This window comes from Pseudomonas sp. AF32, assembly GCF_022342325.2.
Lineage (GTDB): Bacteria > Pseudomonadota > Gammaproteobacteria > Pseudomonadales > Pseudomonadaceae > Aquipseudomonas > Aquipseudomonas uvaldensis.
In genome coordinates this window covers 57,672-115,342 of the sequence record NZ_RQJK02000014.1, presented here as the reverse complement: position 1 = coordinate 115,342, position 57,671 = coordinate 57,672, and the positions used below count along the sequence as shown (strand labels likewise).

The window sequence follows — 57,671 nt, the reverse complement described above, 5'->3', positions numbered from 1 at the left end:
ACACCATGAAGTCCGGCCACATGTCCGGCCGTCAGAACGGCGTCCTGGTATCGGTCGAAACCGGCAAGGCGCTGACCTACTCCCTGGAAACCCTCCAGGCGCGTGGCAAGCTGTTCGTCGAGCACGGCCAGGAAATCTACAACGGCCAGATCGTCGGTCTGAACAGCCGTGACAACGACCTGGGTGTCAACCCTACCAAGGGCAAGAAGCTCGACAACATGCGTGCTTCGGGTAAAGACGAAACCATCGCTCTGGTTCCACCTGTTCGCTTCACCCTGGAACAGGCTCTGGAATTCATCCAGGACGATGAATTGTGCGAAGTGACACCTAAGTCCATCCGTCTTCGCAAGAAGATCCTGGACGAAGGCGAGCGTACCCGCGCTGCCAAGAAAGCCAAGGCTTGATCGTTTAGCTCCGGCTGAATGAAAAACGCCCCCGGTCGTGAGATCGGGGGCGTTTTTTTTATGCCTGGGTTTTATGGGGTGCCTGTAATGGCCTCTTCGCGAGCAAGCCCGCTCCCACAGGTTCAGCGCTGCCCTTGTGGGAGCGGGCTTGCTCGCGAAGGCGTCAGATCAGGCGCCAACTGATCAAAACCGATCCAACGTCCGCGGATTACGCTCGCGCTCCACTTCCTTGGGCTTGTACGCGCAATACCCTGGCCGTGGCCCGATGCGTGGGTGGTTGCGGCAGGTGTCCGGGCGCTTCTCGTAAATGGTGCACAGCCGACTCTTGCGGTCCAGATAAAGGCAATCGTTGTTGCTCATGCGCTGGAGCGTGAAGATTTCGGACTTCTGGTTGTAGCGCTCGACGATGCCTTCCTTTTGCAGGCGCTTGGCGATGTTCTTCGGTGGGTCACCCAGTTCGAACTCATCGACGATGCCGATCCGGATCAGGTCCTTGATCTTGACCTCGACCGGCAGCGTGCAGCAGCTCGACACGCAGGAGCCGCACATCGGGGCGGAATATTTGGCCCAGGTATCGAGTCGGTCGATCTCCGCGGCGGCGATCAGGTTGGGCTTCATCATCAAGGTTTACCAGCATGCGTCAGGGCGCGCGATCATACCGGGACTGGTGAAATTTTGAACGACCATCCGCCGATTTTTTTTCGATCCCGACCAACCCCTTCAGTAGCGGCACGCCCCCTGCATTCATTCGCCCATCCGGCAATTCCCTGGCGACGATTCTCCGGCGCGAGGGGAAAACCACCGAACCAAGCGCCTGCGCCGTCTGTCAGACCGTCTAGGCTCAGACAATTCCCTGTTCGTTCGAGGTCTTATCCATGACTCAAGAACCGCTTGTTCGCGAAGCTGAAGTGGCCGCATTTCGCGACGCTGTGTTGACCAAACTCACTTATGCCGTCGGCAAGGACCCCGATCATGCGTTTGATCACGATTGGTTCGAAGCCATTGCCCTCGCCGCTCGCGACCATATGGTCGAGCACTGGATGGACCACACGCGGCAGATCTACCGCAAGGGCCAGAAGCGCGTTTATTACCTCTCCCTGGAATTTCTCATCGGGCGCTTGCTCTATGACAGCCTGAGCAACCTCGGCCTGCTGGATACCGCTCGCGAAGCGCTGACGGAGTTGGGCGTGGACCTGGAGCGCATCCGCACGCTCGAACCCGATGCCGCGCTCGGCAACGGTGGCCTTGGCCGATTGGCGGCGTGCTTCATGGAGAGCATGTCCACCCTGGGTATCGCCGGGCACGGTTACGGCATCCGCTATGAGCACGGCCTGTTCCGCCAGGCCATCGTCGACGGCTGGCAGCAGGAGCAGACCGAGCACTGGCTGGATTTCGGCAACCCATGGGAGTTCGAACGGCCGGAGGTGGTCTACCCGATCGGCTTCGGCGGCAGTGTCGAGACGGTGACCGACGACACCGGCAAGACCCGACAGGTCTGGACGCCAGGGGAAACCGTGCGAGCCATTGCCTATGACACCCCGGTGGTGGGCTGGCGCGGTGCGAGTGTCAACACCTTGCGCCTGTGGCGTGCCCGGGCCGTGGAAGACCTGCACCTGGAACGCTTCAATGCTGGCGACCACTTGGGCGCCGTGGCTGAAGTGGCACGGGCCGAAAGTATTTCCCGCGTGCTTTACCCCGCCGACAGCACCGAGGCCGGCCAGGAACTGCGTTTGCGCCAGGAATATTTCTTTGTCGCCGCCTCGCTGCAGGACCTGCTGCGTCGTCATCGCAACATGCACACCTCGGTGTTGACCCTGGGAGATCACGCCGCGATCCAGCTCAACGACACCCACCCCTCCATCGCCGTGGCCGAATTGATGCGCCAACTGGTAGATGTCTATGACGTGGCCTGGGACGCCGCCTGGCAGATCACCCAGGACACGCTGTCGTACACCAACCACACGCTGCTGCCCGAAGCCTTGGAAACCTGGCCGGTGGGGCTGATGGAGCGCATGCTGCCCCGGCACATGCAGATCATCTACCTGATCAACGCCCAGCACATCGATTCGCTGAGGGCCAAGGGCGTGCATGATTTCGACGTGCTGCGTTCGGTCTCGCTGATTGAAGAAGACAACGGTCGTCGGGTGCGCATGGGCAACCTGGCGTTCCTGGGCTCCCACAGCGTCAACGGTGTGTCCGGGCTGCACACACAGTTGATGCGCAGTACGGTGTTCTCCGAGCTGCACAAGCTCTACCCGGAGCGGATCAACAACAAGACCAACGGCATCACCTTCCGCCGCTGGCTGTTCCAGGCCAACCCGGAACTGACCTCGATGATGGTCGATGCGCTGGGCCCGAGCGTGCTCGACAATCCCGAGGAGCGCCTGATCGAACTGGAGCCGTTCGCCGATAAGCCGGCATTCCGCAAACAGTTCGCCGAGCAGCGCCTGCACAGCAAGAAGGCCCTGGCCTACCTGATCCATGAGCGGCTGGGGATTGCCGTCAACCCGGCGGCAATGTTCGACGTACAGGTCAAGCGGATCCACGAGTACAAGCGTCAGTTGCTCAACCTGATGCACACGGTGGCGCTGTACCAGGCGATCCGCGCCGAGCCGGAAGTGGACTGGGTACCGCGGGTGAAGATCTTCGCCGGCAAGGCCGCCGCCAGCTATCACCAGGCCAAGCTAATCATCAAGTTGACCAATGACATCGCCCGGGTGGTGAACAACGACCCGACCGTGCGTGGCCTGCTCAAAGTGGTGTTCCTGCCCAATTACAACGTCAGCTTGGCCGAGAGCATCATTCCGGCGGCGGACCTGTCGGAGCAGATTTCCACCGCCGGCTTTGAAGCATCGGGCACCAGCAACATGAAGTTCGGCCTCAACGGCGCGCTGACCATCGGGACCATGGACGGCGCCAACGTGGAAATGCACGAGCGCGTGGGCGGCGAGCACATGTTTATCTTCGGCTTGACTGCCGAGCAGGTCGAAGCCCGCAAGCGCAACGGCGAATTCAGCGCCGCGCCGGACATCGCCGCCTCCCATCGCCTCAACGACGTGTTGCAGGCGATCCGTGGCGGGGTGTTTTCCCCGGACGATCCGATGCGCTACACCGGGCTGGTGGATTCGCTGGTGGACTACGACCGCTTCCTGGTCTGCGCCGATTTCGACTCGTACTGGCATGCCCAGGCCAAGGTCGAGGAGCGCTGGCACGACTCCAAGCAATGGTGGCGCTCGGCGGTGCTCAACACGGCGCGCATGGGCTGGTTCTCCTCCGACCGGACCATCCGCGAATACGCCACCGACATCTGGAAGGCGCTGGAATAGCCTTAGCTGTCAGAAATGTGAGCGAAGCCCAACGACGGTTGGGCTTCGTCGATATACTAAGCGCCAGTTTCGCCGGACTTTGTGGCGTGATTCAGAGATTGGGGATGCACCCATCCATTGTGGGAGCGGGCTTGCTCGCGAAAGCGGTGTGCCAGGCTGAGTTGAAGTCGCCTGACACACCGCTTTCGCGAGCAAGCCCGCTCCCACAGGATATTGGGTTGTTCCACTAGACTGATCCAGGCACAAATGCCCCGGTCATGCCCGCAACGGGCCGCTTAGGGATATCAACCATGCAATGGATCTTGACACTGTTGGGCCTGGCTCTTGGCTGGGTGGTGGATGAGTCGCTCGCCGATGCGCTGATAGGCGCGTTGGTGGGGCTTGGCATCGCCCAAGTGTTTCGTATCAGGTACCTGGGGTCCGAGGCCGCCCGGCAACAGGTTTTGCTGCAAGCGGCTCAGCAAGAGCTGGTCTCGCTGGAGGCACGTCTGGCGGTGCTGGAGCGCGGCACGTTGCATGCTGCCCCTGATCCCGCGACGGCGCCCCCAGTCACCGCGGCCAAGGTCACCGCGGCCCAGGTCCCCGAGCCTGTCGCCCGCACCGAACCGGAGCCGGAACCGGAACCGGAACCCGAGCTGGTCTGGGAACTGCCGCCCGATCTTGCGCCCAAGCCGGCGACGGCTACGCAGGCCAGCCAGCCATTGCCCGACGACGTCTGGACCCCGGCACCTGCTCGCTCCAGGCGCGAGTCCCGTGAATTCGAGCCAGTGGAACCGATTGCCGCGCAACCGGCAGCGCCACGGGGCCCGAATTTCATCGAGCGCGCCATGGCCGGTGCGCGCAACTGGCTGTTTGGCGGCAATACCGTGTTGCGGGTCGGCGTGGTGCTGTTGTTCCTCGGCCTGGCGTTCCTGCTGCGTTATGCCACCGAAGGCATGGTGGTGCCGATCGAGCTGCGTTACGCCGGCGTCGCGGCCAGTGCGCTGGGCCTGTTGGGCCTGGGCTGGTGGCTGCGCCAGCGCAATGGCAGCTATGCGCTGATGCTCCAGGGTACCGGCATTGCGGTGTTGTACCTGACCGTGTTCGCCGCCATGCGTCTGCATCCACTGCTCGACTCGAAGGCAGCCCTGGGCTTGCTGGTGGCGGTCACGGTGTTCTCGGCGATCCTGGCGGTGACCCAGAATGCCTTGGGCCTGGCAGCGGTGGCCGCTCTGGGTGGGTTTGCCGCGCCGATCCTGACCTCCACTGGGAGCGGCAATCACGTTGCGCTGTTCAGCTATTTCATCCTGCTCAACACCGGCATTCTCGCCATTGCCTGGTTCAAGGCCTGGCGTCTGCTCAACCTGATCGGCTTCGTCGGTACTTTCGGCATCGGTATCGCCTGGGGCCTGCGCTCCTACACGCCCGAGCTGTTTTGGAGCACCGAGCCATTTCTGATTGTGTTCTTCCTGATGTACCTGGCGATCGGCCTGCTGTTCACGCGTCGCAAGCTGCTGGAAACCACGGGCGCGCCCGAGGGTGACAGCCGCGAGGCATTGCTGCGCTGGTCGGCGCGCAACGGCGACTATGTGGACGGCACGATGCTGTTCGGCCCACCGCTGGTGGGGTTCGGCCTGCAGTATGCGCTGGTGCAGCACCTGGAGTTTGCCGCGGCGTTCAGTGCCCTGGCCCTGGGCGCGATCTACATGGGGCTGGCGCGGGTATTGATGGGGGGGCGGGCCTTGCTGCTGGCTGAAACCTGCCTGGCCCTGGGCGTGATTTTCGCCAGCCTGGCTATTCCCCTTGGTCTCGATGCCCGCTGGACTTCGGCAGCCTGGGCCGTGGAAGGCGCCGGGATTTTCTGGTTGGGATTGCGTCAACACCGACCATTGGCACGCGCTTTTGCCCTGTTGTTGCAGTTGGGTGCGGCGCGGGCCTTCCTCGGCGAGTTGAGCTTCGGCGAAAGCAGCCTGCTCGATGCCCCCGCGCTGGGCGCCTTGATGATCGGTGGTGCGCTGCTGTTCAGTTTCCTTCAATTGCGCAAGGCAGCGCCCGAGCATACCCATGGCTGGGAGCGTCAGGGTCAGCCGGTGCTGGCGGTGTTGGGCCTGAGTTTTCTTTATCTGCTGGCGCCGTTGTTTTTCTTCACCCATGGCACTGCGATCACCTGGGCGCTGGCGGGGTTGGCGACGCTGTTCGTCGGCCTGCGCCTGCAATCGCGCAGTTTCCTGTTCACCGCGTTTGCCGTGCAGTTGTTGGGTGGTGCGTTGTTCCTGATGCGCTTGCGTGGTGCCGAGGGCGATTCGGCGGCGGTGTTCGACGCCGGCTGGAGCGGTTTGCTCAGTGCCTCGCTGATCGGCCTGGCGTTGATCGGCGGTATGTTGCTGGCGGCGCGCGACGATATGGTGCGCAAGGACGTACGTTTGCTGCGTGGGTTGTCTGTCGTGTTGCTGGCGGGGCTGGTGCTGATCAACCTTGCTGTGCTGTTCGTCCTGCCTTGGCAGACGGCGAGTGGCGTATGGGCCGTCAGTGGCCTGTTGATCATCTGGTTGAGCTTGTACCTGAAGCAGCGCATGAGCTTTGTATTCGGTCTGTTGCTGCAACTGGTGGGCGGCGCGGCATTCCTGGTGGCGGGGCCGGCCTTGCTGGGGACGCTCGATGCCGAAGGCTTGCGGCCCCTGGCCCACAGTGGCTTCTGGACGCCGCTGGTGCTGGGGCTGGTGGCGCTGATCGGTGCGTGGCGCCTGCAACGGGGTCAATCGGACACCGTTTTCGACGTTTCGAGCTTGCAGCGCTTGTCCGAGGTGTTGCTGGTCTGGGGCGCCGGCTGGTGGGCGCTGGCGTGGGTCAGCGAAGTGCTGCGCTTCGCCCCGGTGAACCTGCAAGGCAGCCTGTTGCTGGTGCTCGCGGCGCTCAGTGTGGCGGTGTGGACCGTCCTGGCCCAGCGTTTGAAATGGCCCTCCCTGGGCTTGCTGTGTACCTTGCTGATTCCGGCGGCGGGCTGTGTGTTGGTCGCGACCTGGCACAGCCGTTATCACCCGGCGGCGGATTTTGGCTGGCTCGCTTGGCTGCTGGTGTTCGGCGCGCATTTCCTGTCGCTCAAACGCCTGGCTTCGATGCTGCCGGCCCGGGCCCGTAGCACTGCTCATGTGCTCGGCTGCTGGCTGCTGATCGGTGTGCTGGCGCTGGAGCTGCGTTACGGCTTGCTGCTGTTGTCCGAGCAATACAATGCCTGGCGCTGGTTGGGGTGGGCGATCCTGCCGAGCCTTTACCTGGTGCTGATGGCCGCGCCGCGGGCCTGGCCTTGGCCGATATCGGCGCAGTCGCGGGAGTATCTCGTCTACGCGGCGGCGCCCCTGGCCCTGCTGATGCTTGGCTGGTTCTGGCTGGCCAACACCTTCAGCGACGGCACCGCTGAACCCTTGCCCTACGTGCCGCTGCTGAACCCGCTGGAGTTGGGCTTGCTGTTTGCCCTGTTCGGCGTCTACGTATGGGCCCGCAGTGCAGTGGGGCAACTGACGGTTCGTTGGGCGTATGCCGATCAGGTCGCCCAATTGATCGCCGGTGTGTCGCTGTTCATGTTCTTCACCGCTGTGGTCATGCGCAGTGCTCACCATTGGATGGGGATACCGTTCCAATTGGATGCGTTGCTCGAATCCATGTTCGTACAGGCTGGGCTATCCATCGTCTGGACCCTGATTGCCCTGGGCCTGATGATCGGCGGGCACCTGCGGCATCGCCGCGAGGTGTGGCTGATCGGCGCGGCGTTGATTGCCGTGGTGGTGGCCAAGCTGTTCTTTGTCGAGTTGAGTAACCGTGGCGGTCTGGCGCGGATCGTGTCGTTCATCGGCGTGGGGGTACTGTTGCTGGTGGTGGGCTACTTCGCGCCGCTGCCGCCCAAGCGTCCGGAAACGGCTTCGCCGGCCGAGCCGCCGATGCCTGTCAGTGAGGGAGTGTCATCTTGAGTTGCAAGTTGAGTCGGATCGGACTGGGTGTGGTCGGGTTATGGGTAGCCTTGTCGGCCATGGCCCAGGAAAAGCCGGCGGACTTCGCCCACCAAGTGCCGTTGGCCTTGAGCGGTGAAGGACCTTGGTATCGTCTCCCGTTGCCCCTGGAGGTCCAACTGCAAGCGCGGCAGACCGACCTGAGCGACCTGCGAGTCTTCAACGCGGCCGGGCAGGCCCAGGCCTATGCGCTGGTCCGCGAAACGGCCCAGAGTCGCGAGAACCGCACCCTCACCGACGTGAAATGGTTTCCGCTGTACAACGCCGCCGATGACAACGAGCGCGCCCCCAGCGTGCGGGTGCAGTCGAACGCCAACGGTACGCTGGTGGAGGTCCAGCCATCCAGCCGGCTCGAAGCGGGGGAAGAGGAACTGCGCGGGTGGCTGCTGGATGCCAGCGCGATCAAGGCGCCCTTGCAACAGTTGATTCTGGACTGGACCAGCGAACGCGACGGTTTCCAGCGGTTTACCATCGAAGCCAGCGACGATTTGCAGAACTGGCAGGCGTGGGGCGAAGGCCAAGTGGCGCGGCTGACCTTTGCCGATGAGCGGGTCGAGCAACATGAGGTGAGCCTGCCGGGACAATCGGCACGCTACCTTCGACTGTTATGGGATTCGCCATCCTCCGCACCGGTGCTGACCTCGGCGCAGTTGCAAAGCGCCAGTCGTGAAAGCCTGCCGTTGCCGCTGGTCTGGTCACAGCCTTTGGCCGGCAGCACCACGAAGGCCGGTGAATACACCTGGCAGTTGCCCATGGGGTTGAATCTTGAACAGGTGCAGGTGGAACTGAGCCAGGCCAACAGCCTGGCGCCGGTGACCCTGGCCGGGCGACGTGAGAGCAGCCATCCCTGGCAGCCGATGACCAGTGGTTTGCTGTACCGCCTGACCCAGAACGGCCAGGATGTCGTGCAAAACCAACTGCAGTTGGACGGCCAGACCGTGCAGCAACTGAAGCTGACCGTGGACGAGCGGGGCGGCGGTCTTGGCGACCAGGCCCCGGCGCTGCGTTTTGCAGTGCGCCCGAGCCAAGTGGTGTTCCTGGCGCGTGGCGAAGGGCCGTTCAGCCTGGCGCTGGGCAGCGCGACCGTGAAGGCGGCCAGCCTGCCCTTGTCCACACTGGTGCCCGATTACCGGCCATCGCGGCTGGCGACTCTGGGGACGGCGACAGTGAACGGCACGACCACCGCGACACCGACGGCTGTAACCGTGGCCGCGCCGGCTACGGTCGATACCAACTGGAAGAAAATCGGCTTGTGGGCGGTGTTGCTGCTCAGTGTGCTGTTCCTCGCGACGATGGCCTTCAGCTTGTTGCGCAAGCCGCCGGTCAAGAGCTGAGGTGCGTTCATCGCGAGCAAGCTCGCTCCCACAGTTGACCGAGTTGTTTCGACGAACGCGATCTATTGTGGAAGCGAGCTTGCTCGCGATGGCGTCCTCTCAATCGACACAAATATCCAAGCGAGCTGCCACCCCGTGAACTCATTCCTCCATTCCCCGTCTCATAGGAGGAATTAAGTCCCGACTCGCGCTAAACTGCGCAGGTTTTTCCGCCCCCTATTCTTCGGAGCCGTCCATGTCCCGCGTTACCTTGAGTCGCTATTTGATTGAGCAGACCCGCAGCAACAACACCCCTGCCGATCTGCGCTTTTTGATCGAAGTGGTGGCGCGTGCGTGCAAGGAAATCAGCCACGCCGTATCCAAAGGCGCCCTGGGTGGTGTCCTGGGCAGCATGGGCACGGAAAACGTACAGGGCGAAGTGCAGAAGAAGCTCGACGTGCTGTCCAACGAAATCCTGCTTGAAGCCAACGAGTGGGGCGGTCACCTGGCCGGCATGGCATCCGAGGAAATGGACAATGCCTACCAGATCCCGGGCAAGTACCCCAAGGGCGCTTACCTGCTGGTGTTCGATCCATTGGACGGCTCGTCGAACATCGACATCAACGCACCGGTCGGTACCATTTTCTCGGTGCTGCGCTGCCCGAACGAATACCTTAGCCAGAACGAAGCCCTGAACGAAAAGGCCTTTCTGCAACCAGGCACCGCGCAGGTCGCCGCCGGTTATGCGATCTACGGCCCTCAGACCATGCTGGTACTGACCCTGGGCGATGGCGTCAAAGGTTTCACCCTGGATCGCGAGATGGGCAGCTTCGTACTGACTCACGAAGACATCACCATCCCTGAAACCACTCAGGAATTCGCCATCAACATGTCCAACCAGCGTCACTGGGAAGCCCCGGTGCAACGCTACGTCAGCGAGTTGCTGGCAGGCGAAGAAGGTCCGCTGAAGAAGAACTACAACATGCGTTGGGTCGCCGCGATGGTCGCCGACGTACACCGTATCCTGAACCGTGGCGGCCTGTTCATGTACCCACGCGACAGCCGCGAACCGACCAAGCCGGGCAAGCTGCGCCTGATGTATGAAGCCAACCCGATGTCGTTCCTGGTGGAGCAGGCCGGTGGTGCTTCTACTGACGGCCATCAGCGCATTCTCGACATCCAGCCTGAAGGCCTGCACCAGCGCGTGGCGGTATTCCTGGGATCGAAAGAAGAAGTGGCCCGCGCCACGGCCTACCACAAGGAATAAACCATGGCCCAGCCCTGGCAGCCGTTGCTCGGTTGGTGGTTCGGTTCAGCCGAGGCACCGGACGATATAGCCGCTGAAAAGGGCAAGCTGTGGTTCGGCAAGGGCCATGATCGCCAGGCGCGGGAGCGTTTTGGCGATCAGGTCGAACAAGCGCTGGCCGGCGAATTGACCGACTGGGCGCAACGCCCCGAAGGTTGGCTGGCCCTGGTATTGCTGCTTGACCAATTGCCGCGGATGATCTTCCGCGATACTCCCAAAGCTTTCGCCGGAGACCTGCGCGCCCAAGCGCTGGTGGCCCAGGGTATGGCGGCGGGTTTCGACCGGCAACTCAAACCCATCCAACGCGTCTTCATCTATCTGGTGCTCGAGCACTGCGAAAACCTGGCCGTGCAGAACGAGGCCGTGTCGCGGTTTATCGACCTGGTTCGCGAGCAGCCGGAAGCGGCGGTGTTCGAAGACAATCTCGATTATGCCGAGCGGCATCAGAAGATCATTGCGCGGTTTGGACGGTTTCCCCATCGCAATGCGGTGTTGGGAAGGGAATCTACGGCGGAGGAAGTGGAATTCTTGAACAGGCCTGGGTCCAGGTTCTGATGGTCTTGGTGTAGCGGCTGCCGCCTTCGCGAGCAAGCCCGCTCCCACAGGAGTCCGCATTCCAATGTGGGAGCGGGCTTGCTCGCGAAAGGGCCCGCAAAAGCGCTAGATTCGGAAACTCCCCACCAACTGCTTCAACCGCGCCGCCTGCTGTTCCAGGTCTGAACAGGCGCGCAACGTGGCTTGCAGGTTTTCCACGCCTTCCTGGTTCAGCGTGTTGATCTCGCTGATGTCGACATTGATCGACTCCACCACGGCGGTCTGTTCTTCGGTGGCGGTGGCTACCGATTGGTTCATGCCGTCGATCTCGCCAATGCGCTGGGTCACGCTGCCCAGGCGCTCGCCGGCCTGGTTGGCAATGCCGACGCTGCTTTCGCTCTGGCGTTGGCTGTCGGTCATGGTCAGTACCGCTTCACGCGCGCCGACCTGTAGCTCTTCGATCATCTTTTGCACTTGCTGCGCCGAGTCCTGGGTGCGGTGGGCCAGGTTGCGCACCTCATCGGCCACGACTGCGAAGCCGCGCCCGGCTTCACCGGCCCGGGCTGCCTCGATGGCGGCGTTCAGGGCGAGCAGGTTGGTTTGCTGCGAAATGCTGGTGATCACTTCAAGAATCTGTCCGATGTTCACCGTGTTGCTGTTCAGGGTTTCGATGTTGCCGCAGGAATCGCTGATCTTCGCCGAGAGCTGTTGCATCGCGCTGATGGTTTTATCCACCACTTGCTGGCCGTCTTCGGCCAGGCTGCGGGCCTCGCTTGAGTGTTGCGAGGCGAGGGCGGCGTTCTGAGCGATTTCCTGGGCGGCGGCGCCGAGTTGGTTGATGGCTGCGGCCACGCTGCTGGTGCGCGAGGCTTGTTGATCAGAGTTGAACATCGATGAATTGGAGGCACTGACTACGCGCAAGGCGACTTCGTTGACCTGACCGGTGGCCGAAGCCACTTCACGGATCGATGTATGGATACGCTCAACAAAGCGGTTGAAAGATGTGCCCAACGCGCCGAATTCATCGTGGCCGTGGATGGTCAGGCGCCGGGTCAGGTCGCCTTCGCCTTCGGCGATGTCATGCATGGCGCGACCCATGGTCAACAGCGGTTGCATCAACACGCGGATCAACATGCCCAGCAAGGCGATGATGAACACCACGGCAATGGCCATGGCAATCAACGCCGAGGTGCGGAACTCGCTGAGCATCGCCAGCGCCGTGTCCTTGTCGAGCACCAGCGCTACGTACCAGTCGGCACCCGGCACGCCGTTGACACGGGTGAAGGACATGAACTGGGTCTTGCCGTCGAGTTCGACTTCCTTCATGCCCGGGCTGACCTGCGGCGTACCGTTGGGGTAGGCCTCGGCCAGTGTCTTGAGCACCCGCTTGCTGTCGGGATGGATCAGGATCTTGCCATCGGCACTGACGATGAACGCATGACCGTGGCCGCCGAAATTCAGGGAGTTGATGATTGCGCTGACGCTCGACAGGTCGATGTCCGCACCGGCCACGCCGATCATCTGGTTCTGGTGTTTCACCGGGGTAGCCACGGTGATGACCAATTTGCCCGACGAGGCGGCGATGTAGGGTTCGGTGACGATGGTTTGCTGCGCGCTGTTGGCGGCCTTGTACCAGCCTCGGGCGCGAGGATCGTAGTCGGCGGCGCGATTGCCGGCCGGTACCGAGAACATCACGCCGTCGGTGCCGCCGAAATAGCTGAGCTGGAAATTACCCGTGTAGGCCGGCAGGTCGATGGCGCGTTTGAGGCTGGCGGCGCTGCTGCCGTCCGTCGCGATCTGCTGGGCCAGCGATTGCAGCAATTGGATGCGACCTTCCACCCACGTCTGAATGTTTTGGCTGGTCAGACTACCGAGTTCCTGCATCGACGTCTCGGTGCTTGCATGCAGGCTCTGGCGCTGACGATAGTCGTTGAACAGGATGAAACAGGCGAATGCAACGGCCACCACGAGGGCGGCAGCCAGCAGGATTTTGTGGCTGAATTTCATGTTTCTGGTCATTAATAACGCTACCGCACAGGAGCTGGTCAGGAAGGGGCGCCAATTTGCCATAACGCAGGGCTTCGCGCTGTTCTTTTTATCGGCCTGGAAGCGCCAGAGATCAGACGTTGGCGGGACAATCTCGACGAAATGCACGACGGCGTCACAAACTGATTGATTTGCCGACGAAATACCCACTTTTTGTTCAATAAATACCAGGTTCGTCGGGGAACCAGACAAGGGTTTTCTCTTCTAAGCTTCTGGTTGGCACCCTGCCACCTCCCTTCCGCTCCAGGAGTTACCCGATGTCCCTGCGATCTATCGCGTTGTTGTCTTTGTGCGTCTTGTTGGCCGCGTGCAGCAAAGTGAACCAGGAAAACTATTCCAAGCTGTCGGCTGGCATGTCCAAGGCCGAAGTCGAAACGTTACTGGGGAAACCGACCGATTGTTCGGGCGCGCTCGGCATGTCCAGTTGCACCTGGGGCGACCAGAAAAGCTTTATCAGCGTGCAGTATGCCGGTGACAAAGTGTTGATGTTTTCCGGCCAAGGCCTGAAGTAAACCGAGGCCATGGGCCTGCGGGAGAAAAATAATGAAGCGGTTATTGTTAGTGCTTTTGGCTGGCCTGGTATTGGCCGGCTGCGCCACTTCTGGCGAAGACCCGTTGGCGCCCAAGACCGTCAACAGTGTCAATTTGAAGCGTTACCAAGGGACCTGGTACGAGTTGGCCCGCCTGCCAATGTATTTCCAGCGCAACTGCGCGCAATCCGAAGCTCATTACACCCTCAAGCCTGACGGCGACCTGGGGGTGCTCAATCGCTGCCTGACCTCGGACTGGCAGTGGGAGGAAGCCAAGGGCACCGCCACGCCACAAGTGCCGGGCAAGACCGACAAGCTCTGGGTCAGGTTCGATACCTGGTTCTCGCGGATCCTGCCGGGGGTGGCGAAGGGGCAATACTGGGTGTTGTACGTCAGCGAAGATTACAAGACAGCCATCGTCGGCGACCCGAGCCGTCGCTACATGTGGCTGCTGTCCCGTACTCCGACCGTCAATGTCGACGTGCGTGAAGAGCTGCTGAGCAGGGCGCGCCAGCAGGGCTACGACACGACACGACTGATCTGGCGTGCGTCGGATCGGCAGATGGCCAAGACGTCGGATTGACGATCGACAGCTATCCAATGTGGGAGCGGGCTTGCTCGCGAAGACGGTTTATCAGTTAAGGGGTATGTCGACTGATATACCGCATTCGCGAGCAAGCCCGCTCCCACATTTTTTATCCGCGTCAGCTCAGGAGTTCGCGCAGGACCTGGGTAAACGCCCGGGCGCTTTCCTCCTCCCCGGCATGGTGCCCATCGCGCACGACCCATTGGCCGCCCACCATCACGTCACGCACCTGGCGATCCCCGCCGGCAAACAGCCAGCGATTGAGAATTCCATCGCCACTTGCTGTCGCCAGGTACGGGTCGTTGCCATCGAGCACCAGCCAGTCGGCGCGTTTGCCGACGTCGAGGGTGCCGACCGGCTGGCCGAGGGCTTGGGCACCGCCTTCCAGGGCGGCATCGAACAGGGTACGGCCGACCATCGGTTGATCTGGCCGGTATAAGCGGTTGCGCCGCTGGTCCCGCAGGCGCTGGCCATATTCCAGCCACCGCAACTCCTCCACCACACTCAACGACACGTGGCTGTCGGAGCCAATGCCCAGGCGTCCGCCCTGGGCCAGGAAATCCACCGCCGGGAAGATGCCATCGCCCAGGTTGGCTTCGGTCGTCAGGCACAGGCCGGCAATCGCCCGGCTCCTGGACATGAGGCTGACCTCGCGAGCGTCGGCATGGGTGGCATGGACCAGGCACCAACGCTGGTCGACTTCGACGTTCTCGTACAACCATTGCAGCGGACGGGCGCCGCTCCAGCTCAAGCAGTCGTCGACTTCCTTCTGTTGCTCGGCAATGTGGATATGCACCGGGCAATCGCGGTCGCTCGCCGCCAGAACTTCATGGATTTGTCCAGGCGTTACGGCACGCAGGGAATGGAAGCACAGCCCAAGGGCCTGGTTCGGCCGTCCGGCCAGGAGGGGCTGCAAGCGCGACTGAAGTGACAGATAGTTCTCGGTGCTGTTGATGAAGCGTCGTTGTCCGTCATTCGGCGCCTGGCCACCAAAACCGGAGTGGCTGTAGAGCACCGGCAGCAGCGTCAGGCCGATACCGGCGGCGCTGGCCGCCTGGCTGATGCGCAGCGCCAGTTCCGCGGGGTCGGCGTAAGGCGCGCCGTCGGTATCGTGATGCACGTAATGAAACTCGGCGACCGAGGTGTAACCGACCTTGAGCATTTCAATGTATAGCTGTCGGGCGATGATGCCTAACTGATCGGGACTGATTTTTCCGACGAGGCGATACATCAGGTCGCGCCACGTCCAGAAACTATCGTTCGGATTGCCCGCCACTTCCGCCAGCCCGGCCATGGCCCGCTGGAATGCATGGGAGTGCAGGTTCGGCATGCCCGGCAACAACGGACCTCCCAGCCGTTCGGCGCCGTCTGCGTGGGAGCCGGCCTGGACATGAGTCAGGACGCCAGCGGCGTCGACTTCAAGACGTACATCATTGGCCCATCCATTAGGCAGCAGCGCGCGTTCGGCAAAAAAGGCGGGCATGGTCGAACCTCATCGTGCGTAATTTGTATATACATATACAGACGTTTGCCTGGCCGGTAAACTCCGGCAAGCTAGCAATCTTATTCGCAGAACAGGGAACCGCCGTGCCGACTCCGCCTGCCAAACCACCAATTGCCGCGAACATGGGTGACAGTCCGGCGCCCTTGTACGCCCGCGTCAAACAAATGATTACCCAGCAGATCGACAGTGGAAACTGGCCGCCGCATTACCGCGTGCCGTCGGAAAGCGAATTGGTCAGCCAGTTGGGCTTCAGTCGCATGACCATCAACCGCGCCCTGCGGGAAATGACTGCCGATGGCCTGCTGGTGCGCATGCAGGGCGTCGGCACGTTCGTGGCCGAACCCAAGAGCCAGTCCGCGCTGTTCGAAGTGCATAACATCGCCGATGAGATCGCCTCCCGTGGCCACCGCCACACCTGCAAGGTCATTACCCTGGAAGAGGAGGCCGCAGGTTCCGAGCGCGCCCTGGCCCTGGAAATGCGTGAAGGCCAGAAGGTGTTTCACTCATTGATCGTGCATTTCGAAAACGACATCCCGGTGCAAATCGAGGACCGTTTCGTCAACGCACTGGTGGCACCGGATTACCTCAAGCAGGATTTCACCCTGCAAACGCCTTACGCCTATCTGAACCAGGTGGCGCCACTGACCGAGGGCGAGCATGTGGTGGAAGCGATTCTCGCCGAGCCGAGCGAATGCAAGCTGCTGCAGATCGAGCGGGGCGAGCCGTGCCTGTTGATCCGCCGTCGTACCTGGTCCGGGCGCCAGCCGGTAACTGCCGCGCGCCTGATCCATCCCGGTTCCCGTCATAGCCTGGAAGGTCGGTTTCACAAATGAGTCAGATGAATATTCTGCGCGCCGCGGATTACCCCCGCATGCCATGGAAGAACGGCGGTGGCAGCACCGAGGAAATCACCCGTGATGCTGGCACTGGCCTGGACGGTTTTGGCTGGCGCTTGTCGATTGCCGATATCGGTGAGTCGGGTGGTTTTTCCACTTTCGCCGGTTATGAACGGGTCATCAGCGTGTTGCAGGGCGACGGCATGACGCTCAATGTCGATGGCCGGACCACGCGACCGCTGCATCCGTTGGACGCCTTTGCATTCAGCGGCGAGAGCCATGTGCATTGCACGCTGTTGGGCGGACCGATTCGCGATTTCAACCTGATCTACTCGCCTCTGCGTTACCGCGCCCGGTTACAGTGGCTGACGAGCGTGCAGCGGTTTTTCAGTGAGGCGGGAACGGTGCTGGTGTTCAGTGCTGATCCGGCGTTGCGCGTCAGGATCGGTGGATCCGACGCGGAACTGGGTCTCTACGACTGTCTGCAATTGAGCGGTAACACCGGGCTGCTGGAAATTTCCACGAGCGGGCAGTGCTGTGTGATCGAATTGACGGCCCGATAGTCTTGCCTGTTTTCTTCTGTGGCGAGGGGATTTATCCCCGCTAGGGCGCGAAGCGGCCCCCAAATAAGTGGCCATTATGAAATCCTGAGTGGGGGGCTGCTTTTGCAGCCCGGCGGGGATCAATCCCCTCGCCACAAAAGCCTCTCTCTGCTGTTTCCTGTGTGCACCAACTTGTTACCGAATGCCCCAGCGTGGCGCAACGCCGCGCTTCTCCTGACCCCATGCGCTCATTCAAAAAATCCCTTCAGAAATTTAATTAACCCGCTTCGGAGCATGATCCGCGGGCCTTCCAGCCATTATCGCAACCCAACCTCAAGCACGCGTGCATCGAGTTGGCCGCTTGATTGCATATGCTTGTACATACAAGTAAAGACGTATGTGTATGAGTGACTTTCACTCAGCGCAGCGTCCGCAGAAATAGCTGCCCTGCCCGGGCTGGTCTGGATTGATCGCTGAGGAGTTTTTGCTGTGACCGACGCTACCCGCAAACCTGAAAAATACCGTGACGTTGAAATCCGTGCCCCTCGCGGTAATACGCTGACCGCCAAGAGCTGGCTGACCGAAGCGCCGCTGCGCATGTTGATGAACAACCTCGACCCGGAAGTCGCCGAAAACCCCAAGGAACTGGTGGTCTACGGTGGCATCGGCCGTGCGGCACGCAACTGGGAGTGCTACGACAAGATCGTCGAAAGCCTGACCAACCTGAATGAAGACGAAACCCTGCTGGTGCAATCCGGCAAGCCAGTGGGCGTTTTCAAGACCCACAGCAACGCGCCTCGCGTCCTGATTGCCAACTCCAACCTGGTCCCTCACTGGGCCACTTGGGAGCACTTCAACGAGCTCGACGCCAAGGGCCTGGCCATGTACGGCCAGATGACCGCCGGCAGCTGGATCTACATCGGCAGCCAGGGCATCGTCCAGGGCACCTATGAAACCTTCGTCGAGGCCGGTCGCCAGCATTACGACTCCAACCTCAAGGGCCGCTGGGTCCTGACCGCCGGCCTGGGCGGCATGGGTGGCGCACAGCCGCTGGCCGCCACGCTGGCCGGCGCTTGCTCGCTGAACATCGAGTGCCAGCAGGTGAGTATCGATTTCCGCCTCAAGACCCGTTATGTCGACGAGCAGGCCACCGATCTGGACGACGCGCTGGCCCGTATCGAGAAATACACTGCTGAGGGCAAGGCGATTTCCATTGCGCTCTGTGGCAACGCCGCCGAAATCTTCCCGGAATTGGTCCGTCGCGGTGTACGTCCGGACATGGTCACCGACCAGACCAGCGCCCACGATCCGCTCAACGGTTACCTGCCGGCCGGCTGGACCTGGGACGAGTACCGTGCCCGCGCCAAGACCGAACCGGCTGCCGTGGTGAAAGCCGCCAAGCAATCCATGGCCGTTCACGTGAAAGCGATGCTGGCCTTCCAGAAAATGGGCGTTCCGACCTTCGACTACGGTAACAACATCCGCCAGATGGCCCAGGAAGAGGGTGTGGAAAACGCTTTCGATTTCCCAGGTTTCGTCCCGGCCTACATCCGTCCGCTGTTCTGCCGCGGCATCGGTCCGTTCCGCTGGGCCGCGCTGTCGGGCGATCCGCAGGACATCTACAAGACCGACGCCAAGGTCAAGGAACTGATCCCCGACGACGCCCACCTGCACAACTGGCTGGACATGGCTCGCGAGCGCATCAGCTTCCAGGGCTTGCCGGCACGTATCTGCTGGGTGGGCCTGGGCCAGCGCGCCAAGCTGGGCCTGGCGTTCAACGAAATGGTGCGCAGCGGTGAGCTGTCGGCCCCGATCGTGATCGGTCGCGACCACCTGGACTCAGGTTCCGTGGCCAGCCCCAACCGCGAAACGGAATCCATGCAGGACGGTTCCGACGCCGTGTCCGACTGGCCACTGCTGAACGCCTTGCTCAACACGGCCAGCGGCGCGACCTGGGTTTCGCTGCACCACGGTGGTGGCGTCGGCATGGGCTTCTCCCAGCACTCGGGCATGGTGATCGTCTGCGACGGTACTGATGAAGCCGCTGAGCGTATCGCCCGCGTGCTGCACAACGACCCGGGTACCGGTGTGATGCGTCATGCCGATGCCGGTTACCAGATCGCCATTGATTGCGCCAAGGAACAGGGCCTGAACCTACCGATGATTACCGGCAAGTAACGCAAACCCCTGTGGGAGCGGGCTTGCTCGCGAATGCGGTGTGTCATTCAACACATGTGTCGAATGTGAAACAGCTTTCGCGAGCAAGCCCGCTCCCACAGGGACGCAGCAGCGCAAGAATTCCAGAACAATCCACAGAGGTTGAACCATGGCTGTCACCAGCACACCCGCAAACAGCAAGCCGTTGATCGAGAAGCGTTCGATCGACTACATCCCGGAAGCGGAGCGGCATGGCCGGCTGTTGAGCCAGTTCACCCTCTGGATGGGGGCCAACCTGCAAATCACGGCCATTGTCACCGGTGCGTTGGCGGTGGTGCTGGGCGGCGATGTGTTCTGGTCGTTGATCGGTTTGCTGATCGGCCAGGTGCTCGGTGGTGGCGTCATGGCGTTGCATGCGGCGCAAGGCCCCAAGCTTGGCCTGCCGCAGATGATCTCCAGTCGGGTCCAGTTCGGGGTTTATGGCGCGGCCATCCCGATCGTGCTGGTGTGCCTGATGTACCTGGGTTTCACCGCCACGGGCACCGTGCTTTCCGGCCAGGCGCTGGGCCAGTTGTTTGGCGTCAGCGACAGTGTCGGTATCTTCATTTTCGCCAGTGTCATCGTACTGGTCACGGTGCTCGGGTATCGAGTGATTCACTTCATCGGCCGTGTCGCCAGCCTCATTGGCGTGATTGCCTTTGTTTACCTGTTCGCTCGCCTGATCAGTCAGGTGGACGTTGGCGCCCTGTTGCAAATCCGCCATTTCAGCTGGAGCAGCTTTCTGCTCGCGGTGTCGCTCGCGGCATCCTGGCAGATCGCCTTTGGCCCCTATGTGGCTGACTATTCGCGTTACCTGCCGAGCAGGACGTCTTCGGTGAGAACTTTTTTTGCCGCCGGCGCAGGTTCGGTCATCGGTGCACAGGTGGCGATGATTCTCGGCGTGTTTGCCGCCGCATCGGCCAATGGACAGTTCGCGGGTCATGAAGTGGCCTACATCGTTGGGCTGGGGGGGACCGGTGCTACCGCTGCGTTGCTGTACTTCAGCATCGCGTTTGGCAAGGTCACCATTTCCACGCTGAACTCCTACGGCAGCTTCATGTGCATCGCGACCATCATCAGCGGCTTTCGCGGCCACCTGAATGTCACGCGCTTGCAGCGGCTGGTCTTCGTGCTGTTCATCGTCGGCGCCGCAACCCTGATCGCCTTGCTCGGCCAGCACTCGTTCCTTGGTGCGTTCAAGTCTTTCATCCTGTTCCTGCTGGCGTTCTTTACGCCCTGGAGCGCCATCAACCTGGTGGACTACTACTGCATCACTCGCGAGCGCTACGACGTACCGGCATTGGCCGACCCGAACGGTCGCTACGGTCGTTGGAACATCCTCGGGATCAGCATTTATGCGCTGGGTGTACTGATTCAACTGCCGTTCATCGCCACCAAGTTCTATACCGGTCCGCTGGTGGCCGCGATGGGGGGCGTGGACATTTCCTGGATCATCGGCCTGATCGTCCCGGCGGCGTTGTATTACATCGCAGCCAGGAAGTGGCACAGCGCCGTACCCGATCGATTGATCCTGCCGGTCGAGCAGGACGCGGTTGACGCACAACCGAGCAGGGCGGGCCGCATCCAAGCGGTCTGATGGGACGTTGACAGGGCTGGATGCCTCTTGACTGCCGTAAGCCAACTCAAATGATTAGGAGCGTCACACAATGAAATCGAACAAGACCCTGCTGACCACCTTGCTTTCCATGGGCCTGTTGGCCAGCGCTGGCGCCACGCAAGCGGCCGGTTGGTGCGAGTCGGGCAAACCGGTGAAGTTCGCCGGTCTGAACTGGGAAAGCGGCATGCTGCTGACCGACGTCCTGCAAGTGGTGTTGGAAAAAGGCTACGGCTGCAAAACCGACAGCTTGCCGGGTAACTCCATCACCATGGAGAACGCCCTGAGCAGCAATGACATTCAGGTGTTCGCCGAAGAATGGGTGGGCCGCAGCGAGGTCTGGAACAAGGCCGAGAAGGCCGGCAAGGTGGTCGGCGTCGGCGCCCCGGTGGTGGGGGCCATCGAAGGCTGGTACGTGCCGCGCTACGTGGTCGAAGGCGATGCCAAGCGCAAGCTCGAAGCCAAGGCGCCAGGCTTGAAGAACATCGCCGACCTGGGCCAGTACGCCGCCGTGTTCAAGGACCCGGAAGAGCCGTCCAAGGGCCGCTTCTACAACTGCCCGGCCGGTTGGACCTGCGAGCTGGACAACAGCGAAATGCTGAAAAGCTACGGCCTGGAAAAAACCTACACCAACTTCCGTCCCGGCACTGGCCCGGCGCTGGATGCGGCCGTGCTGTCGAGCTACAAGCGTGGCGAGCCGATCCTGTTCTACTACTGGTCGCCAACGCCGCTGATGGGCCAGGTAGACCTGGTAAAACTGGAAGAAAAACCAGGCGTGGATAAAAGCGTGAGCATCAAGGTCGGCCTGTCCAAGACCTTCCACGACGAGGCGCCGGAGCTGGTGGCGGTGCTGGAAAAGGTCAACCTGCCCATCGATATCCTGAACCAGAACCTGGGCCGCATGGCCAAAGAGCGGATCGAGTCGCCGAAACTGGCGAAGATCTTCCTGAAGGAACATCCTGAAGTCTGGCATGCCTGGGTCAGCGAAGACGCTGCCAGGAAAATCGACGCGGCTCTGTAGGTCGAACATTGCCCGGCCAACCCGAGGGCTGGCCGGGACGTTCACCGCATCCACCTGATCGAGAGTCTCTTATGTTTCCCGAAAGCTTTACCTTTTCCATCGCCGACTGGGTCAACGGTTGGGTCGACGCCCTGGTAACGAACTATGGCGATGTGTTCCGGCACATCTCCGACACCTTGCTGTGGGCCATCGTCAACCTCGAAGGCTTGCTGCGCCTGGCGCCCTGGTGGCTGATGTTGGCGATTGTCGGTGGCGTTGCCTGGCACGCGACCCGCAAGGTCGTTGCCACGGCGGTGATCGTCGGCCTGCTGTTCCTGGTGGGCGCGGTGGGCCTGTGGGACAAACTGATGCAGACCCTCGCCCTGATGCTGGTGGCGACGCTGATCTCGGTGTTGATCGGTATCCCGCTGGGCATTTTGTCTGCGCGCAGCAATCGCCTGCGTTCGGTGCTGATGCCGCTGTTGGACATCATGCAGACCATGCCGAGCTTCGTGTACCTGATTCCGGTATTGATGCTGTTCGGCCTGGGCAAGGTCCCGGCGATTTTCGCCACGGTGATCTACGCCGCGCCGCCCTTGATCCGCCTGACCGACCTGGGCATCCGCCAGGTGGACGGCGAAGTGATGGAAGCCATCAACGCCTTCGGCGCCAACCGTTGGCAGCAGCTGTTCGGCGTGCAACTGCCCCTGGCCCTGCCAAGCATCATGGCCGGGATCAACCAGACCACCATGATGGCCCTGTCGATGGTCGTCATCGCCTCGATGATCGGTGCCCGTGGCCTGGGTGAAGACGTGCTGGTGGGCATCCAGACCCTCAACGTCGGACGCGGCCTGGAAGCCGGTCTGGCTATCGTGATTCTCGCTGTGGTCATCGACCGCATTACCCAGGCCTATGGTCGTCCTCGGCATGAGGTGAGCAAATGAGCAACGCAGCCATCAGCAAGATCGAAGTCAAGAACGTCTTCAAGATTTTCGGTAACCGTTCCAGCGAAGCCCTGGAGCTGATCCGTCGCAACAAAACCAAGGACCAGGTATTGGCCGAGACCGGTTGCGTGGTCGGCGTGAACGACCTTTCGCTGAGCATCGGCACTGGCGAGATTTTTGTGATCATGGGCTTGTCCGGGTCCGGTAAATCCACCCTGGTGCGGCACTTCAACCGGCTGATCGACCCCACCAGCGGGGCGATCCTGGTGGACGGCGAAGACATCCTGCAACTGGATATGGACGCCCTGCGCGAATTCCGCCGGCACAAGATCAGCATGGTATTCCAGAGCTTCGGCCTGCTGCCCCACAAGAACGTGCTGGACAACGTCGCCTATGGCCTGAAAGTGCGTGGCGAGAGCAAACAAGTGTGCGCCGAGCGGGCGTTGCACTGGATCAACACCGTGGGCCTGAAGGGCTACGAGAACAAATACCCGCACCAGCTCTCCGGCGGCATGCGTCAGCGCGTGGGCCTGGCCCGTGCCTTGGCGGCGGACACCGACATCATCCTGATGGACGAAGCCTTCAGCGCCCTCGACCCGCTGATCCGCGCAGAGATGCAGGACCAGTTGCTGGAGCTGCAAAAGACCCTGCACAAGACCATCGTCTTCATCACCCACGACCTCGACGAGGCCGTGCGCATCGGCAACCGCATCGCGATTCTCAAGGACGGCAAGCTGATCCAGGTCGGCACGCCCCGGGAGATCCTGCACTCGCCGGCGGATGAGTATGTTGATCGGTTTGTGCAGCGCAGGGCGGCGGTGGTTTAGAGAATTCTGGTGACTGGGCGGGCCTCTTCGCGAGCAAGCCCGCTCCCACAGGGGACCGCATTCCAATGTGGGAGCGGGCTTGCTCGCGAAGGCGCCAGTAAAGCTGCATCAATGTTCAAGTTGTAAGCATGAGGTTAAAGATGTCCCAGGCTGAAAAAATCATCATCGCCGACACCCCGCTGCGCTGGCAGGACATCGTCGCCGTCGCCCGCTTCGGCGCCGAGCTCGAGCTGTCGGCCCAGGCCTGGGCGCGGATCGACAATGCCCAGGCCATCGTGCAGCGCATCGTCGAAAGCGGCGAGCGCGCCTATGGCGTCAACACCGGCCTGGGGGCCTTGTGCAATGTCTCGCTCAAGGATGAACAACTCAGCCAGCTGTCGCGCAACACGCTGCTTAGCCACGCCTGCGGGGTGGGGGCGCCGTTGGCCGATGAACAGACCCGGGCGATTCTCTGCACGGCCATTCTCAACTACAGCCAGGGCAAGTCCGGTATTCATCGGCGGGTGGTCGAGGCGTTGCTGGCGCTGCTCAATCGCGGCATTACCCCGCAAGTTCCGTCCCAGGGCTCGGTGGGTTACCTGACCCATATGGCCCACATCAGCATTGCGCTGCTGGGTGTCGGCCAGGTCAGCTATCGCGGGCAAATCGTCCCGGCGCAACAGGCCCTGGCCGCCGAAGGCCTGCAACCGGTGCAACTGGGCGCCAAGGACGGGCTGTGCCTGGTCAACGGCACGCCTTGCATGACCGGTCTCAGTTGCCTGGCCCTGGCCGATGCGACGCGACTGGTGCAATGGGCCGATGTGATCGGTGCCATGAGCTTCGAGGCCCAGCGTGGGCAGATCGCGGCGTTCGACGCCGAGATCATCGCCCTCAAGCCGCACCCTGGCATGCAACAGGTCGGGACCAACCTGCGGGCCTTGCTCGACGGCAGTGAAGTCATCGCTTCGAGCCTGGGGATTCGCACCCAGGATGCCTTGAGCATTCGCTCGATTCCCCAAGTGCACGGCGCCGCTCGTGATCAGTTGGCCCATGCGCGGCAACAGATCGAAACCGAACTCAACGCCGCCACCGACAACCCGCTGTTGCTCGGCACGCCGGACAATTTCCGGGTGATGTCCCAGGCCAATCCCCACGGCCAGTCGGTAGCGTTGGCCGCGGATCTGCTGGCGATTGCCATGGCCGAAATCGGCTCGATCGCCGAGCGCCGCCTCGACCGGCTGATCAACCCCCACGTCAGCGGACTGCCGGCGTTCCTGGTGGCCAATCCCGGCGTGAACTCGGGGATGATGATCGTGCAGTATGTCGCCGCCTCGCTGTGCGCGGAAAACCGGCAGTTGGCGCAGCCGGCGGTAGTCGACAACTTCGTCACGTCGGGCTTGCAGGAAGATCACCTGAGCATGGGCACCAATGCCGCGCTGAAACTGCACCGGGCGCTGGAAAACTGTACGCAGATCCTCGCCATCGAGTACCTGCTGGCGGCCCAGGCCTTTGAATTTCTCAAGACGCAACGCTTCGGTGCCGGCACCAACGTTGCCTGGAAGCTGCTGCGCGAGCGCGTCCCGGCCTATGACCAGGACCGCTGGCTGGCGCCGGACATCGCCAGCGCCGCCGCGCTGCTGAAAGACCCGACTGTGCTGCACAGCGCCTTACCGAATTTGAATTGATCAAAAACCGTCAGCGTGCCAAGGCATCCATCGCCCATGAAGCGAGGATGACGGATAACGGAACATTCCGGAGCGACTGGCGGGTGAATAACAACACTCTCAAAAGGAGCATGAAATGACAGCTTTGAACCTGATCCCCGGCCAACTGAGCCTGGCTCAGTTGCGTGAGATCTACCAGCACCCAGTGACCCTGAGCCTTGATGCCAGCGCTTCGGCGCAGATCGAAGCCAGTGTCGCGTGCGTGGAGCAGATCCTTGCCGAGAATCGCACTGCCTATGGCATCAACACCGGTTTTGGCCTGCTGGCCTCGACCCGCATTGCCAGCGAAGACCTGGAAAACCTGCAACGCTCCCTGGTGCTGTCCCATGCCGCCGGCGTGGGCGAGCCGATCAGCGATGCGCTGGTGCGGTTGATCATGGTGCTCAAGGTCAACAGCCTGAGCCGGGGTTTTTCCGGCATCCGCCGGCAGGTAATCGATGCGCTGATCGCGCTGGTCAATGCCGAGGTTTATCCGCACATTCCGCTCAAGGGCTCGGTGGGTGCATCCGGCGACCTGGCGCCGCTGGCCCACATGTCCCTGGTGTTGCTGGGCGAGGGCAAGGCTCGTTACAAAGGTGAATGGCTGCCGGCCGTCGAGGCGCTGAAAGTCGCTGGCCTCGCACCGCTGACCCTGGCGGCCAAAGAGGGCCTGGCACTGCTCAACGGCACCCAGGTGTCCACCGCGTTCGCCCTGCGCGGCCTGTTCGAAGGCGAGGACCTGTTCGCTGGCGCCCTGGCCCTGGGCAGCCTGACGGTGGAAGCGGTGCTGGGTTCGCGCTCGCCCTTCGATGCTCGCATCCATGCCGCTCGTGGCCAGAAAGGCCAGATCGATGCTGCCGCCGCGTATCGCGACCTGTTGGGCGAGCGCAGCGAAGTCTCCGATTCGCACCAGAACTGCGACAAGGTCCAGGACCCTTACTCGCTGCGCTGCCAGCCGCAAGTGATGGGCGCCTGCCTGACCCAGTTCCGCCAGGCTGCCGAAGTGCTGGTGATCGAAGCCAACGCCGTGTCGGATAACCCGTTGGTGTTCGCCGCCGAAGGCGACGTGATTTCCGGTGGCAACTTCCACGCCGAGCCAGTGGCGATGGCTGCCGACAACATGGCCCTGGCGATTGCCGAAATCGGCTCACTGAGCGAGCGCCGCATCTCGTTGATGATGGACAAGCACATGTCGCAACTGCCGCCATTTTTGGTCGGCAATGGCGGGGTGAACTCCGGCTTCATGATCGCCCAGGTCACCGCTGCCGCCCTGGCCAGTGAGAACAAGGCTCTGGCCCACCCTCATTCGGTGGACAGTCTGCCGACCTCGGCCAACCAGGAAGACCACGTCTCCATGGCCCCGGCCGCTGGCAAGCGCCTGTGGGAAATGGCGGAAAACACCCGTGGGATTCTGGCAGTGGAATGGCTGGCGGCGTGTCAGGGGCTGGACCTGCGCGGCAGCTTGAAAACTTCCGCGAAGCTGGAAAAAGCCCGGGCCATCCTGCGCGCCGAAGTGCCCTTCTATGAGAAAGACCGCTTCTTTGCGCCTGACATCAATGCGGCCAGCGAGTTGCTGGCGAGTCGTTGCCTGAACGAATTGGTCACGGCGAAGTTGTTGCCGAGCCTGTAAGGACCTCATCGCGAGCAGGCTCGCTCCCACAGGGGTTTTGAGTTCATCAGAAATCCTTGTGGGAGCGAGCCTTGCTCGCGATTCGATTTTGAATGCGACGAGGAAACCGGGATGAAAACCCTCTGGCAGAACTGCCACGCCGCCACCATGGCCCAGGGCGTCTACTCGATCATCGAAGACGCCGCCATGGTCACCCAGGGCGAACATATCCAATGGATCGGCCCCCGTGCCCAGTTGCCAACCGGCGACTACCCGGCAGTCCACGACCTCAAGGGCGCCTGGATCACGCCGGGACTGATCGATTGCCACACCCACACGGTGTTCGGCGGCAATCGCAGCGGTGAGTTCGAGCAGCGCCTGCAAGGTGTCAGCTACGCCGACATTGCGGCCGCCGGCGGGGGCATCGCCAGCACCGTGCGCGCTACCCGCGCCGCCAGCGAAGACGAGCTGTTCGCCAGCGCCGCCAGACGCCTGAAGAGCCTGATGCACGATGGCGTGACCACCGTAGAAATCAAGTCCGGCTACGGTTTGGACCTGGTCAATGAGCGCAAGATGTTGCGGGTGATCCGCCGCCTCGGCGCCGAGCTGCCGGTCAGCGTACGCAGCACCTGCCTGGCGGCCCATGCGTTGCCGCCGGAATACACCGAGCGCGCCGACGATTACATCGAGCACATCTGCACCGAGATGCTTCCGGCCCTGGCGGCCGAAGGGCTGGTGGACGCGGTAGATGCCTTTTGTGAGTACCTGGCGTTCTCCCCGGCACAGGTCGAGCGGGTATTCGTCACCGCGCAACGGCTGGGCCTACCGGTGAAGCTGCACGCCGAGCAACTGTCGTCGCTGCATGGCTCGAGCCTGGCCGCCCGTTATCAAGCGCTGTCTGCCGATCATCTGGAATTCATGACCGAGGATGATGCTCGGGCCATGGCAGAAGCCGGCACGGTGGCCGTGTTATTGCCGGGGGCGTTCTATTTCTTGCGCGAAACCCAATTGCCGCCGATGGACGCCTTGCGCAAGCACGGCGTGAAAATCGCCGTGGCCAGCGACCTCAACCCCGGCACCTCGCCGGCATTGTCGCTGCGCTTGATGTTGAACATGGCCTGTACCTGCCTGCGCCTGACGCCGGAAGAAGCCCTGGCCGGGGCGACGATTCACGCGGCCCAGGCCCTGGGCATGGCCCAGACCCACGGTTCGCTGGAAGCCGGCAAGGTGGCGGATTTCGTTGCCTGGCAAATAGACCGCCCCGCCGACCTGGCGTACTGGCTCGGCGGCGAACTGGAAAAACGCGTCGTGCGTCACGGCGTTGAAATCGATTGAGGAGAACGGTTGTGGAGAAGGTCCTGAATTTCAAGCAAGGGCGCGTGCCGCTGCTGATCAGCATGCCTCACGCGGGCCTGCGCCTGACCCCGGCGGTACAGGCCGGGTTGATTCCCGAGGCCCGTAGCCTGCCGGACACCGACTGGCACATCCCCCGGCTCTATGACTTCGCCGCCGAGCTGGGTGCCAGTACGTTGTCCGCCGAGTATTCCCGGTTCGTCGTCGACCTGAACCGCCCATCGGACGACAAGCCGATGTACGTCGGCGCCACCACCGGTCTGTACCCGGCGACCCTGTTCAACGGCGTGCCGTTGTTTCGCGAAGGGCTGGAACCGTCCGCCGAGGAACGGGCGACCTATTTGCAGCAAATCTGGATGCCGTACCACCAGACCCTGCAACAGGAACTGGCGCGGCTCAAGGCGGAGTTCGGTTATGCGTTGCTGTTCGACGCCCACTCGATCCGTTCGGTGATCCCCCACCTGTTCGAGGGCAAGCTGCCGGACTTCAACCTCGGTACCTTCAACGGCGCCGCCTGCGACCCGATGCTTGCCGGCCAGCTCGAAAGCATCTGCGCCCGCCACGACGCGTACACCCACGTGCTCAATGGACGGTTCAAGGGCGGACACATCACGCGGCATTACGGCAACCCCGTCGAACACATCCACGCGGTGCAACTGGAACTGTGCCAGAGCACCTACATGGAAGAGTTCGAACCGTTCAACTACCGGCCTGACCTGGCTGAGCCGACCCAAGTGGTGCTCAGGGAATTGCTTGAGGGCTTGCTGGCGTGGGGACGCCAGGCTTACAAGCGCTAGGCTCTGTACCAAAAGCCTTGATACTCGTTCATGCTGCGTTGAAAACAGCCTCGCAATGCTCATGTACTCCAGTACACTGCGCTTGCTCGGCTGTTTTCGCCTTGCCTGACCTTCGTCTCAAGACTTTTCGTACAGAGCCTGACCTGCAGGGGGCAAGGCTTGCTCCCCCATGCCTTGCCCCTCGACATGTTTTGACTGCCAGGGGACATGCTCATTAAGGTGATTCGGGTTTATGATGCCGGACGGCAGACTAATCAGAAGTCCCCACAGGGATGACTCGACCCCTTACGGAGCGCGCAATGCAGACTTTGTACCCGCAGATCAAACCCTATGCCCGGCACGATCTGGCTGTCGATGACACGCATACGCTCTATGTCGACGAAAGCGGTTCACCGGAAGGTCTTCCGGTGGTGTTCATCCATGGCGGTCCGGGGGCGGGCTGCGATGCGCAGAGCCGTTGCTACTTCGATCCGAACCTGTACCGCATCGTCACCTTCGACCAGCGCGGTTGTGGTCGCTCCACTCCCCATGCCAGCCTGGAAAACAACACGACCTGGGACCTGGTCGAAGACCTGGAGCGCATCCGCAAGCACCTGGGCATCGATAAATGGGTGCTGTTCGGCGGCTCCTGGGGCTCGACCCTGGCCCTGGCCTACGCCCAGACCCATCCGGAACGGGTCCACGGCCTGATCCTGCGTGGGATCTTTCTCTGCCGTCCGCAGGAAATCGAATGGTTCTATCAGGCCGGCGCCAGCCGCCTGTTTCCCGACTACTGGCAGGACTACATCGCGCCCATTCCGGCGGAAGAGCGCGACGACCTGCTCAGCGCCTTCCACAAACGCCTGACCGGTAACGATCAGATCGCCCAGATGCACGCGGCCAAGGCCTGGTCCATCTGGGAAGGCCGGACGGCGACCCTGCGTCCGAACCCGCTGGTGGTCGACCGCTTCTCCGAGCCGCAACGGGCACTGTCGATCGCCCGTATCGAATGTCACTACTTCACCAATAACGCGTTCCTCGAGCCCAACCAGTTGATACGCGACATGGGCAAGATCGCCCACTTGCCAGGGATCATCGTGCACGGTCGCTACGACGTGATCTGCCCGCTGGACAACGCCTGGGAACTGCACCAGAACTGGCCCAACAGCGAGCTACAGGTCATCCGCGATGCCGGTCACGCCGCTTCTGAGCCGGGCATTACCGATGCGCTGGTGCGTGCCGCCGCGCAGATGGCCCGGCGCCTGCTCGACCTGCCACCCGAAGAAGCATGAAGGGCCTGTTGCAACGGGTTCGCGGCGCCCGGGTCGAGGTCGGGGCAGAGGTCGTGGGCGCCGTGGATCAGGGCTTGCTGGTGCTGGTGGCGGTCGAGCCCGAGGACACCCGGGCCAGCGTCGACAAACTTTTGCACAAGCTGCTCAATTATCGGGTGTTCAGTGACGCCGAGGGCAAGATGAACCTGTCCCTGGCGGACATCGGTGGTGGTTTGTTGCTGGTTTCACAGTTCACCCTGGCGGCCGACACCAAAAGCGGCCTGCGGCCGAGTTTTTCGACGGCTGCACCGCCAGCCTTGGGCGAAGAGTTGTTCAACTATCTCGTCACCCGGGCGAAACAGGTGCATAGCATTGTGGCATCAGGTAGATTCGGCGCCGACATGCAAGTGCATCTGGTCAATGATGGCCCGGTAACCTTTTTGTTACAGGTCTGAAAGCGTTTGAAACACCTTTTCGGTCCGATTTCGAGGCTAAACAGGGAGTTTTCTCGATAAATACTTTGTTGTCCCTGATGCGTTGTCACGCGGCCTGCTAGATAATCGCGCGCTACGGGGGATCGGCGTTCGCCGGTCCATTTGACTTAGGTAGAGACTTGTCCTGGACCGTTTGGGGAATCATTTTGTCCCATCGGAGTCGGAACAATGCTCGCCAACTTGGCAAGAGTGCTTCGCAAGGTCGGTTTTTCAATGCCGTTACCAAGCGGATACCTTAACTGGCCGTTGGTTTTTTGATCTGTTTTCGGCGAGGGTTGCTCGTGATTGTTAGTCCCTGTAATGCACCAAAAATGTCTGCCAAACGGTTTAGAAACGCTCTGGTAGCGGGTTCTGCCCTGTTGTGCCTGCTCGGCGCGGGCCAACTGTGGGCATTCAGCCTGGATGATGTATCGGCGAAGGCTCAGGAACTGGCCGGGCAAAAATTCGAAGTCCCGCGCAGCAACCTGCCAAACGAATTTCGCGATATGAAGTTCGCCGACTATCAGAAAATCCGTTTCCGCACCGAAAAAGCCGAATGGGCTGATCAGAAGACGCCATTCAGGCTGTCGTTCTATCACCAGGGCATGCATTTCGACACGCCGGTGAAAATCAACGAGATCACCGCGACCACCGTCGAAGAAATCAAGTATGACCCGACGCGCTTCGATTTCGGTGACGTGCAGTTCGATCCAAAGGCCACCGAACAGCTGGGCTACGCGGGTTTCCGCGTGCTGTACCCCATCAACAAGGCCGACAAGCAAGACGAAATCATGACCATGCTGGGCGCGAGCTATTTCCGCGTCATTGGCAAGGGCCAGACTTATGGCTTGTCCGCTCGTGGCATGGCCATCGACACCGCCTTGCCATCCGGCGAGGAATTCCCGCGTTTCCGTGAGTTCTGGATCCAGCGTCCGAAACCGACCGACAAGCACCTGGTGATCTTTGCCCTGCTGGACTCGCCGCGGGCCACCGGCGCCTATCGCCTGACCCTGCGTCCAGGCACCGATACCGTGGTCGATGTGAAGGCACGCATGTTCCTGCGTGATCGGGTCAGCAAGCTGGGCGTTGCGCCGCTCACGAGCATGTTCCTGTTCGGCGCCAACCAGCCGTCCAAGGTGCTCAATTATCGCCGCGAGCTGCACGACTCCAACGGCCTGTCGATCCATGCCGGCAACGGCGAATGGATCTGGCGTCCGCTGAACAACCCGAAACACCTGGCCGTGAGCAACTTCTCGGTGGAAAACCCGCGTGGTTTCGGCCTGTTGCAACGTGGCCGCGACTTCAGCCACTACGAAGACCTGGACGACCGCTACGACAAGCGTCCGAGCGCCTGGATCGAACCCAAAGGCGACTGGGGCAAGGGCACTGTGGATCTGGTAGAGATTCCGACCGCCGATGAAACCAACGACAACATCGTTGCCTTCTGGAGTCCGGAAAAACTGCCTGAGCCTGGTCAGCCGCTGGACTTCTCCTACCGCCTGCACTGGACCCTCGACGAGGCCAGCCTGCATTCGCCGGACAGCGCCTGGGTCAAGCAGACCCTGCGTTCCACCGGTGACGTGAAGCAGTCCAACCTGATCCGCCAGCCGGACGGCAGTGTGGCCTACCTGGTGGACTTCGAAGGGCCTTCCCTGCAAGCGCTGCCGGAAGATGCAGAAGTGCGCAGCCAGGTGAGCGTCGGCGACAACGCCGAGATCGTCGAGAACAACGTTCGCTACAATCCTGAAACCAAAGGCTGGCGCCTGACCTTGCGCCTGAAGGTCAAGGATCCTAAGCAGGCTACCGAAATGCGTGCGGCGCTGGTCCGTCCGCTGACGCCTGTCGAAGCCCCCGCCGCGTCGCATGCCGTGACCACGACCCTCGCCAAGGCAGACAAGGTCGCCAAGCAGCAGAGCGAAAAAGAGAAGGAAAAAGAGCAACAACAAGCCAAAGAAGAAGCCAAGGCCGTCAAGGCGTCCACCGCCGTTGAGGCGACCCCAACCCCGCAGGAACCGGAACCGACTGAACAAGTCCTGACCGAGACCTGGAGCTATCAGTTGCCAGCCGATGAGTAATACGCCAGTACAGCCAGAGACGCTCAGCGAATACCTGGCCCATTTGCCAATGACCGACGAGCAGCGCGCCGAGCTGGCGGGCTGCTCATCCTTCAGCGAACTGCACCAGCGGCTTTCGTCCTCGACCTTCGATGAGCCCGGCGAAGCGGCACAGGCTTCGGTGGGGCGTCGTCTGACCTTGAGCACAGCCGAAGAGCTGGAGGACGCCGAAATGCTGGCGCTCGACGCCAGTGGTCGGGTGTGCCTGAAGGCGACACCACCGATTCGACGGACCAAAGTCGTGCCGGAGCCCTGGCGCACCAATATCCTGGTGCGTGCGTGGCGGCGTATTACCGGCCGTACCAACCCGCCGAAGCCACCCAAGGACGCCCGCGTGCTGCCCGAAGCGCGCTGGCGTACCGTGGGCTCGACACGGCGCTACATCCTGTTGCTGCTGATGCTCGGCCAGACCATTGTCGCCGGTTGGTACATGAAGGGCATCATGCCGTATCAGGGCTGGTCGCTCGTGGACCTGGACGAAGTCCTGCACCAGCCGTTGTCGCAAACCGCCACGCAAGTGCTGCCGTATGCGCTGCAGACCAGCATCCTGATCCTGTTCGGTATCCTGTTCTGCTGGGTATCGGCCGGTTTCTGGACCGCCCTGATGGGGTTCCTGGAACTGCTCACCGGACGCGACAAGTACCGTATCTCCGGTGCCAGTGCCGGCAACGAGCCGATCCCCAAGGACGCCCGTACCGCGCTGGTCATGCCGATCTGCAACGAGGATGTGCCTCGGGTGTTTGCCGGTTTGCGGGCCACCTTCGAGTCGGTAGCCGCCACTGGCGACCTGGATCGTTTCGACTTCTTCGTGCTCAGCGACAGTAACGAAACCGACATCTGCGTGGCCGAGCAGCAAGCCTGGCTGGACGTCTGCCGCGAGGCCGGCGGCTTCGGCAAGATCTTCTACCGCCGTCGCCGTCGTCGCGTGAAGCGCAAGAGCGGTAACCTCGACGACTTCTGCCGTCGTTGGGGCAGCGATTACAAGTACATGGTCGTGCTCGATGCCGACAGCGTCATGAGCGGCGAATGCCTGACCAGCCTGGTGCGCCTGATGGAAGCCACACCGGACGCCGGCATCATCCAGACCGCGCCAAAGGCTTCGGGCATGGACACGCTGTATGCGCGCATGCAGCAGTTCGCCACGCGGGTCTACGGTCCGTTGTTCACCGCTGGCCTGCACTTCTGGCAGTTGGGCGAATCCCATTACTGGGGTCACAACGCGATCATCCGCATGAAGCCCTTCATCGAACACTGCGCCCTGGCCCCGCTGCCCGGCAAAGGTGCCTTCGCCGGTGCGATCCTGTCCCACGACTTCGTCGAAGCCGCGCTGATGCGCCGTGCCGGCTGGGGCGTGTGGATTGCCTATGACCTGCCGGGCAGCTACGAGGAATTGCCGCCGAACCTGCTGGATGAGCTCAAGCGTGACCGTCGCTGGTGCCACGGTAACCTGATGAACTTCCGGTTGTTCCTGGTCAAGGGCATGCACCCGGTACACCGTGCGGTGTTCCTGACCGGGGTGATGTCCTACCTGTCGGCACCCTTGTGGTTCTTCTTCCTGGTGCTGTCCACCGCGCTGCTGGCGGTGAACACCTTGATGGAACCGCAGTATTTCCTCGAACCGCGCCAGTTGTACCCGCTGTGGCCGCAATGGCATCCGGAGAAGGCCATCGCGCTGTTCTCGACCACCATCGTGCTGCTGTTCCTGCCCAAACTGCTCAGTGTCGTGCTGATCTGGGCCAAGGGCGCGAAGGAGTTCGGTGGCAAGTTCAAGGTGACGCTGTCGATGCTGCTGGAGATGCTGTTCTCCATGCTGCTGGCGCCGGTGCGGATGATTTTCCACACCCGTTTCGTACTGGCCGCGTTCCTGGGCTGGGCCGCCACCTGGAACTCGCCGAAACGTGACGACGACTCGACGCCCTGGAGCGAAGCGGTCAAGCGCCATGGCCCGCAGACGCTGCTGGGCTTTCTCTGGGCACTGCTGGTGATCTGGCTGAACCCGAGCTTCCTGTGGTGGCTGGTGCCGATCGTCGGCTCGCTGATGCTGTCGATCCCGGTCTCGGTGATCTCCAGTCGCGTGGGCCTGGGCCTGAAATCCCGTGACGAAAGCCTGTTCCTGATCCCGGAGGAGTACGCACCACCGCAGGAACTGTTGTCGACGGACCAGTATGCTCACGAGAATCGCTGGCATGCGTTGAACGACGGCTTCATTCGGGCGGTCGTCGACCCACAGCAAAACGCCCTGGCGTATGCGCTGGCGACTTCGCGACACGGCAAGGCCGAACCGATCGAATGGCTGCGGGTCGAGCGTGTCCGCCACGCCCTGAAGGTCGGCCCGGCGGGTCTCAACAACGCCGAGCGCCTGGCGCTGCTGAGCGACCCGGTGGCCTTGTCTCGCCTGCATGAGCAGGTCTGGAGCGAGAGCCATCCCGAGTGGCTGGCGGCGTGGCGTGAGTCGGTCAACGCCGATCCCCATGCACCGTTGCTACCGCTTCAGCCCGTGAGTGTACAACCTCAAGTGGCCTGATCCACAAAAAGCCCCGCTTCTGCAAAGACGCGGGGCTTTTTGTTGGACGTGATTCCCGAGGTTATTTACTACCCTTGTGGCGAGGGAGCTTGCGCCCTCGCTTCTTGCTGTTTGCACATATCGGTGATTTCTGGCGTTTTTCCAAGTCGTGGCGCAAGGCTGTGGAGCATTGCGTTGACGGTTTGTAGTTCTGGATATTTTGCGCGTATCCATTGCTGCGGTAACGGATATACACACCATCCAGAGAGCACCACCAGCGGGATCAAACGTGCGATTAGGCTTAAACCTTGAACCGCCCCACCAAGCTCTGCAAATGCACGCCCAGGCGCGCCAGTTCGGCGCTGGAGGCGGCGGTTTCTTCGCTGGCGGCGGAGGTTTGTTCGGAGACGTCGCGTACGTTCTGCACGCTGCGGTTGATCTCTTCGGCCACCGCGCTTTGTTGTTCGGCCGCGGCGGCGATCTGTTGGTTCATCGATTGGATCGCCGAGACCGTGCGAGTGATGTTTTCCAGCGAGCCACCGGCGAGGCGGGTCAGTTCGACGCTGCTGTCGGTCAGGCCACGGCTGTTGTCCATGATGGTGGCGACCTGTTCAGTTCCACTTTGCAGACCAACGATCAGCTCCTCGATCTCTTCGGTGGACTTCTGGGTGCGCTGAGCCAGGCTGCGGACTTCGTCAGCCACGACCGCGAAGCCACGTCCGGCTTCACCGGCGCGGGCGGCCTCGATGGCGGCGTTGAGGGCCAGCAGGTTGGTCTGCTGGGCGACGGATTTGATCACATCCAGCACGCTGCCGATCTTGTCGCTCTCGCGTTTGAGATGACTCATGGCTTCAGTGGAGTTGCCTACTTCCCTGGCCAATCGCTCGATCTGGGCGATGGCTTCACCCACCACCCGGTCGCCTTCGTGTGCCTGTTGATCGGCGGCAATGGCGGCTTCGGAGGCCTCCTCGGCATTGCGCGCCACTTCCTGCACCGTGGCGGTCATTTCATTCATGGCGGTGGCGACCTGATCGGTCTCCACTTTCTGGTTGTTGACCCCGGCACTAGTCTGTTCGGTCACGGCCGAAAGCTCTTCGGCGGCGCTGGCGATTTGAGCGACGCCATCGCGGATGCCACCGATCAGTTCCCGCAGGCTGACGACCATCCGCTGCAAGGTTCGTTGAAGCTGGCCCATGTCGTCGCGGCGAGTGACCTCCAGATTCTGGCTCAGGTCGCCCGAAGCGACACGTTCCACCGCAACCAGGGTCTGTCGCAGTGGCACAACGATCTGACGGGTAATGATCCATGCCGCCAGCAGACCAAACGCAAATGCCAGCGCGGCGACGGTGATCAGCGTTTCTTTCGCTTGAGTCGTCTCTTGGTTGCGTTTCGCGACTTGCGATACGGTCAATTGATTGTTCAGGTCATGCAGGCGAGTGTCTTGTTCCACCATTTTCTTGAGGGCCGAGGCGGTGGCGACCTGCGAGTCTCGGAACTGGCTGACGGCGGCCCGATAGGCTTTCATCGATTCGCTGGCTTGAAGCAGATTGGCGGTGTGCTGCTCCGGCAGTCTGGCCGGCAGGCTTTCAAGGTTCTTCAGGACGTTTTCGATAGCGTCCAGTGCCGGTTGCTCGGCGTCGGCCTTGCCGCTGTAGGTGTAGCCGCGGACCTGATAACGCGCTTGTTGGATCAGCTTGCTCAGATCGACGATGTCATTCAACTGAGGGACGCTGTCACCTTGGCGCATGGCATTTTCGACTTCGGAAACCCTGGCCACGGCGTTGTCGGCATTGGCGCCGAGCTTTGATCTGGCGGATTCGCGGTTCTGTGTCGCCTGGGTCAGGTCGCCAAAGGTGCGTTTGTAATCGTCGAGGATAGCCAGTTGTTGATGCAGCAGGTCCTGGTCGGCTGGCCGCACAAAGCGTTGGAGAGCGGTCTGTATACTTTCCTGAAGCTTGCCCACCAGCTCGCTGACGGCTGTCGGGCCCTGCTCGCCACGCCGCATCTCATACTCGAGACTGGCGACTCGCAAATCCTTGGCCAATTCATTGAGACTGGCGATGGAGGCCTGCTTGTCCGAGCGACTGATCACGCTGCCCAGGCTGTGCCAGCCGGCGAAGGTGCTCAGGAGAGTCATGAGCAACACCAGACCAAAACCAAAGCCCAGCTTGCGATTGACACTTACGTTTCCCAGCTTTTCGGTTAACCAACTGAACATGCTGATACTCCTTCGAACCTATTTTGCAGGCCCTATGAGGAGAGTATCGACCATGCTATGCGGATCTGTAGAAAATAGCTGAGGGATCGTTTTTGGAGGGGGCATAGCCCTTATGCGGTTGCGGGGCCAGGCGAGGACAATGCCCTCGCCATGGGGTGTGCGGGTTGCCTGTCGGCACTTAAACCTTGAAGCGTCCCACCAGCATCTGCAAGTGCGTGCCGAGTCGCGCCAGTTCGGCACTGGAGTTCGCAGTTTGCTCGCTGGAGGCGGCGGTTTGTTCGGACACGTCGCGTACGTTCAACACGCTACGGTTGATTTCATCGGCCGTGGCGCTCTGCTGTTCGGCTGCGGCGGCGATCTGCTGGTTCATCGATTGAATCGCCGAGACCGTGCGGGTGATGTTTTCCAGCGAGCCTCCGGCACGACGGGTCAGCTCGACGCTGCTGTCCGTCAGGCTGCGGCTGTTGTCCATGATGGTCGCGACCTGTTCGGTGCCATTTTGCAGGCCGACGATCAGCTCTTCGATTTCCTCGGTGGATTTCTGGGTGCGCTGCGCCAGGCTGCGGACTTCATCGGCCACCACGGCGAACCCCCGACCGGCTTCACCGGCACGGGCGGCTTCGATGGCGGCGTTGAGGGCCAGCAGGTTGGTTTGCTGGGCAACGGACTTGATCACGTCCAGGACGCTGCCGATCTTGTCGCTTTCGCGCTTCAGGTCGCTCATGGCCGTGGTGGAGTTGCCGACTTCCTCGGCCAGGCGCTCGATCTGGGCGATGGCTTCGCCGACCACTTTTTCGCCCTCGCGGGCCTGCTGGTCGGCGGCGACGGCCGCCTCGGAAGCCTCTTCGGCGTTACGCGCCACTTCCTGGACCGTGGCGGTCATCTCATGCATGGCGGTGGCGACCTGATCGGTCTCCTCCTTCTGGCTGTTAACGCCCGAGCTGGTCTGTTCGGTCACGGTCGACAGTTGTTCGGCGGCATTGGCAATTTGGGTGACGCCTTCGCCGATCCCGCCGATCAACTGCCGCAGGCCTACGGTCATGCTTTGCATGGCGCGTTGCAGCTGGCCCAGTTCGTCGTGGCGTTCGGAGGTCAGGTTATGGGTCAGGTCACCTGCAGCGACGCGTTCGGCCACCTGCAGGGTCTGGCCGAGTGGGCCGACGATCTGGCGGGTGATGAGCAGGGCGGCAATGACGCCAAACAACAAGGCCAGCGCAGTGGCTGCGATCAGGACGGTCTTGGCCTGGGCGACATCGTGGTCACGCACCGCTGTCTGGGACACGGTCAGCTTCTGGCTGGAGTCGATCAACACCTGACCTTGCTCGTTCATGCGCTGCAGTGCGGCGCCGTTTTCGATCTGCGAGTCGCGAAACTGAGCCACTGCCGCACGGTACAGATTGAACGAATCGCTGGCCTGTTGCAGGTTGGCGGCATGCTCCCCGGGTAATTGGTCCGGCAGGCGTGCAAGCAGTTTAAGGACGGTATCGATGGCGTCGAGGGCCGGTTGCTGGGCTTCGCTTTTGCCACTGTAGGTGTAGCCGCGAACCTGGTAGCGCGCTTGCTGGACCGCTTTGCTCAGGGTTACCACGCTGTTGAATGCAGCGATGTCGCCGCTTTCTAGCAGTGATTTTTCCACCTCGGCGACGCGGGCCACGGCGTTGTCGGCACTGGCGCCGAGTTTACTGCGGGCATCTTCGCGGTTGACGGTGGCGCGGGTCATTTGAGCGAAGGCGCTTTTATACTCAGCCACCGCGGCCAGTTGTTTATCGATCATGGCCACATCGGCCGGTTGTTCGATCAGTTGGCGAGCTGTCTTGAGCCCGGCTTCAAGCTTGCCCAACAGGTCGTTGACCGCTTGCGGCCCTTTCTCGCCCCGCGTGGTGTTGTACTCGAGGCTGGCCTGGCTCAGGTCCTTGCTCAAGTCGTTCAGGCTGGCAATGAATCCCAGCTTGTCGCCCCGGCTGATGACATTGCCCAGGCCGGACCAACCGGTGAACGCGATCATCAAGGTGAGGAACAGCACCAGGCCGAAGCCGAAGCCGAGTTTGCGATTGACGCCTACGTTTCCCAGACTCTGGGCAAGCCACCGGAACATGCTGATACTCCCTTGAGGGACCAATTGGTTTTGGTTTTATGGGAAGCGTTATCGGCGGCGGAAGCGGAATCTGTAGGATTTGGCTGAGATTCTTGTGGCAAAGGCGTCAAAACAGTCGTGCGAGCAATGCCGTCACCGCGGTTTCGACCCGCAGGATGCGATCACCCAGTTGCACCGGTTGCAGCCCGGCCTTGCCCAGCAGGTCGATCTCGTAGGGTATCCAACCGCCTTCGGGACCAATCGCCAGGGTGACCGGCTCTGTCAACGCCCGAGGGCAGGGCGGATGATTGCCTGGGTGACCCACCAGGCCGAGGGTGCCATCTGCCAAGGCCGGCAGCCGGTCCTCCACAAAGGGCTTGAAGCGTTTCTCGATGATGACTTCAGGCAGCATGCTGTCCCTGGCCTGCTCCAGGCCCAGGATCAGCTGTTCGCGAATGGCCTCCGGCTCCAGGAATGGGGTCTGCCAGAAGCTTTTTTCCACCCGATAGCTGTTGACCAGAATCACCCGTGGCACGCCCATGGTGGCGACGGTCTGGAAAACCCGTCGGAGCATCTTCGGGCGCGGCAGCGCCAGTACCAGGGTGAGCGGCAGCTTGGCCGGTGGCGGCTGGTCCAGAGTGACCTGCAGCTCAGCCTCGCGGGCTTCCAGGCGCAGCACCAGGGCGGAACCCATCAACCCTCCAACGCGCCCGACCCGCAGGCTATCGCCGACGGCACTGCCATGGACTTCCTGCATGTGGGTCAATCGACGGTCGCGCAGGACGACCCGGTCTGGCGCGATGAAGTCGGCCTCTTCGAGCAGCAGCAGGTTCACGCTTGTTTCGCTGGTGGCTGGTCGTCGTGGTGGTCGACCGGCTCGTCTTCCGGCTGCTCGCTGCGCTTGCGCACCAGACCACCGAACAGTACGCCGATCTCGAACAGCAGCCACATCGGCACGGCCAGCAGCGTCTGGGAGAAGATGTCCGGCGGGGTCAGGATCATCCCGACCACGAAGCAGCCGATGATCACGTACGGACGGATCTTCTTCAGGTAGGCAACGTCGACCACGCCGATCCAGACCAGCAGCACCACTGCCACGGGAATTTCGAATGCCACGCCGAAGGCGAAGAACAGCGTCATGACGAAATCAAGGTAGCTGGTGATGTCGGTCATCATCTCGACACCGGCCGGAGTGGCGGCGGCGAAGAATTTGAAGATCAGTGGAAACACCAGGAAGTAGGCGAAGGCCATCCCGGTGTAGAACAACAGGATGCTCGACACCAGCAGCGGTACGGCGATGCGTTTTTCATGCTTGTACAGGCCCGGTGCAATGAACCCCCAGATCTGGTGCAGGATCACGGGAATCGCCAGGAACAGCGAGACCATCATTGTCAGTTTCAGCGGCGTCAGGAACGGCGACGACACGTCGGTGGCGATCATCGTCGCGCCGGCCGGCAGGTACTGGCGCAATGGCGTGGAGACGAAGGTGTAGATCTGCTGGGTGAAGGCGAACAGCCCGGCGAAAATGATGAAAACCGCCGCGACGCAGCGCAGCAGGCGGGTGCGCAACTCGGTGAGGTGCGATACCAGCGGCATCGGCTGGTCGTTCTCTGGGATATCGCTCATGGGGCTCGCGGCGGCAAAGTAGGATCGTTGGGAGCGGCGGGTGCCGGCGCCGTTGGGGCGGGCACCACCGGTTTTGCAGGTTCCGTCACGGGTGGCGCGACATTTTCGACCGGCACCTGCGCAGCGTCCGGCTCGGCCACAGGCTGGACCGGTGTCGGCTCCTGCTGGGTCGGCGTGAAGATTTTCCGCGCTTCCTGCTCCAGGGACAGAATATGTTCGTTATGAAGTTGCCGACGGATGTCGTCGGCACCGATTTCACGTTCAACTTCCTGTTTGATCGCGTTGAAGCTGCGCTTCAGGCGCCCGATCCAGAGCCCTGCGGTGCGCGCAGCACCCGGCAGGCGCTCGGGGCCCAATACCAGCAGGGCGACGAGGCCGACGAGCAGCAGTTCAGTGAAGCTGATCCCAAACATTAGTCAGTGCTCACGAGTCTTTGCGGGCCGGCTCTTCGACTTTCTGCGCCTGCACGTCGATGGTGTGCGGTGCACTGACCGGCTGGGCGGCCTGAGGGTGGACCGGTTGGGTCGGCTGGACAGGTTGAGCGGGAGCGGCTGTCGGGTCGGCCGGTTTCTCGTCATCGTTCATGGCCTTGCGAAAGCCCTTGATCGACTCACCGACATCGGTGCCGAGGTTCTTCAGTTTCTTGGTACCGAATACCAGCACCACGACGACCAGGATGACGAGCCAGTGTTTCCAGTCAAAAATACCCATGTGGCTATTCCTCTCAAAGGTTGATCAGGCGGACGGGCGCGAGGCTTTCTCGACATGCCCGGACAGACCGAAGCGACGGTCCAGTTCATCCAGTACGGCCTGCGGATGCTGCCCCAGTTGGGCCAGCATGACCAGGCTGTGGAACCACAGGTCGGCGGTCTCGTAGATCACATCGCTGCAGTCGCCGCTGACGGCGGCGTCCTTGGCGGCGATGATGGTTTCGACCGATTCCTCGCCGACTTTTTCCAGAATCTTATTCAGGCCCTTGTGGTACAGGCTGGCGACATAGGAGCTCTCGGCGGCGGCGCCTTTGCGCTCTTCCAGCACCTGGGCCAGGCGGGTCAGGGTGTCACTCATGGGTATGTCCTGAATAAATGGCGTGCGGGTCCTTGAGCACCGGGTCGACGGTTTTCCAGTCGCCGTTCTCGAAGACGCGATAGAAGCAGCTTTGACGGCCGGTGTGGCAGGCGATTTCGCCGACCTGTTCGACCATCAGGATGATGACGTCGCCGTCGCAGTCCAGGCGCATTTCATGCAGGTGCTGCACATGGCCGGATTCTTCACCCTTGCGCCACAGCTTGCCACGGGAACGTGACCAATAGATGGCGCGGTTCTCGGCAGCGGTCAGTGCCAATGCTTCGCGGTTCATCCAGGCCATCATCAGCACGCGCCCGGTCTTGTGATCCTGGGCGATGGCCGGCACCAGGCCGTCAGCGTCCCATTTGATCTCGTCCTGCCAGTTTTTCATCGTTGGTCCTGACGGCAGCGGCAAGCTTTGAGCTTCAAGCTGCAAGTAAAAAGCAGATTTATGTAGGTATGGAGCTTGTGGCTTGCAGCTTAAAGCTTGTAGCTGATTCCTGCTATCGGCGAACGACCAGATACAAACCGACCGCCACCATGATAATCGCGGGCCAATGCCCCAATTCGTTCAATGGCCCACCGGCGGCGACTGCCGCGCCGCCGCCCAGGTGAGCGGCGCCGAGCAGGCGCAGGAACCAGTCGTCCTTGCGCCGTTTCCACGGCGGTGACGGGTCCTGGGCGTGGGGCTGGGACATGCGTTCGAGCAGGTCGCGGGTCATGTTCGCCAGGTGCGGGATCTGCTCGAACTGGCTCTGTACGTTGCCCAGCAAGGCTTTGGGGCTGACGCGCTCGCGCATCCAGCGTTCCAGGAAAGGCTGGGCGGTGTTCCACAGGTCCAGGTCCGGGTACAACTGGCGGCCGAGCCCTTCGATATTCAGAAGGGTTTTCTGCAACAGTACCAGCTGCGGCTGAACCTCCATGTTGAAGCGACGCGCGGTCTGGAACAGGCGCATCAGCACCTGGCCGAAGGAAATATCTTTTAACGGTTTTTCGAAGATCGGCTCGCACACGGTGCGGATTGCCGCTTCGAATTCGTTGAGCTTGGTCTCGGCCGGCACCCAGCCGGAGTCGATGTGCAACTGCGCGACACGGCGGTAGTCACGCTTGAAGAACGCGAACAGGTTGCGGGCCAGGTAGTCCTGGTCTTCGGGAGTCAGGCTGCCGACGATGCCGCAGTCGATAGCAATGTACTGCGGGCTCCAGGGCTGCACGGTGCTGACAAAGATGTTGCCCGGGTGCATGTCGGCATGGAAGAAGCTGTCGCGAAACACCTGGGTGAAGAAAATCTCCACGCCGCGCTCGGCCAGCAGCTTCATGTCGGTACGCTGGTCGGCCAGGGTGGCCAGGTCGGTGACCTGGATGCCGTAGATGCGCTCCATCACCAGCACTTTCGGCCGGCACCAGTCCCAGTAGACCTGCGGCACGTAGAGCATCGGCGAGCCTTCGAAGTTGCGGCGCAACTGGCTGGCGTTGGCCGCCTCGCGCAACAGGTCGAGTTCGTCGTAGATGGTTTTCTCGTAGTCCGTGACCACGTCCACCGGATGCAGCAGGCGTGCATCGGCCGATAGGCGCTCGGCGGCGCGGGCGAGGATGAACAGCCATGCCAGGTCCTGGGCGATCACCGGCTTGAGGCCTGGCCGGATGACCTTGACCACGACCTCTTCGCCGCTCTTGAGCTGTGCGGCATGGACCTGGGCCACCGACGCCGAGGCCAGCGGCTCGACGTCGAAGCGGCTGAAGACTTCGCTGATCTTCTTGCCCAGTTGCTCCTCGATCAGCGCCACCGATAGTTTGGAATCGAACGGCGGTACGCGGTCCTGCAACAGCATCAGCTCGTCGGCGATGTCTTCGGGCAACAGGTCGCGCCGGGTGGAAAGGATCTGGCCGAACTTGATGAAGATAGGCCCCAGGTCCTGCAAGGCCAGGCGCAGGCGTGCGCCGCGGCTCAGGTCCAGCGTCCGACGAGGGAACCAGCGCCACGGCAGCACGAAACGCAGTGCCAGCAGAAACCAGGGCAGTGGCAGGGCGAACAGCAGGTCATCGAGGCGGTAGCGGATCACGACGCGCTGGATGCGCAACAGACGGCGGACGGCAAGCAGCTTCATGCGTTATCGCTTGGTTTCAAGGGATCGGGAAAGGCGCTCGAAGCGCGCCTCGAGTCGTTCCAGATCGAGTTTGATCCGGTCCAGTTCACTAAAGCGGGCTTCGGCTTCGCGTTTGCCCACGAGCGTACGCGATTCTTCGGCCAAGTATTCACTCAAATTCTGTCCCAGGCTGGCAAACCCCTGCCGATACCAGCGCGTACGGCTGCGCAGATGACCACTGAGCAACTGGGTGGCCACTGGGCCGAGCCAGCGGGAGAGTTCATATTCCCAGTCCAGTTCCAGGTCCTGGAGAATCGCCGCCAGCTCCAGCAGCACGCCGCTGTCGCCGTACAGTTCCACATCGGGACTGTGCAGCACCGCTGTCTTGTCCTTGCTCAAGGCCAGGTTCAGCAGGCTCGACGCCGGGGCGCGCAGCGTGCAGTCCGCTTCGGCTTCCCAGTGGGCGGCGAGCATCAGGCCCTCGTCACTGGGCAGGATGAACAGTCGCAGGGCCGGGCTGCGGCAGTCTACGGCAATCACTTTGCCGCTGAGGTGCGTCAGGCGCGCCAGCGCCGTGCTGTCCAGGCGCAATACCCGGTTGATGCCGAGTTCGACGCTGGCGAGCAGGCCGGTGAGCAGCATCAGGGTTTGATACCGCGGTGCAGGGCCACGATGCCCGAGGTCATGTTGTGGTAAGTCACCCGGTCGAAACCGGCCTCGACCATCATCGACTTCAGGGTTTCCTGGTCCGGGTGCATGCGGATCGATTCGGCCAGGTAGCGATAGCTGTCCGCATCGTTGGTGATCAGTTTGCCCATCAACGGCATGAAGGCGAACGAATAGGCATCGTAGGCCTTGGACATCAGTGCATTGGTCGGCTTGGAGAACTCCAATACCAGCAGGCGGCCACCGGGCTTGAGCACGCGCAGCATCGAGCGCAGTGCATCTTCCTTGTGGGTGACGTTGCGCAGGCCGAAGGCGATGGTCACGCAGTCGAAATGGTTGTCGGGGAACGGCAGCTTCTCGGCGTCGGCCTGGACGAACTCGACATTGCCGGCCACACCCAGGTCCAGCAGGCGGTCACGGCCGACCTTGAGCATGGACTCGTTGATGTCGGCGAGTACCACCTGGCCGGTCGGCCCGACGATGTGGGAGAATTTTTTCGTCAGGTCGCCCGTGCCGCCGGCGATGTCCAGCACGCGGTTACCGCTGCGCACGCCCGACAACTCGATCGCGAAACGCTTCCACAGACGATGCATGCCGCCCGAGAGCAGGTCGTTCATCAAGTCATATTTGGCGGCTACCGAGTGGAAAACCTCAGCGACTTTTTCCGCCTTCTGGCTTTCCGGCACGTTCTTGAAGCCGAAGTGAGTGGTGGGTTCGGCATCGCTGCCTTTGCGCTGATCAGTCATATCGCTGTCACCAAAAAAGAATGCGGGACATTCTAATCCCCGGTGAAGGGCTTTGTCTTGGCAAGGCTGAAGGTAAGATGGACCACCGCCGGGACGTTTTGACGCAGTCCCGGTAATTGCGGATATATCAGGAGTCAGCAGATGGCCAGAATCAGTGTTGAGCGTGCCCACGACCTGGGCAAGGAAGCGGCCCGCGCGAAGGCCGACCAGTTGGCGCAGAAATTATCCGACAGCTACGGCCTGAAGCCGCAGTGGTCTGGCGACACGCTTGAGTTCAAGGGCTCCGGAGTCGAAGGCCAGGTGGAGGTCGGCGAGGACTTGATTCGCGTCGATGTGAAGCTGGGCCTGCTGATGTCGGCCATGAGCGGCATGATCAAGACGGAAATCGAAAAGGCGCTGGACAAGGCGCTGGCCTGATCGATCGAAGGGCTTGTCGCTGTCTTGAGTTTTCCACTGGACCTTGTGGGAGCGGGCTTGCTCGCGAAGGCGCCGGATCAGTCGACATCGACATTGAATGACCCACCGAATTCGCGAGCAAGCCCGCTCCCACCGGATATCATTGCACCCGGGAACTGCATCAGTTGTTAGGGTGTTGTTTCTAAAAATTCTCACTACTTTGTGCCTGAGCCCGTCCGTGTGCGGGCAGTTCCTCCCATCTGTCTTCCCGTGAGGTGCACCATGGCCAAAGTTATTCTGAAGAAAAAAACCGAAGTTGAATCTTCCACGCTGAACGACGTGAAAACCTATGCGCGCAAGATCTGGCTGGCTGGCCTGGGCGCCTATATCAAGGTGGGCCAGGAAGGTAGCGAGTACTTCCAGGAGCTGGTAAAAGCGGGTGAAGTCGTTGAAACCAAAGGTAAAAAGAATATTGCCGGCAAACTTGAAGCGGCCAATAGCGAACTGATCGAAGCCAAGGCCGAGGTCAGCACTTTCAAGTCCAGGGTCGAATCACAACTCGATAAAGTCGAGAAGGTATTCGACGCCCGTGTTGCAAGTGCCTTGAATCGTATCGGCATTCCGTCTAAACATGACGTTGAGGCACTCTCTGCCAAGCTCGATGAGCTGACGGCATTGCTCGAACGTGTGGCGCGTAAACATTAAGGAGAACGGGATGGCTGGCAAAAAAATCACCGAAAAAGAAAGCAGCTCGTGGGCCGGGAAGATTGAAAAGTACTCCCGCAAAATCTGGCTTGCTGGTTTAGGCGTGTACTCGAAGATCGACACTGACGGCAGCAAACTCTTCGAGTCCCTGGTTAAGGACGGCGAGAAGGCCGAAAAACTCACCAAGACGGCGGTGGCCAAGCAAGTCGATGCTGCCAAGGACACTGCCGGGTCTGCCAAGTCGCGAATGAGCGGCGTGAAGGAAAGTGCGCTGGGCAAGTGGGGCGAACTGGAAGGGGCTTTCGACAAGCGCCTCAACAGCGCCATCTCTCGCCTGGGCGTGCCCAGCAGCAGTGAAGTCAAGGCGCTGCACAGCAAGGTCGATGCCTTGACCAAGCAGATCGAAAAACTCACCGGGGCCAAGGTCACACCGGTAGCGGCCAAGACGGCAGCGGCCAAACCGGCCACCAAGACGGCAGCCAAGCCACTGGTTAAAGCCGCGGCAAAAACCGCTGCCAAACCTGCGGTGAAGGCAGCGGCCAAACCTGCGGCAAAAACCGCCGCGGCCAAGCCTGCCGCCAAAGCTGCGGCCAAGCCGGCAGCAGCCAAGGCCGCTGCGAAACCTGCCACCAAGGCAGCCGCGAAACCAGCGGCGAAAACCGCTGCGGCGAAACCTGCAGCGGCCAAACCGGCAGCAAAACCCGCGGCCAAGCCAGCAGTCAAGGCAGCCGCCAAACCTGCCGCCGCGAAAAAACCTGCCGTGAAGAAAGCTGCCGCGCCAAAGGCACCGGCGGCAGCCGCCAAACCGGCGACTCCGACGAGCACAGCGAGCGTAGCGAGTACGGCAAACTCCGCGTCGGCTCCGACCCCGGTTGCCACCCCGACTCCAGCGCCGGCTCCATCGACGCCAACCAGTCAGTCCTGATTTTTCAGGGCACACAAGAGAACGCCCGGCCTGTGAAGGTCGGGCGTTTTTTTGTAAGTGGCGCGAGTTTCTGGTGGGAGCGAGCAGGCTCGCTCCCACAGGGATTACCCATGGTCTTCGAGGTAGCGCAACGCCAGCCGCTCGGTCGCCACCTTGGCCGCGGGGGGCAGATGTGGGGCCACCAGCATCATGATCTGGTAGACCACCAGCCGGACGTCGGCCTCGCGGTCCAGAACCCGTTGATAGTCCAGCGAGAACAGCAACGTCAGGGTGATCTGCTCCACCAGTTGCCCCAGGGCCTGGGTATCGCTGACCAGCAGCTCACGAGCCTTGAGCTGCGCCAGCAGCGAGGCCAGGGTCCGCTTCAGGGCGTTGAGCAACTGGCGGATGCCCTTGGCCAGTTTCGGCAGGCGTCCGGCCAGGTTCGATAAGTCCTGAAACAGGAACCGGTACTGGGCCAGGCGCTCGACGATCAGGTGCAGGAACAGCCAGTAATCCTCCGGCGCCAGATGCGCATCGGCGGGTGGGTCCAGCAGTGGCGACAGCTCGCTCTGGAATCGCTCGAACAACGCGAGAACCAGCGGCTCCTTGCCATGAAAGTGGTAGTAGAGGTTACCCGGGCTGATGCCCATTTCATTGGCGATTTCCAGGGTGGAAACGTTTGGTTCGCCCTTGTCATTGAACAACTGCAGGGCACACTCAAGAATACGGTCGCGGGTTTTCATCCGATCTTCTTAATGATAGAGACGTGCCACGGTCGTTGCCTCGCCCACGGCGAGAGGTCAGCGCACACGCACATAGGTGCCGGGCGCCGCTTCCATGGGTGGATAGTTCGCGCTGCCCAGGCTCGTCAGGGTTTCGTTCCGAGCACCGGAGCGCTCCTGAATCCAGCCCAGCCATTGCGGCCACCAACTGCCCTCGACGTGTTTTGCGTCGTAGTACCAGGCCCGTGGATCGCTGCTCAGTTTCGGGTTTTCGATGTAGGTGGCCTTGGGGTTGCCCGGCGGGTTGATGATGCTCTGGATATGGCCGCTGTTGGACAGCACGAAGCGTCGGTCACCCCCCAGCAGAAGCGTCGAGCGATACACCGCGTCCCACGGCGTGATGTGGTCGTTGATACCGGCCACGCTGAAGCTGTCCACAGTCACCTTTTGCAGGTCGATCGGCGTGCCGCACACTTCCAGCCCGCCGGGGTGGGTCAGTGGGTTGTGCTTGAAGAAATCCAGCAGGTCACCGTGATAGGCCGCCGGCAGCCGCGTGGAGTCGTTATTCCAGTAGAGGATGTCGAAAGCCGGTGGCTCCTTGCCCAGCAGGTAATTGTTGATGAAGTAGTTCCAGATCAGGTCGTTGGGCCGCATCCAGGCGAAAACCCTGGCCATCTCGCGGCCATCGAGAATGCCTTTCTGGTAGGAGCGGCGCTTGGCGGCTTCGAGGGTCTGTTCGTCGATGAACAGCGTGGCCGGACTGTCGATCTCACTGTCCAGCAGGCTCACCAGGTAGGTGGCGCTGGCGACCCGACGCAGTTGGCGCTTGGCCTGGAGAACGCCTTGCAGGGCCGCAATGATCAGCCCACCGGCACAAGCTCCCATCAGGTTGACATCGCGTGAGCCGGTGATCGCCCGGCAGGCGTTCATGGCTTCTTCCGTTGCCTCGACGTAGCTGGACAGGCCCCATTCGCGGTGGCGCACATCGGGGTTGCGCCAGCTGATGATGAACACCTGCAAATCGTTTTTCAGGGCGTATTGGACCAGGCTATTGGAAGGGCTCAGGTCGAAGACATAGAACTTGTTGATTTGCGGTGGCACGATCAGCAACGGCTTGGCGTATTGCTTTTCGCTCATGGACTTGTACTGGATCAACTCCAGAAACTCGTTGCGAAACACCACCGCGCCAGGCGAGGTCGCCAGGTTTCTGCCAACCTCGAACGCCTGGGGCGTGACCTGTCGTGGCAGGCCATCATTGTGCAACAGGTCATCCACCAGATGGCTGATGCCGCGAACCAGACTGTTGCCGCCCGTATTGAAGAGTTCCTTGATGGCCAGCGGATTGAGCAGGGTATTGGAGGGCGACACGGCGTCATTGAGCAGGGCGAAGGCGAAGTGAGCGCGAGCACGATCATCGGGACTCATGTCGCATTCATCGATCCAGCACTTCACCTGTTTCTGCCAGCTCAGGTAGGCCTGGAGGCTGCGACGATAAAACGGATTCAATTGCCAGGTGGGATCGGCGAAGCGCTTATCGTTGGGGCTGGTGGGGTGCAGGGTCTCGCCCAGCAACACACGCCCCAACTGGCCGCCCAGTTTCAATGCATGACGGGCGCTGTGCACCGGGTTACGCAGGCCATGAGCGGCTACGCTGCGCAAGGTGGACAGCAGATCCCTGCCTCGCAGGCCAGTGACCGCACTTTGTGCGTTCATGAAGTGGGCAGGGGTGGGCATTGAACCTTTCGCTGGCTTGTCGCGCATGAGTCAACTCCTTTAAACCCTAAAAACAAACACACCGAACCAGACAACATAGTCGCTGTTTCGGAAGTTGCGCGTTCCGGCTTCCTGCCGGGCGCGACAAGCGGCGTTAACCGCTACCTCGCGCGGAGGGATGCGGGTGCATGACCGCCCGCTGACGTTCTTCCTGCAGGAATTTCATGATGATGGGCGCCACGGCCTCGGCCCGGGTAATCAGAAACAGATGCCCGTCATCGATGATGTGCAACTGGGAATTGGGGATACGCCAGGCCAGCAGGCGCATGTTGATCAGTGGGATCAGCGGATCGTCGTCGCCGGCCAGGATCAGGGTCGGCTGATGGATCTTGTGCAGCCAGTGAATGCTGGTCCAGCCCAGGCCGGCGAACAGTTGCCAGTAATAACCGAGCTTGCCGGCCGAGCGGACCCGGGCCGCATGGCTGGTCGCCAGGTTCGGGTCGCGACGGAACGAGCCGCCGTAGATCAGTGGAGCGATGCGCAGTACATGCGATGGCTGAACATAGCGACGAGGGCTCGCCATCATCCACAGCACTTTGGGTTTGCCCGGCACCATTACCGCACCGGCGGCGGTAGCGGCCAATATCAACTTCTTGCAGCGTTCCGGGTAGTCGTGGGCAAACTGCTGGGCCAGGGCGCCGCCCCAGGACACGCCGACCACGCTGACCTGCCCGTAGTCGAGATAATCGAGCATCCGCGCGGCAAGCTTTGCCAGCCCGGGAAAACGATAGGGCCGGCTGGGCGTCGACGAGCCGCCAACGCCGGGCACGTCGAAAGCGATCACCTCAAGGTCCGGGTCCAGGGCCTCGATGAACGGAAATACCAGCTCCAGGTTGGCGCCGATACCGTTGAAGATCAGCAGCGGCGTCAAGTGAGGCTTGCCGGGACGTACCGCGGTGCGCAGGGTCTGACCATCCAGATCGACGGTACGAAAGATGTACGGTTGCGGCATGCTTCAAGCCCTAAAGGAGAATGGGGGGGTTCAAGCTACAAGCCGCAAGCCGCAAGTCAGGCGTCTTGAAGCTTGCCGCTTGAGGCTTGCGGCTATCTTTCATGCACATAAGTACCCGGCGCCGCCTCGCCCGCCACATAGGTCTTGTTGCCCAGCACGGTCGGGGCCTTTTTCAGCTTGCCCGAGCGCTCGGCCTGCCAGGCTTGCCAGTGCAGCCACCAGGAGTCGGTATGCTTGGTGGAGTTTTCCTGCCAATCCTCGGGGTTGGCCGGCAGGTCTTCGCCGGTCATGTAGCGTGACTTGGGATTGCCCGGTGGGTTGAGAATGCTCTGGATATGGCCGCTGCTCGACAGCACGAAGTCCACTTTGCCGCCAAACAGCTGTGCCGACTTGTAGCAGGACTTCCAGGGGGTAATGTGGTCGTTGGTGCCGGCCAGGGCAAAGATGTCGCAGGTGACCTGCTTGAGGTCGATCGGCGTGCCGCACACTTCCAGTGCGTTGGGGCGAGTCAACGGGTTGGTCTTGAACATTTCGATAAGATCGCCGTGGAATGCCGCCGGTAGCCTCGTGGTGTCGTTGTTCCAGAACAGGATATCGAATACCGGCGGTTCGTTGCCCAGCAGGTAGTTGTTGACCCAATAGTTCCAGATCAGGTCGTTGGGCCGCATCCAGGCGAAGACCTTGGCCATGTCGCGGCCTTCGAGCACGCCGGCCTGATAGGAATGACGCCTGGCGGTCTCCAGGGTCTGTTCGTCGACGAACAGCGCTACGTCGGTGTCCAGTGTGGTGTCGAGCACGCTCACCAGCAGGGTCAGGGCGTTGACTTTTTTCTCGCCGAGGGCGGCGTAGTGGCCCAGCAGCGCGGTGCAGGTGATGCCACCCGAGCATGCGCCAAGCATGTTCACATCCTTGCTGCCGGTGATGGCCGTGACCACATCCACCGCTTCCTTGAGCGCCTCGATGTAGGTCGACAGGCCCCACTCGCGCTGCTCCTTGGTGGGGTTGCGCCAACTGACGATGAAAGTCTGCACGTTGCTGCGCAGGCAGAAGCGCGCCAGGCTCTTGTCCGGGCTCAGGTCGAAAACGTAGAACTTGTTGATCTGTGGCGGCACCACCAGCAGCGGTCGTTCGTGGACCTGCTCGGTGATGGGCCGGTACTGGATCAGCTCCAGTACGTCGTTGCGAAACACCACGGCGCCTTCGGTCACGCCCAGGCTCTTGCCCACTTCGAATGCGCCCATATCGACCTGGCTCGGCATTCCGCCGTTGTGCACCAAGTCCTTGGCCAGGTGGGACAGGCCATCGAGCAGGCTCTTGCCACCGGTTTCGAAGAAGCGCTTGACGGCCGCCGGGTTGGCTGCGGTATTGGTCGGCGCCATCGCTTCGGTCATGAGGTTGATCACGAAGTGCCCGCGGCTGATGTCCTGGGGCGGGAGATTGCTTTCATCGATCCAGGCGTGCAGCTCCTTGCGCCACGCCAGGTAGGTTTGCAGATAACGCTTGTAGAGAGGGTTCTGGCTCCAGGCCGGATCGGTGAAGCGACGGTCGTCGCTCGAAGGCTGCAGGTCGGATTTGCCGAACAGGACTTTCTTGAGTTCGACGCCAAAATGGGCAACGTGCCTGGCACTGTGCAGCGGTTGCTTGAGGGTCTGGGTCAGCACCATTCGGGCAGAGGCCAGCAGGTCTTTCCTGCGCAAGCCGACGACGGGGTTCAAGCCAAGGGTGTTTTCCGAGGCCTGGTTCTTCAGGTCATCGTTGTTCTTGTTGCTCATCTACGACGCTCCATTGTCAGACGAGTACCCGGGCCATGCCGTAAAGCCACACAGCCAATACCAGGTACGCTGCTCGGGTGACCGTTAATTCCGCATCGAGATCAATGAGGAAACATGTGCAAAGAAACTCCCCGGTTCCTTTGCAGGGAACTTGCCAGCTCCATTGGTTACCCGAGTTTAATTTTTTTCGCAAGCAGGCCAATCATTGACGCTGCCGCGCGGGCATTGAAGCAGATGAGTCTAGAAAATTCGCCCTAAAGCGCCAGCCCTTGAGCTAGAGCATCAGCTTGACGACGGACTCGTTGGGATCGCGGGTTTTTCCGGTGGCCTTGAGTTCGGCGAGATAATCGTTCCACAGGTCTTCCTGACGCACCGCCAGCTGGTACAGATAGTCCCAGGTGAACAGTCCACTGTCATGGCCGTCGTCGAAGGTCAGTTTCAGTGCGTATTGACCGGCCGGTTCGATCTTGGTCAGGCCGACGCCAAGCTTGCCGTATTGCAGGATGGGTTTGCCGTGGCCCTGGACCTCGGCGGAAGGCGAGTGCACCCGCAGGAATTCGGCGGGCAGGTGGTACTCCTCGTCCGGCGCGTATTTCAGCGTCAGGGTCCTGGAGGCCTTGTGCAGGTTGATGGCGGTGGGAAGTCTGGTCATGGAGGCAGCTTACAAGCTACAAGCTACAAGCCACAAGCCACAAGCCACAAGCCACAAGCTGAAACGATCAGCTTGTAGCTTGTAGCTCACAACTTGCAGCTTTAAAGAATATACCGCGACAGGTCTTCGTTCTGCGCCAATTCACCCAGGTGGCTGTTCACGTATTCGGCGTCGATCCGGATCGGCGTTTCGCTGTGGGCGCTGGCCAGGTCGCCGGCGCTGAACGAGACTTCCTCGAGCAGGCGTTCGAGCAGCGTGTGCAGGCGACGGGCGCCGATGTTCTCGGTCTTCTCGTTGACCTGCCAGGCAATCTGCGCCAGACGCTTGATGCCTTCCGGTGTGAACTCGATGTCCAGGCCTTCGGTCTTGAGCAATGCACAGTACTGTTCGGTCAGCGACGCATGGGGCTCGCTCAGGATGCGTTCGAAGTCTTCCGGTGACAGCGCCTTGAGTTCGACACGGATCGGCAGGCGGCCCTGCAGCTCCGGTACCAGGTCGCTCGGCTTGCTCAGGTGGAAAGCGCCGGAGGCGATGAACAGGATGTGATCGGTCTTGACCATACCCAATTTGGTGTTGACCGTGCAGCCTTCGATCAATGGCAGCAGGTCACGTTGCACGCCCTCACGGGACACATCGGCGCCGCCGACGTTGCCACGCTTGGCGACCTTGTCGATTTCGTCGATGAACACGATGCCATGTTGCTCGACCGCTTCCAGGGCCTTGGCCTTCAATTCTTCTTCGTTGACCAGGCGGCTGGCTTCTTCATCGCGCACCAGCTTCAGCGCTTCCTTGACCTTGAGCTTGCGGCTTTTCTTCTTGCCCTTGCCCATGTTGGCGAACAAGCTCTGCAACTGGTTGGTCATTTCTTCCATGCCTGGTGGCGCGGAGATGTCGACGCCGGTCATTTCAGCCACTTCGATCTCGATTTCCTTGTCGTCCAGTTGCCCTTCGCGCAGGCGTTTGCGGAACAACTGGCGGGTGTTGGAATCCTGGGTCGCGGCGGTATCGGCGTTGAAGCCCATGCGCGCCGGAGGCAGCAGCGCGTCGAGGATGCGCTCTTCGGCGGCGTCTTCGGCGCGGTGGCGCACCTTGGTGATTTCCTGCTCGCGCAGCAGCTTGATGGCGGCGTCGGCCAGGTCGCGGATGATCGACTCGACGTCACGGCCGACATAGCCGACTTCGGTGAACTTGGTGGCTTCGACCTTGATGAACGGGGCGTTGGCGAGCTTGGCCAGGCGACGGGCTATTTCGGTCTTGCCGACGCCGGTCGGGCCGATCATCAGGATGTTCTTGGGGGTCACTTCGACGCGCAGTTCTTCGGGCAATTGCATCCGGCGCCAGCGATTACGCAGGGCGATGGCGACGGCGCGCTTGGCATCGTCCTGGCCGATGATGTGGCGGTTGAGTTCGTGGACGATTTCGCGGGGAGTCATGGACATAATAATTGGCGGTCCTCAAGCAAGAATGAGCCTTGGCACTGGGCCTGGGCAGGCTTAATTCGCGAGGTCCTGCTCCTCAATGGTCTGGTTATGGTTGGTGAAGACGCAGATGTCGCCGGCAATGCCCAAGGCGGTCTCGACGATCTCACGGGCCGACAGGTCAGTCTTTTTCAGCAGGGCGCTGGCCGCGGCCTGGGCGTAGGCGCCGCCGGAACCCATGGCAATCAGGCCGTCTTCGGGCTCAACGACGTCGCCATTGCCGGTGATGATCAGCGAGGCGTCCTTGTTGGCGACCGCGAGCATGGCTTCGAGGCGGCTCAGGGAGCGGTCGGTGCGCCATTCCTTGGCCAGCTCCACGGCGGCACGGATCAGGTGGCCCTGGTGTTTCTCCAGCTGGGCTTCAAAACGCTCGAACAAGGTGAAAGCGTCAGCGGTGGCCCCGGCGAAACCGGCGATGACTTGGCCGTGATACAGGCGGCGGACTTTCTTCGCGTTGCCTTTCATCACGGTATTGCCCAGTGAAACCTGGCCGTCGCCACCCATGACGACTTTGTCATGACGGCGGACTGAAACGATGGTGGTCAAGGGAAGAGTCTCCACGCAGCGGGGCGAAAATGCCCGGATGGAAACTCATATGGGGGTGGCGTGGGGTTTTTCAACTGCGCGGTGGAGCAGGGGATGAGCGGTGGGTTGGCTGTTCCGATTCTGTGGCGAGGGGATTTATCCCCGTTGGGCCGCGAAGCGGCCCCAAAGCTTGCCATCGGAGTGTCAGGCTAATTGCCTCAAGCTTTTGGGGCTCCTGCGCAGCCCAGCGGGGATAAATCCCCTCGCCGCAGGGGTTGGTGTCGCTTGATTCAGCGGCTCTGGCGTTGTTGTAACAATAGGTTGCTGAAGCCGCTGCCAGCCAACTGTTTCTGCGCCTTGGTCAGCTCTTCTCGGTTGCTGAACGGGCCGACCAGGACCCGGTACCAGGTTTCGTCCTTCACCGTGCCGGACTCTACCGACACGGATTGGCCCAGCAGGATGATCTGCGCCCGGACCTTGTCGGCATCGGCCTCCTTGCGGAATGAACCGGCTTGCAGGAAGAACTTCGTCACCGGGGCGGCTTTCTGCACGGGTGGGGCCGGTGGCGGCGTGATGCCCGCCAGGGCGGCCTGGGCGCGGGCGGTGTCGATCTTGGCCGCTTCTGCCGGAGTGACGGGCGTGGCAGGCACCTGCGGCACTTGCGGTGTCGGCAGGGTTTTCTCCGGTACGGCCTCGGGCGGCACGATGACTTCCGATTCCGGCAACAACGTGTAGAAGTCGTACTTCGGCTTCACCGGTTGCGTCGGGCTCGGTGGGGTCTTGTTGGCCTCGGCGATGCGCGTGGCCTTCTGCTGCTCTTGCTTGACGCGCTTGACGTCATCGCCCTGGCCCGGCTCCAGCTTCATCAGGAAAACAATGAAAGCGCCAACCGTCAGGCCGATAGCCATCCATAACCAGCCCGGAATCGGCTTTTTGGCCGGGGGCTGGTAACGACTGGCGCCGCGCTTGGGTGCAGGTTTTTTCTTGGCGGCCAACTTACATGCGCTCCAGGGTTTCCAGGCCCAGCAGTTCCAGGCCCTGCTTGAGCGTGCGTGCAGTCAGCGCGGCAAGGCGCAGGCGGCTTTGCATTTGCTCGGGGGTATCGGCATTGAGGATCGGGCAGTTCTCGTAGAAGCTGGAGAACAGGCCGGCCACGTCATACAGATACGCACACAGGGTATGCGGCGTGCCTTTGTCGGCCACGTTATTGAGCACTTCGCCGAACTGCGCCAGCTTCGCCGCCAATTCCTGCTCCTGGGCCGCTTCGAGCACGATCCGCCCTTCGACTTCATCGAAGCCCTTGCCGAGCTTGCGGAACACGCCGGCCACGCGGGTGTAGGCGTACAACAGGTACGGAGCGGTGTTGCCTTCGAAGTTGAGCATCAGGTCGAAGTTGAAGCTGTAGTCGCTGGTGCGGTGCTTGGACAGGTCGGCATATTTCACCGCATCGATGCCCACGACCTTGGCGATCTGGCGCAGCTCGTCTTCGGCCAGGTCCGGGTTCTTGCCCTTGACCAGTGCATAGGCGCGCTCCTGGGCTTCGGTCAGCAGGTCGATCAGCTTCACCGTGCCGCCGTCGCGGGTTTTGAACGGACGGCCGTCGGCGCCGTTCATGGTGCCGAAGCCCATGTGTTCCATTTCCATCGGGCGCGGTACGAAGCCGGCCTGACGGGCCACTTCGAACACTTGCTGGAAGTGCAGGGCCTGACGCTGGTCGACAAAGTACAGGACCCGGTCCGCCTTGAGCACACCGTTGCGATAGCGCACGGCCGCCAGGTCGGTGGTGGCATAGAGGTAACCGCCGTCGGCCTTGACGATGATCACTGGCAGCGGCTCGCCGTCGGCGGTCTTGAACTGGTCGAGAAATACGCACTGGGCGCCGTTGCTCTCCACCAGCATGCCCTTGGCCTTGAGGTCGTTGACCACGTTGATCAGGTCATCGTTGTAGGCGCTTTCGCCCATTACGTCGGCCATGGTCAGCTTGACGTTCAGCAACTCGTAGATTTTCTGGCAGTGGGACAGAGAGATGTC

48 protein-coding genes and 2 pseudogenes (2 of these 50 cut by a window edge) are annotated in these 57,671 nt (G+C 61.6%); 26 read left to right on the top strand and 24 right to left on the bottom strand.

The genetic code is table 11. The annotated features are described in order from the left end of the window. On the top strand, positions 1-404 hold the 3' end of the coding sequence (gene typA, locus EGM97_RS14980; protein WP_238961280.1) for a translational GTPase TypA. It extends 1,417 nt beyond the left edge of the window; 404 of the gene's 1,821 nt are visible here — the last part of the coding sequence; the start codon falls outside the window, past its left edge; the stop codon is at positions 402-404. Between the two features lie 183 nt (positions 405-587). Here typA and EGM97_RS14975 read toward each other — a convergent pair whose 3' ends face one another. Beyond that, positions 588-1,025, bottom strand: a complete 438-nt coding sequence (locus tag EGM97_RS14975) for a YkgJ family cysteine cluster protein (RefSeq protein ID WP_238961276.1) — start codon at positions 1,023-1,025, stop codon at positions 588-590. 254 nt (positions 1,026-1,279) lie between these two features. On the opposite strand from EGM97_RS14975, the gene EGM97_RS14970 reads away from it, so the two are divergent. The 5 genes from EGM97_RS14970 to EGM97_RS14950 all read left to right on the top strand — a co-directional run bounded on the left by EGM97_RS14970 (position 1,280) and on the right by EGM97_RS14950 (position 10,887). Beyond that, positions 1,280-3,730 carry a glycogen/starch/alpha-glucan phosphorylase gene (locus EGM97_RS14970; RefSeq protein ID WP_238961275.1) on the top strand — a complete coding sequence of 817 codons (2,451 nt, stop codon included), beginning with the start codon at positions 1,280-1,282 and terminating at the stop codon, positions 3,728-3,730. A 290-nt stretch (positions 3,731-4,020) separates the two neighbouring features. Next, entirely contained in the window at positions 4,021-7,674 is a 3,654-nt protein-coding gene (locus EGM97_RS14965) for a DUF2339 domain-containing protein (RefSeq protein ID WP_238961274.1), read from the top strand. 59 nt (positions 7,675-7,733) lie between these two features. Then, the gene (locus EGM97_RS14960; RefSeq protein ID WP_477788819.1) at positions 7,734-9,047 is read left to right on the top strand and encodes a DUF3999 domain-containing protein; all 1,314 of its coding nucleotides are present in this window, start codon (positions 7,734-7,736) and stop codon (positions 9,045-9,047) included. 235 nt (positions 9,048-9,282) lie between these two features. Further along, positions 9,283-10,293 carry a class 1 fructose-bisphosphatase gene (locus EGM97_RS14955; protein ID WP_053147829.1) on the top strand — a complete coding sequence of 337 codons (1,011 nt, stop codon included), beginning with the start codon at positions 9,283-9,285 and terminating at the stop codon, positions 10,291-10,293. A 3-nt stretch (positions 10,294-10,296) separates the two neighbouring features. After that, entirely contained in the window at positions 10,297-10,887 is a 591-nt protein-coding gene (locus tag EGM97_RS14950) for a DUF924 family protein (protein WP_238961264.1), read from the top strand. Positions 10,888-10,992: 105 nt separating this feature from the next. Here the strand turns inward: EGM97_RS14950 and EGM97_RS14945 are convergent, their stop codons facing one another. Continuing rightward, positions 10,993-12,885, bottom strand: coding sequence for a methyl-accepting chemotaxis protein (locus EGM97_RS14945; protein ID WP_238961263.1), 1,893 nt, complete (start codon positions 12,883-12,885; stop codon positions 10,993-10,995). A gap of 284 nt (positions 12,886-13,169) precedes the next feature. On the opposite strand from EGM97_RS14945, the gene EGM97_RS14940 reads away from it, so the two are divergent. Beyond that, on the top strand, positions 13,170-13,424 hold the full coding sequence (locus EGM97_RS14940) for an outer membrane protein assembly factor BamE domain-containing protein (RefSeq protein WP_053147820.1): 255 nt from the start codon (positions 13,170-13,172) through the stop codon (positions 13,422-13,424). A 31-nt stretch (positions 13,425-13,455) separates the two neighbouring features. After that, the gene (locus EGM97_RS14935; RefSeq protein WP_238961262.1) at positions 13,456-14,025 is read left to right on the top strand and encodes a lipocalin family protein; all 570 of its coding nucleotides are present in this window, start codon (positions 13,456-13,458) and stop codon (positions 14,023-14,025) included. Between the two features lie 121 nt (positions 14,026-14,146). On the opposite strand, the gene EGM97_RS14930 is transcribed toward EGM97_RS14935, so the two are convergent. Next, positions 14,147-15,511 (bottom strand): formimidoylglutamate deiminase, encoded by a 1,365-nt coding sequence (locus EGM97_RS14930; RefSeq protein WP_238961260.1) that lies wholly within the window; start codon positions 15,509-15,511, stop codon positions 14,147-14,149. 143 nt (positions 15,512-15,654) lie between these two features. On the opposite strand from EGM97_RS14930, the gene hutC reads away from it, so the two are divergent. From hutC to mdoH, 15 genes are all read left to right on the top strand, one after another. After that, positions 15,655-16,365, top strand: a complete 711-nt coding sequence (gene hutC, locus EGM97_RS14925) for a histidine utilization repressor (protein ID WP_172679593.1) — start codon at positions 15,655-15,657, stop codon at positions 16,363-16,365. Then, positions 16,362-16,931 (top strand): HutD/Ves family protein, encoded by a 570-nt coding sequence (locus EGM97_RS14920; protein WP_238961259.1) that lies wholly within the window; start codon positions 16,362-16,364, stop codon positions 16,929-16,931. The genes hutC and EGM97_RS14920 overlap by 4 nt, the downstream gene beginning before the upstream one ends. Before the next feature lie 468 nt (positions 16,932-17,399). Further along, a complete protein-coding gene (gene hutU / locus EGM97_RS14915) occupies positions 17,400-19,088 on the top strand; it encodes a urocanate hydratase (RefSeq protein ID WP_238961258.1) in 1,689 nt (562 codons plus the stop codon). Between the two features lie 148 nt (positions 19,089-19,236). Further along, positions 19,237-20,703, top strand: coding sequence for a purine-cytosine permease family protein (locus tag EGM97_RS14910; protein ID WP_238961257.1), 1,467 nt, complete (start codon positions 19,237-19,239; stop codon positions 20,701-20,703). A gap of 70 nt (positions 20,704-20,773) precedes the next feature. Further along, on the top strand, positions 20,774-21,742 hold the full coding sequence (locus EGM97_RS14905) for an ABC transporter substrate-binding protein (protein WP_238961256.1): 969 nt from the start codon (positions 20,774-20,776) through the stop codon (positions 21,740-21,742). A gap of 71 nt (positions 21,743-21,813) precedes the next feature. Next, positions 21,814-22,665, top strand: a complete 852-nt coding sequence (locus EGM97_RS14900; protein ID WP_053147803.1) for an ABC transporter permease — start codon at positions 21,814-21,816, stop codon at positions 22,663-22,665. Beyond that, positions 22,662-23,492 carry a quaternary amine ABC transporter ATP-binding protein gene (locus tag EGM97_RS14895; RefSeq protein WP_238961254.1) on the top strand — a complete coding sequence of 277 codons (831 nt, stop codon included), beginning with the start codon at positions 22,662-22,664 and terminating at the stop codon, positions 23,490-23,492. Before EGM97_RS14900 ends, EGM97_RS14895 begins: the two co-directional genes overlap by 4 nt. A 140-nt stretch (positions 23,493-23,632) precedes the next feature. Then, complete coding sequence (gene hutH, locus EGM97_RS14890) at positions 23,633-25,156, top strand: histidine ammonia-lyase (protein WP_238961253.1); 1,524 nt, start codon at positions 23,633-23,635, stop codon at positions 25,154-25,156. 115 nt (positions 25,157-25,271) lie between these two features. Next, entirely contained in the window at positions 25,272-26,804 is a 1,533-nt protein-coding gene (gene hutH / locus EGM97_RS14885; RefSeq protein WP_238961251.1) for a histidine ammonia-lyase, read from the top strand. Between the two features lie 111 nt (positions 26,805-26,915). Further along, positions 26,916-28,118, top strand: a complete 1,203-nt coding sequence (gene hutI, locus EGM97_RS14880) for an imidazolonepropionase (protein ID WP_238961250.1) — start codon at positions 26,916-26,918, stop codon at positions 28,116-28,118. Between the two features lie 11 nt (positions 28,119-28,129). Continuing rightward, complete coding sequence (gene hutG, locus EGM97_RS14875; RefSeq protein WP_238961247.1) at positions 28,130-28,933, top strand: N-formylglutamate deformylase; 804 nt, start codon at positions 28,130-28,132, stop codon at positions 28,931-28,933. A 299-nt stretch (positions 28,934-29,232) separates the two neighbouring features. Next, positions 29,233-30,204, top strand: coding sequence for a prolyl aminopeptidase (gene pip, locus EGM97_RS14870; protein ID WP_238961246.1), 972 nt, complete (start codon positions 29,233-29,235; stop codon positions 30,202-30,204). Then, complete coding sequence (gene dtd, locus EGM97_RS14865; protein ID WP_238961244.1) at positions 30,201-30,638, top strand: D-aminoacyl-tRNA deacylase; 438 nt, start codon at positions 30,201-30,203, stop codon at positions 30,636-30,638. Before pip ends, dtd begins: the two co-directional genes overlap by 4 nt. A gap of 350 nt (positions 30,639-30,988) precedes the next feature. Then, positions 30,989-32,731: a glucan biosynthesis protein G gene (locus EGM97_RS14860; protein WP_238961242.1), complete on the top strand. Its 1,743-nt coding sequence runs from the start codon at positions 30,989-30,991 to the stop codon at positions 32,729-32,731. After that, positions 32,724-35,294, top strand: a complete 2,571-nt coding sequence (gene mdoH, locus EGM97_RS14855; protein WP_238961241.1) for a glucans biosynthesis glucosyltransferase MdoH — start codon at positions 32,724-32,726, stop codon at positions 35,292-35,294. The genes EGM97_RS14860 and mdoH overlap by 8 nt, the downstream gene beginning before the upstream one ends. A 280-nt stretch (positions 35,295-35,574) precedes the next feature. Here the strand turns inward: mdoH and EGM97_RS14850 are convergent, their stop codons facing one another. From EGM97_RS14850 to ubiE, 12 genes and pseudogenes are all read right to left on the bottom strand, one after another. Then, positions 35,575-36,288 (bottom strand): methyl-accepting chemotaxis protein, encoded by a 714-nt coding sequence (locus EGM97_RS14850; protein WP_477788818.1) that lies wholly within the window; start codon positions 36,286-36,288, stop codon positions 35,575-35,577. A 141-nt stretch (positions 36,289-36,429) separates the two neighbouring features. Continuing rightward, positions 36,430-37,410 (bottom strand): annotated as a pseudogene (locus EGM97_RS14845) (methyl-accepting chemotaxis protein); the annotation flags it as partial. Positions 37,411-37,669: 259 nt separating this feature from the next. Next, a complete protein-coding gene (locus EGM97_RS14840) occupies positions 37,670-39,586 on the bottom strand; it encodes a methyl-accepting chemotaxis protein (RefSeq protein WP_238961238.1) in 1,917 nt (638 codons plus the stop codon). Positions 39,587-39,692: 106 nt separating this feature from the next. Next, the gene (locus EGM97_RS14835) at positions 39,693-40,400 is read right to left on the bottom strand and encodes a 16S rRNA (uracil(1498)-N(3))-methyltransferase (protein ID WP_238961236.1); all 708 of its coding nucleotides are present in this window, start codon (positions 40,398-40,400) and stop codon (positions 39,693-39,695) included. Beyond that, positions 40,397-41,191, bottom strand: a complete 795-nt coding sequence (gene tatC / locus EGM97_RS14830) for a twin-arginine translocase subunit TatC (RefSeq protein WP_238961235.1) — start codon at positions 41,189-41,191, stop codon at positions 40,397-40,399. The genes EGM97_RS14835 and tatC overlap by 4 nt, the downstream gene beginning before the upstream one ends. Continuing rightward, positions 41,188-41,604: a Sec-independent protein translocase protein TatB gene (gene tatB, locus EGM97_RS14825; protein ID WP_238961231.1), complete on the bottom strand. Its 417-nt coding sequence runs from the start codon at positions 41,602-41,604 to the stop codon at positions 41,188-41,190. The genes tatC and tatB overlap by 4 nt, the downstream gene beginning before the upstream one ends. A 10-nt stretch (positions 41,605-41,614) precedes the next feature. Beyond that, positions 41,615-41,902 (bottom strand): twin-arginine translocase TatA/TatE family subunit, encoded by a 288-nt coding sequence (locus EGM97_RS14820; RefSeq protein ID WP_238961230.1) that lies wholly within the window; start codon positions 41,900-41,902, stop codon positions 41,615-41,617. Between the two features lie 24 nt (positions 41,903-41,926). After that, positions 41,927-42,259: a phosphoribosyl-ATP diphosphatase gene (locus tag EGM97_RS14815; RefSeq protein WP_238961229.1), complete on the bottom strand. Its 333-nt coding sequence runs from the start codon at positions 42,257-42,259 to the stop codon at positions 41,927-41,929. Further along, positions 42,252-42,650: a phosphoribosyl-AMP cyclohydrolase gene (hisI, locus tag EGM97_RS14810; protein WP_003196931.1), complete on the bottom strand. Its 399-nt coding sequence runs from the start codon at positions 42,648-42,650 to the stop codon at positions 42,252-42,254. Before hisI ends, EGM97_RS14815 begins: the two co-directional genes overlap by 8 nt. A 112-nt stretch (positions 42,651-42,762) precedes the next feature. Continuing rightward, positions 42,763-44,367, bottom strand: a complete 1,605-nt coding sequence (gene ubiB / locus EGM97_RS14805; RefSeq protein ID WP_238961228.1) for a ubiquinone biosynthesis regulatory protein kinase UbiB — start codon at positions 44,365-44,367, stop codon at positions 42,763-42,765. Next, positions 44,364-44,988 (bottom strand): annotated as a pseudogene (locus EGM97_RS14800) (ubiquinone biosynthesis accessory factor UbiJ). Before EGM97_RS14800 ends, ubiB begins: the two are co-directional and overlap by 4 nt. Continuing rightward, on the bottom strand, positions 44,988-45,758 hold the full coding sequence (gene ubiE / locus EGM97_RS14795) for a bifunctional demethylmenaquinone methyltransferase/2-methoxy-6-polyprenyl-1,4-benzoquinol methylase UbiE (RefSeq protein WP_053147769.1): 771 nt from the start codon (positions 45,756-45,758) through the stop codon (positions 44,988-44,990). Before ubiE ends, EGM97_RS14800 begins: the two are co-directional and overlap by 1 nt. A gap of 141 nt (positions 45,759-45,899) precedes the next feature. Here ubiE and EGM97_RS14790 point away from each other — a divergent pair, with 141 nt between their 5' ends. The 3 genes from EGM97_RS14790 (at position 45,900) to EGM97_RS14780 (ending at position 47,784) form a co-directional block, all read left to right on the top strand. Next, entirely contained in the window at positions 45,900-46,175 is a 276-nt protein-coding gene (locus EGM97_RS14790) for a polyhydroxyalkanoic acid system family protein (protein WP_053147767.1), read from the top strand. A 261-nt stretch (positions 46,176-46,436) separates the two neighbouring features. After that, the gene (locus EGM97_RS14785; protein ID WP_238961227.1) at positions 46,437-46,859 is read left to right on the top strand and encodes a phasin family protein; all 423 of its coding nucleotides are present in this window, start codon (positions 46,437-46,439) and stop codon (positions 46,857-46,859) included. A 10-nt stretch (positions 46,860-46,869) separates the two neighbouring features. After that, on the top strand, positions 46,870-47,784 hold the full coding sequence (locus EGM97_RS14780) for a phasin family protein (RefSeq protein ID WP_238961308.1): 915 nt from the start codon (positions 46,870-46,872) through the stop codon (positions 47,782-47,784). 104 nt (positions 47,785-47,888) lie between these two features. On the opposite strand, the gene EGM97_RS14775 is transcribed toward EGM97_RS14780, so the two are convergent. The 9 genes from EGM97_RS14775 to argS form a co-directional block, all read right to left on the bottom strand. Next, positions 47,889-48,509: a TetR/AcrR family transcriptional regulator gene (locus tag EGM97_RS14775; protein WP_238961226.1), complete on the bottom strand. Its 621-nt coding sequence runs from the start codon at positions 48,507-48,509 to the stop codon at positions 47,889-47,891. 57 nt (positions 48,510-48,566) lie between these two features. After that, positions 48,567-50,249, bottom strand: a complete 1,683-nt coding sequence (gene phaC, locus EGM97_RS14770) for a class II poly(R)-hydroxyalkanoic acid synthase (protein ID WP_238961225.1) — start codon at positions 50,247-50,249, stop codon at positions 48,567-48,569. A gap of 106 nt (positions 50,250-50,355) precedes the next feature. Continuing rightward, the gene (gene phaZ / locus EGM97_RS14765; protein WP_053147760.1) at positions 50,356-51,213 is read right to left on the bottom strand and encodes a poly(3-hydroxyalkanoate) depolymerase; all 858 of its coding nucleotides are present in this window, start codon (positions 51,211-51,213) and stop codon (positions 50,356-50,358) included. Positions 51,214-51,305: 92 nt separating this feature from the next. Next, positions 51,306-52,985, bottom strand: coding sequence for a class II poly(R)-hydroxyalkanoic acid synthase (gene phaC / locus EGM97_RS14760; protein WP_238961224.1), 1,680 nt, complete (start codon positions 52,983-52,985; stop codon positions 51,306-51,308). Positions 52,986-53,259: 274 nt separating this feature from the next. Further along, the gene (locus tag EGM97_RS14755; protein WP_238961223.1) at positions 53,260-53,637 is read right to left on the bottom strand and encodes a gamma-butyrobetaine hydroxylase family protein; all 378 of its coding nucleotides are present in this window, start codon (positions 53,635-53,637) and stop codon (positions 53,260-53,262) included. Between the two features lie 101 nt (positions 53,638-53,738). Next, entirely contained in the window at positions 53,739-55,076 is a 1,338-nt protein-coding gene (hslU, locus tag EGM97_RS14750) for an ATP-dependent protease ATPase subunit HslU (protein ID WP_238961222.1), read from the bottom strand. A 54-nt stretch (positions 55,077-55,130) separates the two neighbouring features. Then, the gene (hslV, locus tag EGM97_RS14745) at positions 55,131-55,661 is read right to left on the bottom strand and encodes an ATP-dependent protease subunit HslV (protein ID WP_238961221.1); all 531 of its coding nucleotides are present in this window, start codon (positions 55,659-55,661) and stop codon (positions 55,131-55,133) included. A gap of 269 nt (positions 55,662-55,930) precedes the next feature. Then, positions 55,931-56,635, bottom strand: coding sequence for an SPOR domain-containing protein (locus EGM97_RS14740; protein WP_053147752.1), 705 nt, complete (start codon positions 56,633-56,635; stop codon positions 55,931-55,933). Between the two features lies 1 nt (position 56,636). Beyond that, a protein-coding gene (gene argS / locus EGM97_RS14735; RefSeq protein ID WP_238961219.1) for an arginine--tRNA ligase crosses the window boundary here: on the bottom strand, positions 56,637-57,671 show its 3' portion. Its footprint extends 702 nt past the window's final position; only the last 1,035 of its 1,737 coding nucleotides appear in the window; the start codon falls outside the window, past its right edge — the gene reads right to left on this strand; it ends in the stop codon at positions 56,637-56,639.

Excerpts from the sequence above, each read along its gene's own strand:
- EGM97_RS14975 (WP_238961276.1), bottom strand. The coding sequence starts at position 1,025 with ATGATGAAGCCCAACCTGATCGCCGCCGCGGAGATCGACCGACTCGAT.
- EGM97_RS14970 (WP_238961275.1), top strand. The coding sequence starts at position 1,280 with ATGACTCAAGAACCGCTTGTTCGCGAAGCTGAAGTGGCCGCATTTCGC.
- EGM97_RS14965 (WP_238961274.1), top strand. The coding sequence starts at position 4,021 with ATGCAATGGATCTTGACACTGTTGGGCCTGGCTCTTGGCTGGGTGGTG.
- EGM97_RS14960 (WP_477788819.1), top strand. The coding sequence starts at position 7,734 with ATGGCCCAGGAAAAGCCGGCGGACTTCGCCCACCAAGTGCCGTTGGCC.
- EGM97_RS14955 (WP_053147829.1), top strand. The coding sequence starts at position 9,283 with ATGTCCCGCGTTACCTTGAGTCGCTATTTGATTGAGCAGACCCGCAGC.
- EGM97_RS14950 (WP_238961264.1), top strand. The coding sequence starts at position 10,297 with ATGGCCCAGCCCTGGCAGCCGTTGCTCGGTTGGTGGTTCGGTTCAGCC.
- EGM97_RS14945 (WP_238961263.1), bottom strand. The coding sequence starts at position 12,885 with ATGACCAGAAACATGAAATTCAGCCACAAAATCCTGCTGGCTGCCGCC.
- EGM97_RS14940 (WP_053147820.1), top strand. The coding sequence starts at position 13,170 with ATGTCCCTGCGATCTATCGCGTTGTTGTCTTTGTGCGTCTTGTTGGCC.
- EGM97_RS14935 (WP_238961262.1), top strand. The coding sequence starts at position 13,456 with ATGAAGCGGTTATTGTTAGTGCTTTTGGCTGGCCTGGTATTGGCCGGC.
- EGM97_RS14930 (WP_238961260.1), bottom strand. The coding sequence starts at position 15,511 with ATGCCCGCCTTTTTTGCCGAACGCGCGCTGCTGCCTAATGGATGGGCC.
- hutC (WP_172679593.1), top strand. The coding sequence starts at position 15,655 with ATGGGTGACAGTCCGGCGCCCTTGTACGCCCGCGTCAAACAAATGATT.
- EGM97_RS14920 (WP_238961259.1), top strand. The coding sequence starts at position 16,362 with ATGAGTCAGATGAATATTCTGCGCGCCGCGGATTACCCCCGCATGCCA.
- EGM97_RS14910 (WP_238961257.1), top strand. The coding sequence starts at position 19,237 with ATGGCTGTCACCAGCACACCCGCAAACAGCAAGCCGTTGATCGAGAAG.
- EGM97_RS14905 (WP_238961256.1), top strand. The coding sequence starts at position 20,774 with ATGAAATCGAACAAGACCCTGCTGACCACCTTGCTTTCCATGGGCCTG.
- EGM97_RS14900 (WP_053147803.1), top strand. The coding sequence starts at position 21,814 with ATGTTTCCCGAAAGCTTTACCTTTTCCATCGCCGACTGGGTCAACGGT.
- EGM97_RS14895 (WP_238961254.1), top strand. The coding sequence starts at position 22,662 with ATGAGCAACGCAGCCATCAGCAAGATCGAAGTCAAGAACGTCTTCAAG.
- hutH (WP_238961253.1), top strand. The coding sequence starts at position 23,633 with ATGTCCCAGGCTGAAAAAATCATCATCGCCGACACCCCGCTGCGCTGG.
- hutH (WP_238961251.1), top strand. The coding sequence starts at position 25,272 with ATGACAGCTTTGAACCTGATCCCCGGCCAACTGAGCCTGGCTCAGTTG.
- hutI (WP_238961250.1), top strand. The coding sequence starts at position 26,916 with ATGAAAACCCTCTGGCAGAACTGCCACGCCGCCACCATGGCCCAGGGC.
- pip (WP_238961246.1), top strand. The coding sequence starts at position 29,233 with ATGCAGACTTTGTACCCGCAGATCAAACCCTATGCCCGGCACGATCTG.
- dtd (WP_238961244.1), top strand. The coding sequence starts at position 30,201 with ATGAAGGGCCTGTTGCAACGGGTTCGCGGCGCCCGGGTCGAGGTCGGG.
- EGM97_RS14860 (WP_238961242.1), top strand. The coding sequence starts at position 30,989 with ATGTCTGCCAAACGGTTTAGAAACGCTCTGGTAGCGGGTTCTGCCCTG.
- mdoH (WP_238961241.1), top strand. The coding sequence starts at position 32,724 with ATGAGTAATACGCCAGTACAGCCAGAGACGCTCAGCGAATACCTGGCC.
- EGM97_RS14850 (WP_477788818.1), bottom strand. The coding sequence starts at position 36,288 with ATGAATGAAATGACCGCCACGGTGCAGGAAGTGGCGCGCAATGCCGAG.
- EGM97_RS14840 (WP_238961238.1), bottom strand. The coding sequence starts at position 39,586 with ATGTTCCGGTGGCTTGCCCAGAGTCTGGGAAACGTAGGCGTCAATCGC.
- tatC (WP_238961235.1), bottom strand. The coding sequence starts at position 41,191 with ATGAGCGATATCCCAGAGAACGACCAGCCGATGCCGCTGGTATCGCAC.
- tatB (WP_238961231.1), bottom strand. The coding sequence starts at position 41,604 with ATGTTTGGGATCAGCTTCACTGAACTGCTGCTCGTCGGCCTCGTCGCC.
- EGM97_RS14820 (WP_238961230.1), bottom strand. The coding sequence starts at position 41,902 with ATGGGTATTTTTGACTGGAAACACTGGCTCGTCATCCTGGTCGTCGTG.
- EGM97_RS14815 (WP_238961229.1), bottom strand. The coding sequence starts at position 42,259 with ATGAGTGACACCCTGACCCGCCTGGCCCAGGTGCTGGAAGAGCGCAAA.
- hisI (WP_003196931.1), bottom strand. The coding sequence starts at position 42,650 with ATGAAAAACTGGCAGGACGAGATCAAATGGGACGCTGACGGCCTGGTG.
- ubiB (WP_238961228.1), bottom strand. The coding sequence starts at position 44,367 with ATGAAGCTGCTTGCCGTCCGCCGTCTGTTGCGCATCCAGCGCGTCGTG.
- ubiE (WP_053147769.1), bottom strand. The coding sequence starts at position 45,758 with ATGACTGATCAGCGCAAAGGCAGCGATGCCGAACCCACCACTCACTTC.
- EGM97_RS14790 (WP_053147767.1), top strand. The coding sequence starts at position 45,900 with ATGGCCAGAATCAGTGTTGAGCGTGCCCACGACCTGGGCAAGGAAGCG.
- EGM97_RS14785 (WP_238961227.1), top strand. The coding sequence starts at position 46,437 with ATGGCCAAAGTTATTCTGAAGAAAAAAACCGAAGTTGAATCTTCCACG.
- EGM97_RS14780 (WP_238961308.1), top strand. The coding sequence starts at position 46,870 with ATGGCTGGCAAAAAAATCACCGAAAAAGAAAGCAGCTCGTGGGCCGGG.
- EGM97_RS14775 (WP_238961226.1), bottom strand. The coding sequence starts at position 48,509 with ATGAAAACCCGCGACCGTATTCTTGAGTGTGCCCTGCAGTTGTTCAAT.
- phaC (WP_238961225.1), bottom strand. The coding sequence starts at position 50,249 with ATGCGCGACAAGCCAGCGAAAGGTTCAATGCCCACCCCTGCCCACTTC.
- phaZ (WP_053147760.1), bottom strand. The coding sequence starts at position 51,213 with ATGCCGCAACCGTACATCTTTCGTACCGTCGATCTGGATGGTCAGACC.
- phaC (WP_238961224.1), bottom strand. The coding sequence starts at position 52,985 with ATGAGCAACAAGAACAACGATGACCTGAAGAACCAGGCCTCGGAAAAC.
- EGM97_RS14755 (WP_238961223.1), bottom strand. The coding sequence starts at position 53,637 with ATGACCAGACTTCCCACCGCCATCAACCTGCACAAGGCCTCCAGGACC.
- hslU (WP_238961222.1), bottom strand. The coding sequence starts at position 55,076 with ATGTCCATGACTCCCCGCGAAATCGTCCACGAACTCAACCGCCACATC.